This window comes from Halorubellus litoreus, assembly GCF_055378595.1.
Genome location: NZ_AP043836.1, coordinates 2951783 through 3007801, shown reverse-complemented (window position 1 = coordinate 3007801; position 56019 = coordinate 2951783). Strand labels below are relative to the sequence as shown.

Sequence of the window (56019 nt, the reverse complement as noted above, 5' to 3'; positions counted from 1 at the left end):
TCGAACTTCGTCGCGGACGTGGAGACGAAGCTCGCGCAGTCGCGGATGACGGACACCGTCGAGATGTACCTCTCGCGAGCGCTCGGTATCGGCGTGCTCGCGGGCGGCATCCTCTGGCTGATGGGGATGCTCATCGGGTACCTCGTGTTCACGTTCCTCATCACGAACACGGAGAGTCTGACGGGAATCGGTATCACGAACCCGGCGGTCGTCGACTTCATCAACCTCATCAAGATTCCGGCGCTCATCCTCGCAACGGGGTTGTTCCTCGGGACGATCGGGTTCGCGATGGGGTTCGGTGCGCTCGTCGCGGTCCCGTACTCGCGGGCGTCCAGCCGGAAGCGCGAGATCAACATGCTCCTGACGGACGCGGTGTCGTTCATGTACGCGCTCTCCGTCGGCGGCCTGAACCAGCTCGAGATCCTGGAGGCGATGGCGGCCGCGGAGGACACGTACGGCGAGGTCGCCAAGGAGTTCCAGAGCATCGTTCAGGAGACGGAGTACTTCGACACGGACTATCGGACCGCGATCCGGAATCAGGCGATGGAGACGCCGAGCGACGAACTCGCGCAATTCCTGACGGACATGCTCTCCATCGTGAACTCCGGCGGTGACATGGAGGGGTTCCTCTACGACAAGAAGGAGAAGCACATGCGGACGGCGAAGCAACAGCAGGAACTCACGCTGGAGACCCTGGAGTTGTTCGGCGAGATGTACATGACGCTGTCGCTGTTCCCGCTCCTACTCATCATCATCCTCGTCATCATGCAGATGCTCGGCGAAGCACAGGTGACGATGCTGTACGGCACCGTCTACGGCCTCATCCCGCTGACTGGCCTGGGGTTCCTCGTGCTGGTGTCGACGGTGAAGGAGGACGAACCGGGCGACGGGTACCTGTTGCCGAGTGACGCGGACGAACGGTTGCTGCAACAGCAGGACGCCGGCCTCCTGAATCTCGGGCTCGTCGAGCAGTACGCTGACCGCGGGTCGATGTTCAAGCGCATCAAGAACAAGGAAGGCACGCACGAGACGATCCGCGTGCTGAAGGCGCCGCACCTGTTCTTCCGCGAGAACCCGGCGTACACGGCAGCGATAACGGTCCCGCTCGCGCTCGTCGTCGTCATCCTCGCGGCGCTCACCGGGTCGGTGCCGACGAGCTGGGAGGGCATGCAGAACGCGCCCGTCTGGGGGACGTTCATGTACGTCTACATGCCGGCGTACCTGATCTTCCTGCCGTTCGCGGTGTTCCGCGAGTGGAACGTCCGCTCCCGGAAGGCCATCGTCTCGAACATCTCCGACAACCTCCGGAAGCTCTCCTCCGCGAATGACACCGGCCTCACGCTCCTGGAGTCGCTGAAGACGGTGTCGGAGACGACGAGCGGGAAGATGGCGACCGAGTTCGACACGATGCACGCGAAGGTGAACTACGGGATGAGCCTGAAGGACGCGCTCGTCGAGTTCAACAACAAGTACCACATGCCGCGGATGGCGCGGACGGTGAAGCTCATCTCGAAGGCCCAGGAGGCGTCCAGTCAGATCACGGACGTGCTGTCGACGGCGGCGCAAGCGTCCGAGAACCAGGACGACATCGAGCGCGAACGGAAGTCCCGCACGCGCATGCAGGTCGTCATCATCATCATGACGTACCTGACGCTCCTGGCGGTGATGGCGATACTGAAGACGCAGTTCCTGGATACGCTCCAGGGCGTCACCGCGAACTCCTCGAGCGGCGGCGGTGGTGCGTCCGCTGGCGGTGCCGCGTCGGGACTGGGGAGCAGCATCAACGTCTCGCTGCTGTCGATGCTGTTCTTCCACGCGGTCACGATGCAGGCCATCCTCTCGGGCGTCATCGCGGGCTACATCCGTGACGCGGACATCACGAGTGGCCTGAAGTTCGTGCTGGTACTGCTGACGATCGCGCTCGTGGTCTGGGCAGCGGTGGGCGTATAATGTCGGCGCGAGACCTCACCGGCCTCCGGGGACGCGACCGCGGGCAGACGACGCAGGACTTCGCGGTCGGTATCAGCGTGTTCCTGTTGACGGTGACGTTCACGTTCGCGTTCGTGCCGTCGACCGTGACGCCGTTCGGGTCGCCGGTGACGGACGCGATTCCCGCGAAGTCCGACCGCGTTGCAGCGACCGTCGTCGACACGTACGCCGAGGATGGAAGCGCGCGGACGCTGGACCTCGACGAGATGGTCGGCGAAGTAATCGGTTCGTCGGACTCGGGCGTCACGGTGTCCGGGACCGATATTCGGAACGAGTTCGGATTGCGTACAACCGCGCAGGTCAACGTCACGATACAGACGCGTTCCGGTGACGTCGTCGAGACGAACTACGACGGTGGGACGTATCGACTGACAGGCGGCGACGATTACCCGTCGAATCAGGCAGCGGCGTCCACGACGAGAGTCATTCGTCTGCCGGGCGTCGATGACTGTAAGACCGGGTGTCTGCTCGTCGTGAGGGTGTGGTAAGCATGTTCGATGACAACAGGGGACAGGCGTACACGCTCGAGGGGTTCATCGGGTCGATACTCATCTTGACCGCGGTGTTGTTCGCGCTCCAGTCGGTCGTCATCACGCCGACGACGGGTGGGACGGTCGACCGCGACGCGCGCGACCAGGTACGCTTGGAAGCGCAGGACATGCTGGTCCTGAGCGCGGATTCGGGGAACCTCTCGAAGATGATCCGGTACTGGAATGGAACGGAGTCGAACACCGACCGTCGGTTCGCGGCGTCGGACGGCCGGTCGCTCGGGTACAGTAGCGACCTGCCACCTGGGAAGGCACCGCGAGGACTGTTGCTGATGTTGGAGGAGGCGTTCGAGGACAAGAACGGGTACAACGTGCTCGTGACGTACCAGGACGATTCCGGGAACCCGGACGGTGGGACGATGACGATGGTTCGGAACGGATTCTCGACGCAGAGTGGCGTGGTGGCGACGTACACCATCACGCTCTACGACGACCAGCGCCTCACTGGTCCGGGCGGTGACGAGCGCGCGCTCTCGTGGTACGACACGGACAAGAGCGACGGCGACAACGGGTATTATCCGATTCCGGACGCGTACGATGACAGTCCGGTGTACAACGTGGTGACGGTGAAGGTGATCGTATGGTAGGAGTCGCGTTCGACGAGCGAAGCGACCGCGCGCAACTCATCCTCGTTGGCGCGGTCGCGATCGCGTTCATCGTGCTCGGGCTCGCGGTCGTGTTCAACACGGTCCTGTACACGGAGAACGTCGCGTCGACGGGCGCGGCGAGCGCGCCGCGGGACGCGCAACTCCTGAATGACGAGGTCGAGGTGAGCGTGAAGCGACTTGCGGAGCGCGTAAACGCGAAGGGAGCGTTCGGCAATCCGGTGGACCAGACGGAGGCGTATGACGGGATTACCGCGAACGTTTCCACGTACAGCGACGGGTTGACGAAGGTCGCCGGAGCGGCTAGTCCAGCGGTTGCGTCGGTCCGGGTGAGTTCGTCGAGCGCTGACGTGACGTACGGTGCTCGCATCCAAGATAAAGGGGGGTCGGATTTCACCGCGCCGGGCGGCGCCCCGAATTGGACGCTCATGCAACCGCCTGGCGGCGACGCTATCGTCCGTGACTTCGATATGACTGTCGAACGATCGAGTTTGACGGCCGGTGGACAGGATGCGTTCCGAGTCATGTGGTCGCCGCCGTCGTCGAACGAGAACCACGTGGTGTGGATTTACGAGAAGTCGTCGACGAGCGAGGTCGCGATACGGACCGTGAACGATTCCCCGCAGCCGTATCGGGACTTCTCGGGGACGGAGTGCGTGCTCCCGGGCTCCGATAGCGCGTCGACGGTGACGTTCAACTTCTCCGACGGTAACGTCCAGGGGTATGACGCTTGCGACGGACAGCTAGGTCCGTGGGAGGCCATCGATAATGGGACTGCTCGAAACGTAACGTTCATCCGAGGGGATAGTGTCCAGGGGTCGTACTCGCTCACGATGAACGACGAGCCGGAACTGAACCCGACGCTCCAGTTCCAGGACGCCAGCTTGGGCGCCGGCGAGCCGTTCGTGACGTGGGACGCCTGGGAATTCGAGATAGAGGTCCGCTACGATTCGGGACAGGCGACGTTCACGGAGGAGTACTACGTGGAGGTGTACAATCGCTCACGATGATTCGGAGTAACTTCTTTGCGGACGACCGGGCGGTGTCTATCGCGGTGACGCACGTGCTGACCATCGGTATCACGACTATCCTCATCACGGGATTGCTCGTCGGCGGGAGCGGGCTGCTTCGCGACGAGAAGGAGCGTGCGACCAAGACGGAGCTGCGGACCATCGGGAACCGGATGGCGTCGGAGATCTCGTCGGCGTACTACAGCGCCGAGGACGCTGGGGGCGGGACGATGGCCGTTCGCGTCTCCCACCCGGAGTACGTCGCGGGGGACAACTACAACGTAGAGTTACGTGAGGGAGACGCGAACTGTGACGCACCTGGAGACCTGGCGCCGACTCCCTCAGACGTACAGTGTTTGGTTCTATCGACTCCCGGTGGTGTTGAGAGCGAAGTCGTCGTTCCAATCGACCCACAAATAGATCTTCAGGGGTCACCGCAGACGGTGAACGGCGGGTCGTTCTACATCGTTATCGATAGTTCTGGTGATTTGACGCTTCAGAACGACGCACCGTCGCCGTCGTTGTCCCCTATGGAGGTGCGACTATGATGCGTTCGCTCGGGCTGACGGGCGACGAGCGCGCGGTGAGTGACGTGCTGGCGTTCATCATCGTGTTCTCCATCATCATCACCTCGGTTGCGCTCGTGTACGGGACGGGGTTCTCGTCGATCCGCGAGGTGCGTGACGGTGAACAGAAGGCGAACGCGGAGCGTGCGCTGGAGGCGGTCGCGTTGAGTATGAGCGACATCGTGAAGGGCGAGGCGAAGCGTCGCGGTGGGTCGCTGAACCTCGGTGGCGGTCAGTTGCAGGTCGACGAATCGACGGACATCGAGGTGCTCGTCGACGGGACAGAGGTAACGCCAGACCCGAACCCAGTCGGGTCGTTCGAGTTCTACGTGGACGATACGGCGGTCGCGTACGAGTCCGGCGGCGTGTTCCGGCGTGACGGGACGGCGTCAGTGACGGTGCTGCAGCCCACGATGACGTGTACGAGCGAGAGCGCGGTGGTGTCGCTCGTCGCGGTGACGTCGTCGCAGGGCGCTATCGGGTCGACGGACAACGTCGAAGTGACTATGGAGGAGCAGTCGACCGAGCTCCTGCACGCCGAGACCGGTTCGAGCATCGGGGTTCAGGTCGATGTCGCCGACACGGAGTACGCTCCGGCGTGGGAGCGGACGCTCGACGAGCAGGGGTGGAATATCGACAGCATCGGGTCGAACTCCGTGGAAACCTCGTGTTCGACCGACCGCGTCGTCGTTCGCTTGGTGGTCATCGAGATGACGTACGGGTCGCCGTGACCTGTTCGAAACCCAACTCACGTAGGGTCGGCCTACGTAGTTAGGGGAGTCTGTTTTGAGAGGGCCGTCTGAATACGTGCGCAATGAGTACTGACGCGACCGAGGACGTGCCGTCGAACGAGGACGCCCCGGTAGTCCTCGTGGTTGACGACGACGTGGACCTGGCGGAGACCTGCGAGTACTGGCTGGACGCCGGACAGTACGTGCCTCGCGTCGCGAACAGCGGCGAGGAGGCCTTAGAGGCGATGAGCGAGGACGTGGACGCCGTCCTGCTGGACCGACGGATGCCGACGCTGTCGGGCGACGAGGTCCTGGAGGCGTTCCGGGACCGCGGGTTCGACGTGCCGGTGGCGATGATGACGGCGGTCGCGCCGGACACGGACATCGTCGACATGCCGTTCGACGACTACCTCGTGAAGCCGGTGTCCCAGGACGACATCCTGGAGGCGGTCGACGAGATGCTCGCGCGGTCGTCGTTCGACGAGGACGTCCGCGAGTACTTCGCGATGAGTTCCACCGAGGAGGCGCTCGCGGCGCGCGAAAGCGAGGAACTCCGGGACGCCGACGAGCTAGCGGCGCTCCGCGAAGAGATCACCGAGCAGTACGAGGAGTACGAGCCGGTGATCGAGCGCCGGGAGCGCGAGCTGGATCGGTTGACGCACATCAATACGGTCATCCGGCAGGTCGACCGCGTGCTCGTGGACGCGGAGAGTCGCGAGGAGATCGAGTCGGAGGTGTGTGCGTCGCTCGCCGACTCGGGCGCGTACTCGGTCGCGTGGATCACGGGATACAACGAGCGCACGGAGCGGTTCGACCCGCGGGTTGCGGCTGGTGCGGACGTCGACCGCGTCGAGTCCGAGACGGGTGACGTGAGCGAGGTGGCGACGCGCGTGAAGGACGCGGTGTCGACGGGTGAGGTTCGAGCGATCGATTCGGTGTCGGAGGCACATCGGGAGGCGGTGTTCGGCGACGATCCGGTCGAGGAGACGTCTGCGGTGATCGCGCCGCTATCGTACCGCGAGAAGACGTACGGCGCGGTCCTGGTGTACGCGGAGCGCGCGGACGCGTTCGGCGAGCAGGAGCTCGAGGTGTTCGGCGAGCTCGGGGAGCGCATCGGGAACGGTATCAACTCGGTCGAGCAACGCAAGCTCTTGCTCGCGGACACCATCGTGGAGCTGGAGTTCCGGCATACGGACCGGTCGGATCCGTTCGTCGACCTGTCGGCGTCGACGGGTGCGACGGCGAACCTGAAGGGTGTGGCGTCGACGAGCGACTCGTCGTTGACGTGCTATCTGGAAGCTGCGGGGGTGTCCGGGGAGTCGTTCCTGGAGGCGGCGACGACGCACGACCTCGTCGAGGACGTTCGGTTGGTGACGGATGGCGACCCGTCGCTGTTCGAGATCACGGTCGCGTCGTCGGCGGTGCACACGCTCTCGTCGTCGGGGGCGACCGTGAAGACGTTCCGCGTGGAGGAGGGCGAGGGCCGGCTGGTCGCGGAGGTCGCGCCGGACGCGGACCTGAAGGCGCTGGCGCGCGCGGTCGAGTCGGCGTACGAGGAGACGTCGGTGCTCTCGAAGCGCCGCGTCGAGCGCTCGGTGCAGTCCGGCGAGTCGTTCCGGAAGGACCTCGAGGACCGATTGACGGAGCGCCAGCAGACGGCGATGGAGACGGCGTTCTCGGCGGGGTACTACGAGTGGCCGCGGGAGTCGACGGCGGAGGAGGTCGCGGAGGCGATGGACATCTCGTCGCCGACGCTCCACGAGCATCTGCGTGCGGGCGAGCGCAAGCTCCTGCAGTCGTTCATGTCGGAGGTCGACGACGAGGACGAACCGCGGTGAGCAGCGACAGCAGTACGCTCGGTTCTGACTTCCGCTTGCGACGTCAGGCGTCGTCGTGGCCGGGGTCGAGGTCGAGTTCGTCGTTGACGAGGTCGGTGGCGTTCTGGAGTTCGCCGATCCCGGAGAGGTAGCCGGCGCCGACGCTGGCTTTGAGGGCGACGGCGGCGCGTCCGGTGATGACGGTAGGGCCGACCTGAGCGACGGCGCCGTTCCCGATGGAGACGAGCCAGCCGGGGGAGTCGAACTCGAAGCGCTTCATGCGCGGTTCGAAATCGCCTGGCTCGCTCGTCCGGCGGTGCTCGACGAGCGCCGCGACGTTGGCGGCGGCGACGCGTGCTTCGCGGATGGCTGATTGGGCGCTCGCGGGGACGGCTTCGCCGTCGGCGTCGACGACGCGCCCGGCGTCCCCGACGACGAACGTGTCGCCGCCGACGCGGAGGTCGGCTCGGGCGTCGACGCGGTCGCCGTCGGTCGCTTCCGGGCCGGCGATGCCGCCGGTCCAGACGAACGTGTCGTACTCGATTCGCGTGCCGTCCTCGAGGACGACGGCGTCGGCGGTGGCTTCGGCGACGGCGGCGTTCGTGCGGACGTCGACGCCGGCGTCTTCGAGTGCGTCGTGCACGGCGGTCTGGAAGTTCTCGGGGAATCCGGGTGCGACCGAGGGTCGCATCTCGAGGACGGTCACCTCGAAGTCGTCGGCCGAAGCGGCCTCCGGCCCCAAGTCGTCGGCCGCGGTGTCGTCGGCGGTGGCGTCGTCGGCTGCGGGGTCGTCGGCCGCGGGGGCGTCCGTTTCGAGGTCTTCGGTCGGGTCGTTCGCGTCGTCGATGCTGACCTGGACCGGGTCGGTGTCGTCGGTCAGCGACGGGTCGCTGTCGTCCGTCGGCGATGGGTCGGTGTGGGCGTCGCGGAGGGCGGCGAGTTCGCCGGCGACCTGCACGCCGGAGAGGCCGGCGCCGCCGACGATGGCGCGACCACCGGACTCGATCGCGTCGAGGACGGACTCGCGGATGGTTTCGGCGTGCGAGACGCGCTTGCAGGGGATGGCGTGCTCGCGGACGCCGGGGAGGTCGTAGTACGCGGTCTCGCTCCCGAGGCAGACCGCGCCGACGTCGTACGTGAGGACGGTGTCGTCGGCGAGCGTCACCTCGTTCGCGTCGGTGTCCACGTCGACGACGGTGCCTTCGCGGACCTCGGCGCGGTCGAAGAGGTCGTGGAGGTCGAGCGTGATGTGGTCGGCGACCCGGGGTTTCCGGATGACGCGGTGGACTTCGTGCTGGACGACGTGCGTGCCGGTGTCGTCGACGACGACGACGTCGACGTCGTCGTCGAGGGTGCGTTCGAGCTTCCGTGTCAGCGCGACGCCGGCGTACCCGGCGCCGAGAACGAGGACTCGCATGTCGGTCCCTTGGAGCCGAATCGGCATATGCTGGGGGGTGCCGGCACGACCGCGAGAGCGCCCGCGGGAGGGTCGTGGCCGACCGAGACCGGGACGCATTAGCGCGTCGACGCCGAAGCGTCTCGCGATGACTGATGCGCTCGTCGCGACTGACGTCCGGAAGGCCTACGGTGACGTCCAGGCCGTCGGTGGGGTGTCGCTGTCGGTGGCCGCGGGCGAGGTGTTCGCGCTCGTCGGCCCGAACGGGGCGGGGAAGACGACGCTCGTTCGGACGCTCACGGGAACGGCGACGCCGGACGCTGGCAGCGTCGAACTCCTCGGCGAGAACCCGAAGGCGGCCGACAGGGAGCGCCTCGGCGTGCTCCCGCAGTCGTTCGCGCCGCCCGAGCGGCTGACTGGGCGGGAGGTCGTCGCGTACTACGCGGGCCTCTACGACGACGCGCGGGACGTCGACGACGTTCTCGCGGCCGTGGGCGTGACCGAAGCGGCGGGCGCGAACTACGGCGACATGAGCGGTGGCGAGCAACGCCGGGTGTGTCTCGGGAGTACGCTCGTGAACGACCCGGACGTACTCTTCCTCGACGAGCCGACGACGGGTATCGACCCGGCGGGCCGACGGACGGTCTGGAGCCGCATCGAGGAGCAGGTCGCGGGCGGGACGACTGTCGTGTTGACGACCCACGACATGCGGGAGGCCCAGCGGCTCGCGGACCGCGTCGGCCTGCTCGCGGACGGCGAACTCGTTGCGGTGGGTGCGCCCGAGGACCTCGTCGCGGAGCACGCTGGCGCGCCGAGCGTCGTCGTCGACGTGGACGCCGTCGAGGATTCGCGCGACGCCGGCGAGGGCGACTCCCGGAGGGAGCCGCCCGTGGAGGCCGCGGAGCGTGCGCTCGCGGACGCCGGGATGGACGTGTCGACGCACGGGACCGAGGTCCGCGTTCGCGGCGTCGCCGCGCGCGACGTCGCGGCGGTCGCGGACGCGCTCGACGACGCCGACGTCCCGTACTCGGGGTTGTCGTGGCGCGAACCGACGCTCGAGGACGTCTATCTCGCGCTCGCCGGCGAGACGTACGAGGCGGGCGTCCAGGACGCGTCTGGACTGGCTGGCGGCCGGGGACGCGACGGCGCGGTCGCCGGCGTTCGCACGGACGGTGGACCTGCGGAGGGCGTGCAGGGAGGTGAGTCGTCGTGAGTCGCGTCGGCCGCGTCCGGTCGGCGTCGATGGCGGCGTCGCGGTCGTTCCTCCGACGGCGCGTCGCGGTGTTCTTCACGTTCTTCTTCCCCGCGATACTCGTCGGTATCTTCGGCGTGCTCGTCCAGACCGACGGCGCGGGCGCGGGACTGTTCACGGAACCGGCGTCGTACTACGTCCCGGGGTACGTCGCGGTCGTCGTCCTGTTCACGCCGCTCTCCAGGGTCGGGAGCGAGGTCGCGCGCCACCGCGAGCACAACCGATTCGAGAAGCTCGCGACCACGCCCCTGACCCGGGGCGAGTGGCTGCTCGCGCAGACGCTCGTGAACGTCGGCATCATCGGCGTCGCCACCGTCCTCGTGCTCGCGCTCACCACCGCGCTCACGGGTGCGAGCATCGTCCTCTCCCCGCTCCTGCTCGTCTACGTTCCCGTGGGCGTGGCGTGCTTCTGCGGGGTCGGCGCGCTCCTGGGCGCGTTCGCGGACAGCCAGGACGGCGCCGTCACCGCGAGCAACGCCATCGGCCTCCCGCTTCTCTTCCTCTCGCAGACGTTCGTCCAACCGACGCTGCTGCCCGAGTGGTTCCACCCGCTCGTCGCACTCAGCCCGCTCACGTACTTCGCGCAGGGCCTCCGGCAGGTCATCGCGCCCGCGTCGACCGACGCGGGCACGGTCGTCCTCGACCTCGGCCCGCTCGCCGCACTCGGCGTGCTCGCGGTCGCCGCCGTCGCCTTCCTCGTCGCCGGCGCGTACGCCATCCCCCAGACCGACTGAGACCGCGTGCTACGGCAGCCGGCTCAGAGCCCGAGCAGGCTACCGATTCCCGCGACGTCGAAGACGACGACGAGGTAGTAGGCGGCGACGGCGACCATCACGACGCCCGTGATGCGGTTGACGAGGCCGGCGTTCCGGGCGAGTGCGCGCGTGACGGCGCGACCGCGGGCTTCTGAGACGGCGGCGAACGCGAGCAGTGGCGCACCCATCCCGAGGCCGAACACGAGGAAGCCCGCGAATCCCGCGATGGGGGAGTCGAAGAGGATGGGCGTCCGGGCGAAGAACAGCGCGATGAACCCGGGGTTACAGGGGAGGACGATACCGCCGAAGAACAGCCCGTAGACGAACGCGGACCCGTAGGCGTTCCCGGTCTCCGGGGGGTCGAGGCCGGGGAGGCGGTCGACGGCGTCGTGGTCGAGCGCGAGCGCGACGCCGAGGACGAGCAGCACCGCGAACGCGGCGGGGGAGACGATCTCGACGACGGTCGTCAACGACTCCTGGAGGAAGTACGCGAACACGAGGCCGACCGCGCCCATGAACGCGACGACGCCCGCGACGACCGCGAGGCCGAGGCCGAGCGACGACCGCGACGCGCCGCCGTCGCTCGCGGTTGGGTTCGCGGCGACGCTGCTCGCATCGCCGCTCGTTCCAGAGCCACCGCGGTCGCTGCGCGCGAGATACGAGAGGAAACCCGGGTAGAGCGGGAGCGCGCACGCCGCCGTCAGCGGCGTGAGGACGCCGACGACGAACGCTTCGACGAACGGCGCGACGCCCGCCGGAAGCTCGAACCCGAGCTGGAGGGCGACGGCGAGCACGGCTAGCAGTCCTCGAGCGCGGACTCGAGGAACTCGACGGACTTCTGGCCGTCCTTCAAGCGTTCGACGTCGTCGGGCCCGCACATGCGGAGCATCGGGACCGACGGCGCGTTCGCCATCGACGACCCGAACTCGCTCGTCACCGACTTCGTCCATTCGCCGGGGGCGACCGCGTACCGCCAGTCGAACCCGTGCTTCTCGGCGTGGTCGCGGACCTTCTTCGCGTCCTCGTTCGGGTCGATGTCGACCGCGACGGTCGTCACGTCCGGGTTCGCGTCGTGGAAGTCGATCATCGTCTTCTGCTGGCGGAGACAGTTCGAGCACCAGACCGCGAACGTTTCCACGAGCACCGGCCCGTCGGCTGCGAGGTCGGCGATGGTGAACGACTCGTCGCCGCGGACCGTCGTCAGCGTGATGTCCCGCCAGTCCGTGCTCGAGCCACCGTCGCCGCTGCTACCGTCGCCGCTGCCGCCATCGCCGGCGCCGTCGCCATCGGTCGGGTCGCCGTTCCCGCTACCCGTGCTCAGACACCCCGCGAGGCCGGCGAGTGCGCCGGCGCCGACCGAGGAGAGGACCGCTCGCCGCGTGGGACCGTTCATGTCAGTACAGGAGGGCGCCGCGGGTTAATTCGTTCCCCCGGTCGTGCGCGAGCGACGCCAGAGCGTCCGGCGCCAGCGGCAGAACTCGGTGACGATGCCGGCGTCAGGAGAAGTCGGTGAGCGTCGTCTCGGAGGCTTCGCGGGTCTCGACGTCGAACTCGGCGAGTCGCACGAACTCCATGTCGTTGTCGCGGAGCGCGCGCTTCACGCGGTCGCTCGTCGACGGCGCGACGAGCATCCCCCGGACCTCCGGGTTGGACTCGCGGTAGAGCTCCATGTAGCGCTTCAGCTGGTCGAAGTGGTTCAGCGTCGCCTGCCGGCGCTTCACCTCGACGACGACCGGCGTCCCGTCCGCATCCTGTGCGAAGAAGTCGAGGTAGCCGTACTGGGTCTCGCGCTCGTGCTCGACGATGCGGATACCGGCCTCGAGCGCAGTCTCGGGGTTCGACTCGATGTACTCGTGCATCTCCGCCTCGGTGCCGCGCTCCTGGTACTCGACGGCGTCCTCGGCGTCGAACCGCGACACCGAGTAGACGTCCTGGAGGTACACGCGCAGGAACTCGTTCGGGTTCGACCGGCGCGCGTACAGCAACGGCGCGTCCTCGTCGCTCTCGCCCGGTTCGAGCTTGATGGTGGCGCCACCGGGCATCCAGTTCACGGGCTTGTGGCCCGAGGGCCGATGCACGAGGAGCGTCCCGTCGGGCTTGCAGACGACGAGACGGTCGCCCGGCCCGAGGTAGCCGCCCGAGCGTCCGTCGTACTCGACCTCGCACTCGGCCTCGATGGAGACGACCGCGCCCTCGCGGAGCCCGTCGCCGACGACGCGAGCGACGGTGGCCGCGTCCGGGGACGCGAAGCGTTCGACAGTCACGACGACTCGATACCCGAGGCACCAGTAAAAACCTATCCGTTGCCGGAACGGGTCGTCGTTGCGAGCCGTCACCGCGAGCCGTCATCGCGAGCAGTCACCGCGAGTCGTCACCGCCTCAGACGGGGAGCGGAACCGCGACGACCGCCTTCACGAACTCGAAGCCGTAGATGTGGTTCAGCATGAGGTACGTGACGACGCCGAGCGAGAGCGAGAGGATCCACGCGCCCGCGGCGATGCGGCCCACCTTCCGGTGCGGGGTCTCCTGGCGGAGTTCCCGTGGCGTGTGCGTGACGCCCAGCAGGATGGCGTACAGCACGACGGGGACGGAGACGATGGAGAGCAGGATGTGGATTGCGAGCATCGCGAGGTACGAGTAGTAGAGCGCACCGGGTTCGAGCGCGATCTCCTTCGTGCCGCCACCGCCGGTCTTCAGGAGGTAGAGCACGAGGAACACGAGGATGAGTGCGAACGCCCCACCCATGAGTGCGCGGTGCCGATCGACGTTCCCACGCCGGATCTCGATCCAGCCGAGGACGAGACACGTCGTCGCGAGCGTGTTTATCACCGCGATAGCGTCGCTCAACGCGTTCACCGTGTCCAGCCCGATGTCGGGGTAGATGGGGAGCCCGAGGTAGAGCGTTCCGAGCACGAGCGCGTACCCGACGACCGTGAGCACGATAGTCAGCGACCGCACCGACCCCTTCAGGTCCCGGAGCGGCGGTGTCGTCGTTTCCGTCATCGAGCGGCGCTAGGGAGAGCGCGAGTAATTGCTTTTGCATTCCGGGCCACTCGACGCCGACGACGCGCGGCCAGCGCTGGTCGCGTCGCTGTCGGCGGCGTCGTCCCTGGCGGTCGCTGTCGGCGCTGGAACCGCTGGTGGGCCGGTCCCACCGAGAACCCCTACCCGTACAGGGTGTCGTGCTTCCGTTAAAGTAAAACCTGCCGGAAGGGAACAGTCGTTCATGAGTCAGAGCCAGGAGGAGCGGTCCATTCGCTGCCTCGTCGCGAAGGTCGGCCTCGACGGGCACGACCGCGGCGCGCACGTCATCGCGCGGGCGTTCCGCGACGCCGGATTCGAGGTCATCTACTCGGGGCTCCACAAGGCGCCCGACGAGATCGTACAGGCGGCGGTCCAGGAGGACGTCGACGTCATCGGGATCAGCATCCTCTCGGGCGCGCACAACACGCTCGTGCCGAAGGTCATCGACGGCCTCAAAGAGTACGACGCGTTCGAGGACACGCTCATCCTCGTCGGCGGCGTCGTCCCCGACGAGGACAAAGCGCACCTCAAGGAACTCGGGGTCGCCGAGGTGTTCGGTCCGGGGACGTCGATGGAGCAGACCATCGAGTTCGTCCGCGAGAACGCGCCCGAGCGATGACGCTGTCGACGCAGGAACTGCTCGACGGCATCCTCGAGGGGAAGCATCGTGCGCTCGCGAGAGCGATCACGAGAATCGAGAACCGCCAGGAGGGCTACCGCGACCTCGTGTCCGGGCTCTACGAGCACACGGGCGATGCGGACGTCATCGGTATCACGGGGAGTCCGGGCGCGGGGAAGTCGACGCTCGTCGACAAGGTCGCGAAGGCGTACCGCGACCGCGGCCTCACCGTCGGTATCGTCGCCATCGACCCGTCGTCGCCGTACACGGGTGGCGCAGTGCTCGGTGACCGCATCCGGATGGCGTCGAACGTCGGCGACATGGACGTGTTCTTCCGGTCGATGTCGGCTAGGGGAAGCCTCGGCGGGTTGTCGACGGCGACCGCGGATGCCGTGAAGGCATTGGACGCGTTCGGGAAGGACAAGGTCATCATCGAGACCGTCGGTGCCGGCCAGAACGAGATCGACATCGTGCAGGCCGCGGACACCGTCGTGGTCCTCGTTCCGCCGGGTTCGGGCGACAACGTCCAGATGCTCAAAGCTGGTATCCTCGAGATAGCGGACGTGTTCGCCGTGAACAAGGCCGACATGGACGGCGCGGACCGCACCGTCCAGGAGCTAGAGGAGATGGTGCACATGGACGACGGGCACGTGAGCGTCGCCGCCGGCCATCACGGGATGGGCGTCGACACGGAAGTCGATATGCCCGAGAAGGGCGACGGGAGCGAGGATGCGCCGGAGCCGTGGGAGACGCCGGTGCTGGAGACGGTGGCGACGACCGGCGAGGGCGTCGACGAGTTCCTCGACACCCTCCAGGCGCACGCGGACTGGCTGGAGGACACCGGGCAGATAGATGCGAAGCGACGGCAGCGGACCGCCGAGGAGATCCGGACGTTGCTCCGCGAGGACGCGGGCGCGCTCGTCGAGGACGAGATCGCCGAGCACGGTGGCGTGGACGCGCTCGCGGAGCGCGTGCTCGACGGCGACACCGACCCGTACAGTATCGCGGACGAGGTCCTCGACCCGGTCGCGGCGTGTCTCGAACGCGAGGACTGACGGCTCGGGTTCCTGTCGGAAGCGGGACGTCTGCGTGCCATTGGAGTGCAGGTTTCGTGGCTCCGTCGGTGTCTTCTGGCGGCGAGTCGGCACGGCGTTCAAGAGGCTCCACGTCGTATGTCAGGATATGAAACTGAAGAAAGCGGCGTACGCCACGGTAGGCGCGGTCGGTGCAGTCGGTGCAGGTGTCCTCGTCGACCGCGCGCTCAGACGGAAGGCCGGTGACCTCCCACGACCGCTTCCCGGAACGGGCGAGACGTACCGGTGGCGCGGCATCGACACGTACTACACGGACCTCGGGAATCCCGAGCACCCGACGCTCGTCCTCGTGCACGGCGTGAACGCGGCCGCGTCGAGCAACGAGTTCGTCGCCATCGCCGAAGCGCTCGCCGAGGACTACCACGTCCTCGCCCCCGACCTCCCCGGGTTCGGGCGCTCGGAGCGTCCACCCATCGAGTACACGAACGAGCACTACGAGGCGTACCTCGCCGCGTTCCTCCGGGACGTCGCCGGCGAGGACGCGACCGTGCTCGCGTCGTCGCTCTCGAGCGCGTACGCGGTCGCCGCCGCCGGCGAGGACGACGTCGACGTCTCGCGGCTCGTGCTCGTGTCGCCGACGGCGTCGACGATGCCGGGCGGCGAGAAACCCCTCGTCAGGAAGGCGTTCCGTGCGCCGGTCCTCGGGACGCTCCTCTTCGACGCCGTCGCGAGCGAGCGGTCGCTCGAGTACTTCAGCGACGACCACTCGTACTACGACGCCGACGCGTACTCGACCGAACGCAAACGGTACGACTGGCAGACCACGCACCAATCCGGCGCGCGGTTCGCGCCCGCGTCGTTCGTCTCGGGGTACCTCGACAGCGACCTCGACCTCGGCCCGGCCATCGCCGCGCTCGACGTCCCGACGACGCTCGTCTGGGGGCGCGAAGCAGACATCACGCCGCTCGCAGAGGGCCGGACGCTCGCGGACGACGCGAACGCGAAGCTCGTCGTCGTCGACTACGCCGCACTCCTCCCGCACGACGAGCACCCGGACGCGTTCCTCGACGGGCTCGCCGACGACCTCGACCTGGACCGCGAGGTCGACGCCGACCGCGTCGCCGTCGAACGCGAGAACTGACTACAAGAACTGAACGCGAGAAGCGGCCTTCCCTTACTGCGACCGGAACACGACGAGGTCGTCGCCCGTCGTCTCGGTCTCGGCGACGTCGATGGCGACCTGCATCCCGACCTCCACGTCCTCTACGTCGACGTCCCGTAGCTGGCCGGTGACGCGGACGTCGCCGAACCGCGCGATACCGACCGCGTACGGCGTGTCGTCCGCGAAGTTCGGCGTCGCGACGTGCGTTATCGTGAACGTCTTCAGTTCGCCGCTGTCGGGCAGCGGCGTCTCCTCGATGTCGAGCGACCCGCAGTGCGGGCAGACGCGCCGCGGCGGCAGCGACCCGTGGTCGTTCTCGCACGACAGATAGTAGCCCTCGCCCGCGCGGACGGCGTCGATCCACTCGTCGTAGCCGGCGTCCGCCACGTCCTCGTCGCCGCTCATGACTCCATCACCTCGAGCACGTGAACCACGGCAGACGCGACGGTGCCACCGGCGTTGTGCGCGAGCCCGGTGTCCGCGTCCGCGACCGCGTCGCTGTTCGGGTGGTCGCCGCGGAGGAGCATCGCGAGCTCGCAGATCTGACTCGCGCCCGTCGCCCCGACCGGGTGCCCCTTCGCTTTCAGGCCACCCGAGAGGTTCACGGGCATCTCGCCGTCCTTCGTCGTCCGACCGTCCGCGGCCGCAGTGACGCCTTCGCCGACCTCGCAGAGCCCGAGCGACTCGAGCGCGAGCACCTCCGCGATCGTGAAGCAGTCGTGGACCTCCGCGACGTCGACGTCCGCGGGCGTCACGCCGGCGTCCGCGTACGCCTCCTCGGCGGCCTCGTCCGCCGCCGGCGACCGCGCGAGGTACTCGCGGTCGTGGAGCGCCATCAGGTCGCCACCCTGGCCGGTGCCCGTGATGGCGACCGACGCGTCCAGGTCGTGCTCGGCCGCGAACTCGTCGCTCACCAGGACGACCGCAGCCGCCCCGTCACTGATCGGGCAGGAGTCGTACAGCCCGAGCGGCTCGGAGACCATCGGCGCGTCGATGACGGTCTCCACGTCGATCGCGCGCTGGTACTGCGCTTTCTCGTTGTTCAGCGCGTGCTCGTGGTTCTTCACCGCGATGGCGGCGAGGTCCTCGCGCGTCCCGCCGTACTCCGCGAAGTACGCCTGCGCCATCAACGCGTACGCCCCCGGGAACGTCATCCCCGCGCGGACCTCCCAGAGGTCGTCCGCGGCGATCGCGAGCGCCTCCGTCGCACCCGCCGTCCCCAGGTTCGTCATCCGCTCGGTGCCACCGACCACGAGGACGTCCGATTCGCCGTTCCGGACGCGCTTGACGCCCTCGCGGACCGCGACCCCGGAGGACGCACACGCCGCCTCGAAGCGCGTCGCCGGCGCGTCGATACCCACGGCCTCCGCCATCAGCGGCCCCTGATGGCCTTGGTGTTCTGCGAGCTCTCCCATGAAGTTCCCGTAGAGGAGCGCCTCCACGTCGTCCCGGTCGACGCCAGCGTCCGCGAGCGCGTCACAGCCAGCCTCCGCGAAGAGGTCCCGGCCCGTGCGTTCCGGGGACGCGCCGAACGCCGTCAACCCGACGCCAGCCACTCGTACACCTGACATGGCCTGAACTTCGCCATCGACCACTTAATATGTCGTGGTTAACGGCGCGACGACCGCACGACCGCCACGTGCCGCGAGCGACCTCGGTGCCGTCGGAACCGGCGCCTGTGGCGTTCCGTGACGTGTTTATGCCTGAACCTCCAACGGCGACGTATGGCAAACGAAGGGGTCGACGACGGGGCCGCGAGCGGCGAGGGGAATCGCGCCGTCACCGACCACAAGCCCTCCGCGAGTCTCTGGCCGATGTTCGTCGCGTTCGGGCTCGCCATCGCCGAGGTCGGCGTCGTCGTCGGCGTGTTCGTGTTCACGGTCGTCGGATTCCTGATGTTCACGGGCGCAGTCGCGGGCATCCTCGCCGAGGCCGGGTACGTCGAACGTCCCTGGGTGACACTGGGCGTCCTCGGAACCGTCGTCCTCGCGCTCGGTATCGCCGTGTTCGCTGCGTTCGGCGGCGTCGTCGGCGGCCCCGAACTCGTCGCCGTCCCGAACGCCGTCGCGTACCGCGGGCTGTCGATGATCTCCGCCGGCGCACTCACCATCCTCACCGCGGGCGTCGGCTCGGTCCGCGGCGAACTCGCCTGAGGCCCCACGACGCTCGTCCCGCCAGGAGCGTCCCCATCCCGCTACCGCGAACCGACAACCTATTTGGGCGTCACTCGAAAGCCCCTGATAGCAATGGCACAGCGCGTCTTCACGAAGGACACGATGCTCGACCTCTTGGTGAACATCATCCCACTGGGCATCATGGCCTTCTTCATCGGGTTGTTCGTCCTCTGGGGTCCGTTCAGCTGGGACCCGCTGTACAGCACCCTCATGCTCGGTATCATCGGCGGGTCGTTCGTCCTCCTCGCCATCCTCACGTACGTCTCCGCGGTCGCCATCGAAGGCGACGCCATCAAGAGCGAGGAAGCCGGCCGTGCGGCGCACGCCGAAGCGGAATCCGAGGTCGTCGACACCGCCGAGACGAACGCGACGGACACGTCCGACGAGACGCCGGACGCGACCGGCGACGACGGCACCGACGAACGCAAGGAATCCCCCGAAGAAGCCGTCTGACGTTCTCATCTCACCGTCAAGGACCGGACGGAACTCGACCGACCCCTTCCAGCGGCCGTGCTCGGACGACCGCCGTTCGCTGACGGACTGAAACCGCCAGCGAGATACCGACGCGGCGACGAACCCGAGCCTTTCTTTAGGGTGCAATCCTGACCGTCTTCTATGGGTCTTAGCGGAGAGCTCGCACTAACACTCCTCACGGGCATTCTCGTCCTCGTCGTCTTCGCGCTCGCCACGCGCTTCGACGACTGGCGGACGTACACGCCGCTCGCCGGCGGAAGCGCGCTCGGAGGAGAGACCGGGTACGGACACGACGAGAAGCCCGGTGGTATCGTTCGCTGGTTGACGACTGTCGACCACAAGGACATCGGCATCCTGTACGGCGTCTACGCCATCATCGCGTTCGCGTGGGGTGGCCTCGCAGTCATGCTCATGCGGTTCGAGCTGGCGACGCCCGCGATGGACGTCCTCGGTGGCGTCGGCGGTCGCGCGTTCTACAACCAGCTCCTGACGAGTCACGGCATCACGATGCTGTTCCTGTTCGGGACGCCGATACTCGCCGCGTTCTCGAACTACTTCATCCCGCTCCTCATCGGCGCGGACGACATGGCGTTCCCGCGCATCAACGCCATCGCGTTCTGGCTGCTGCCGCCCGGCGCAGTCCTCATCTGGGCCGGGTTCTTCCTCGCGCCGTTCTTCGACGGTATCGCAGCGTCGATGACGTCGTGGACGATGTACCCGCCGCAGGCGGTCGCACAGACTGCCGCCGGACAGGACGCGATGTCCTACGAGTACGCGGGTCGCGTCATCGCGTCGTCGGAGATCGATACGACCGCGCTGAACGCCGGGACGGACCTGATGCTGCTCGGGCTCCACCTCACTGGCGTGTCGGCGACGATGGGTGCGATCAACTTCATCGCGACCATCTTCACGGAGCGCGGCCCGGACGTCGGCTGGGACAAGCTCGACATCTTCTCGTGGACGATCCTCACGCAGTCCGCGCTCATCCTGTTCTCGTTCCCGCTCCTCGGGAGTGCACTCGTCATGCTCCTGCTCGACCGGAACTTCGCGACCGGGTTCTTCGCGGTCGAGGGCGGTGGAACGATCCTCTACCAGCACCTGTTCTGGTTCTTCGGGCACCCCGAGGTGTACATCCTCGTGCTGCCGCCGATGGGTATCATCAGCTACGTCCTGCCGCGGTTCTCGGGCCGGAAGCTGTTCGGGTTCAAGTTCGTCGTGTACTCCACGCTCGCCATCGGCGTCCTCAGCTTCGGTGTGTGGGCGCACCACATGTTCGCGAGCGGTATCGACCCGCGGCTGCGCGCCGGCTTCATGGCGGTGAGTCTCGCGATTGCGATACCGAGCGCCGTGAAGACGTTCAACTGGATCACGACGATGTGGAACGGGAACATCCGGTTGACGACCCCGATGCTGTTCTGTATCGGATTCATCGGGAACTTCATCATCGGTGGCGTCACGGGCGTGTTCCTGGCGGCAGTCCCCGTGGACCTCGTGCTCCACGACACGTACTACGTCGTCGGGCACTTCCACTACGTCATCATGGGCGCTATCGCGTTCGCGGTGTTCGCGGGCGTCTACTACTGGTTCCCCATCGTCTCCGGGCGCATGTACCAGCGGACGCTCGGGAAGGCGCACTTCTGGACGACGATGGTCGGGACGAACCTGACGTTCTTCGCGATGATCCTGCTCGGGTACGGCGGGATGCCGCGTCGGTACGCGACGTACAACGGCGTCACGGTCGAAGGTATCGTCGGGTACTTCACGAGCCTGCACGTCATCGCGACCGTCGGCGCGTTCATCCTCCTCGTCGGCCAGCTCATCTGGGTGTGGAACATGGTCCAGTCCTGGCTCGAGGGGCCGGTCGTCGGTCCGGACCCGTGGAACCTCAAGGAGGACGGCCTCCCGAGCCGCGAGTTCGACTGGCACGCTGACCGCCTCGAGACGACGCTCGCCGACGGTGGCGAGCCCGCCGAGGACGAACCGATGACCGACGGTGGCGAACCGGTCGACGCGGACGACGACGACGCTACCGGCGACGAGTAACGCGGCGTTACGGTCGGTCTTCTTTCTCGCGTTCCAGTGCTGCTCGTTTCCGACTGGAACGCTTGGTCGTGTGTCGAGCGTCGAGCTGTGACTGTCGGTTCGGGGGCAACGAGAGCTAGCGGCGTGGGTCGTGACGCGTTTCGGTTCGCGCGGGTCGGTACGACCGGTGGATTCGAGGGGGTCGCGGTCAGACGGTCGCGAGCACGAATCCGGTGGTGAACATCATGATGGCGACGAGTGCGAGGACGACGAGCAGGAGCTCTTTCTCGCTCATGAACGGGGGTTGGAGCCGGAATGCCAAAGGCTAATCGTTGCCGGTGCCAAGCGACCGGTGTGACTGAGAACGTTCGCCTGTCGGCGGTGCTCTCCGGGAAGCGCGTGGTGGCGACCGTCTACGTCGGGGTCGTCGCGCTCGCGGGCGTCCTCGGGTACGTTCTGGGTATCATCCTGCCCGCACAGAAGAACGTCGAGATGGCGGAGCTCGGGCCGATCACGTTCGAGATAACGCCGGTGTCGTTCGCGCTGTACGGGATGGTGATGCTCGCACTCAGCCTCGGCGTCCTGCTCGCGCTCGTGCAGGTCGCGAGTCGAGTGGACGACGCGGCCTGAATCGATAATCGAGGCGGCCGTGTACTCGGTATCGTGAGTGTTGCTGCGGGAGGCTCTTCTCGGTGTCAGTCGCCCGCGTCGACGGCGGCCTGGATGTCCTCGACGACGTCTGGGTTCCGGAGCGTCGAGGTGTCGCCGAGGTCGTCGCCGTTCGCGACGTCGACGAGGAGGCGACGCATTATCTTCCCGCTCCGGGTCTTGGGGAGTTCGGGCGTGAAGACGACGCTTTCGGGGCGGGCGATGGGGCCGATTGCGTCCTCGACGCCCTGGATTATCCGCTCGCGGAGCGCGTCGCCGGGGGTGGCGTCGTCCTCGGTGATGACGTACGCGTGCACGGCCTCGCCTTTGACGTCGTGGTCGGCGCCGACGACGGCGGCTTCGGCGACGCCTTCGACGCCGACGATGGCGCTCTCGATCTCCATGGTGCCGAGGCGGTGCCCGGAGACGTTGATGACGTCGTCGACCCTACCGAGGACGGTGATGTAGCCGTCGTCGTCTATCTTCGCACCGTCTTCGGGGAAGTACGTCCAGTCGTCGGGGTCGTCGCTGTCGACGTCGGAGTACTCGCGCCAGTACTCGTCGATGAAGCGCTCGTCGTTCTTGTAGAGCGTGCGGAGCATCCCCGGCCACGGCTTGTTCACGGTGAGGTAGCCGGCGTTCCCTTCGTCGACGGGGTCACCGGCGACGTCGACGACCTCGGCGCCGATACCGGGGAGTGGCGGGCCGGCGCTCCCGGGTTTCATGTCGCCGACGCCGGGGAGCGTGGTTATCATCATCCCGCCGGTCTCGGTCTGCCACCACGTGTCGACGACCGGGCAGTCCTCGTTCCCGATGTGCTTGTAGTACCACTTCCACGCTCGCGGGTTGATGGGTTCGCCGACGGTCCCCAGCAGGCGCAGCGAGGAGAGGTCGTGCCGGTTCGGGTACTCGGTGCCCCACTTCATGAACGACCGGATGGCGGTCGGTGCCGTGTAGAGCTGGTCGACGCGGTACTTCTCGACGAGCTCCCAGAGCCGGTCGCGTTCGGGGTAATCGGGCGTGCCCTCGTACATCACGGTGGTCGTGCCGAGTGCGAGCGGGCCGTACACGATGTAGGAGTGGCCCGTGATCCATCCGATGTCGGCGGCGCACCAGTACGTGTCCTCGGGTTTGACGTCGAGGACGTTCTGGGTCGTCCACGCGGCGTAGGAGAGGTAGCCGCCGGTGGTGTGTTTGACGCCCTTCGGTTCGCCCGTCGTCCCCGACGTGTACATGAGGAACAGCATGTCCTCGGCGTCGCGACTCACGGGTTCGACGTGCGTGCCTTCGTGGCGGTCGACGAGTTCGCCGTAGTCGTGCGCGTGGTCGCCGAGGAAGTGCGTGAGCTCGTCGCCGAGGCGGTCGACGACGACGGTCTCGACGTCGTGGTCGACGCCGCGGAGCCCCTCGTCGGCCTTCCCCTTGTGGTTGAGGGCGTCGCCGCGGCGGTAGTAGCCGTCGCACGTGACGAGGTACTCCGAGTCGGCGGCGTTCATCCGCGTCGCCAGTGCGTTCGCGGAGAACCCGGCGAAGACGACGCTGTGGGGCGCGCCGATGCGAGCGCACGCCAGCATCGCGATGGGGAGTTCGGGGATCATCGGCATGTACAGCGTGACGACGTCGTCCGCTTCGACGCCGAGGTCGCGGAGCCCGGCGGCGAACGCGTTCACCTCCCGGTAGAGGTCCTGGTACGTGTACGTTCGTTCCTCGCCGAGTTCGCCCTCCCACTGGATCGCCGCGCGATTCTTCGCGCCGTTCTCGACGTGGCGGTCGAGACAGTTGTAGCTCGCGTTTAGCGACCCGCCGGTGAACCACTCGAAGAACGGCGGGTTCGAGTCGTCGAGCACGGTGTCGTACGGTTCGTCCCAATCGACGAGCGCGGCCGCGTCCTCCCAGCAGTCGGGCCAGTCCTCGGCGAACTCGTCGTAGATGCCGTCGTCGGCGACGTTCGCCTGTTCGACGAACGATTCCGGCGGCTCGAACGTGTCCTGTGCGGCGAGTCGCGCTTCGAGTTCCACCGCGTCGTCGTCGGTATCGTCGGCCATGGTTCGTCTAGGCCGTCGACCGGACGTATGCTAAGCTTTCCCCCGGCGTCGGTGGTCGGTTCGCGGTGGATGGGCAGTTCGCGTCGGTCGGTAGCTCGCGCCATTGTGAGCGTGCGCCGGTCGCGGCGCGAGCGACAGGTACTCGTGGGTCGGGCGAGGACGTCGGCGAGAAACTCGTCGCGTTCATGGACGAGCACCGCGACGTCCCCGTCGAGTGGTCTCACGAACGCGCGGGCTTCGACCTCGGCGACACGACCGAGATGGACTACCTCTAGAGCCGTCGCGACGCACCTGTATGCCAGTTCCGCCGACCGCGTCGTGCTGGCCGGCTTCTGACCGGTTAGCGTTGCGGTGAAGGTGCTACTCTCTCGTCCTCAGGAAAGCAACAGAAGGGAGCGAGTAGGGCGGAGATACGACAGTCCATAATACTATAAATAAGTAAGCAGATTTAATAAGTTACAGAGAAAAATCAACGGGTGCGCGCATGGACTACGGCCCACGGTTCAGGCTCTTGCCAACCGGTGAACAGCGAGAGATGCTGGGCTGGCAACGTAACACCGTGCGCCAAGTCTACAATCACGCACTCCATCGACTCGACCAACTCCCCGACCAACCCGACAAAACCGTCCGCCAACGTGTCTGGCAAGTCCGCGACGAACTCCCAGACTGGAAAGACAAATGGGCGGCGTGGACCAAGGTGTACTCCACCGTCCTCCAAGCCGCCGTCGAGCGGATCTACCACAGTATCACTAGCCTCGCTCAACTCCGCGACAATGGACACGAGATTGGGGAGTTGAACTGGAAGAAACCACGGGACTTCAAGAGCTTCACGTACCGCCAGAGGGGCTTCGAACTCGACGAAAAGAGTGGTCCTGACGGCCGTGGACTTTTGAACCTCAAGAAAGTACGTGGTGAGACGCTCGAAATCCCGATCCGCCTCCACCGCAGCCTTCCCGACGACGCCGACATCAAGCACGTCTCCATCAAACAGGAGGCAACCGGCGCGTGGTACGCCTCCTTCAGTGTCGAACGAGACCAACCCGAGAAGCCGGACATCCAAGATATTGATCCCGAAGAGGGGGTGGGTCTTGACCTCGGTGTCCTGAACTTCATCTATGATTCGGATGGACGGTCAATCGACCGCCTTGATCTGTCCGATGATCGTGAACGCCTCGGGCGCGAGCAACGGTCGCTGTCACGTAAGGAGTACGAGTCGAACAACTGGGAAAAGCAACGCCGCCGTGTTGCGGAAGTCCATATGGATATGCGGAACAAGAAGCGCGACTTCAAGCACAAGCTCGCGCACTTCTACACCACCGAATATGACGCCGTGTTCGTCGAGGACCTGAACGTGAAAGGGACGTTGGAAGCCGACAGCAACGCCAGAAACAAGGCGGAGGTCGGCTGGCGCGACTTTATCCGAGTTCTCAAGCATCACGGTCGAAAGCACGCGTGTCACGTGGTGAAGGTCGAACCAGCGGGAACGACAAAAGACTGCGCATCGTGTGGTGTTGAGGTGGAGAAACCGCTGTGGGTTCGGATGCACTCGTGCCCGTCGTGCGGGTTCGAAGCCGATAGGGACCACAATGCAGCGTTCAACGTTTTTTTGTCGCGGTCTGGAGGAGCTAGGAGTGGTTCACTCCGAAGAGACGCCCGTGGAGAATACGACCGCTGCGGACACCCTGGAGGTGTCTGCAAGTTGCGTCGTCGAAGCGGGAAGCTTCTGCCTCAAGGAGTCGCCGCAGGTGGCGAGTAGGCAGGAGTAGTTCACCCACGTTCAAGTACGTCGCGTGGACAGTTCGACCAATGACAAGAAGATTCGCGACGGTGCTCGTCGTCGCGCTCGTCGTCCTCGCCGGCTGCAGCGGTGGCCCGGGGACGTCGACCGCGCCGGGAGACCAGACCGACGCCCCGACGGACGCGGGATCGACGGCGACCGACGGCGACCGGAACCGCGTGACGGTTCCCTCGAACCTGATGGCACCGGGTGCGTCCCAGCGCGGCATCGCGAACCCGCGAACGCTCCTGCGCGCGAACGCTCGCGCGCTGTCGAACGTCTCGACGGTATCGTCCACCCGCTACACGGCACTGGGGCCGAACGCGACGGGAACCGTCGAGTACGCGCTCACGCGAACGGCCGGCGGCGACTACGTCTCGTCGCGTCGGAACGTCGGGAACGGGACGCCGACGGGCACGGACGTGTACTTCGCGAACGGCGTCGCGACGACCCGGTCCGTGCAGCCGAACGGGACGACCTACCAGTACGCGGTCGGGCCGACGCGCACGCGCTTCCAGTACGCACGACCGAGTCAACCGCTCTCGAGCGTCTCGCTCCTGTACTTCTCGCTGAGCGACGGGATGCGCGCGTCCGACTTCGGGACGCTGAACGGCCAGAAGGTCGTCAAGTACGAGTCCACGGGCGTGAACGAATCGCGCTTCCGGCAGTTCCGTGGGGCGCTGGGCGTGCCGAACGCGACCGTCGAGGACCTCTCGTTCACGGTGTTCGTCGCGGCGAACGGCGTCGTGCACGACGCGGACGCGACGCTGACCGTCGAGACCGGTTCGGGTGACCGGAAGGAGTTCGTTCTCGAGCACTCCATCGATTCGTACGGGGATGCGTCGCTCGCGACGCCGTCGTGGGCCGACGCCGCGCCGCGAGTGAACGGGTCGTTCGTCGCGAACGGGACCGCGGTCGAACTGGAGAACGTCGGGTCGGCGACGGTGTTCGACCACACCGTCGGCGTCGCGGGGAACGTCACCGGGTCGACGTCGGTCAACGAATCGTTCGCGCCCGGCGACACGCGGTACGTCTACGTCACGACCAGCGGGAACCGGACGACGGTGCACGTCACCGACGAGCGCTCCGCGGTGCCCGCGAACGCCGAACCCCTTCCGCGGCGGAAGACCGCGTCCGTGTTCATCGGGTCGCCGAACGTCAGCATCTCCATCGGACTGATCGCCGACGCGACGACGGCGAACGCGACCGCTGGTGCGAGCGTCGACGGACCGGACGCCATCTTCGGACCGACGAGTCGACGTCTCGTCGACGAACCGACCGCAGCGACGCTCGACGTGCGGGCACGAGCCTAGAATCGAACGAACCGCGACCGAAAGCGTAGAATCGAACGAACCGCGACCGAAAGCGTAGAATCGAACGAACCGCGACCGAAAGCGTAGAATCGAACGAACCGCGACCGAAGCGCGGTCAGGCGAGCCCGATCTGTTCGCTGTACGCGCCGTACGCGTCCTCGAACACTGCCATTATCTCGCCCATCGTCGCGTACTCCTTGACGGCGGCGACGATGGCGGGCATCACGTTCTCGTCGTTCTCGATGGCGTCCTCGAGGTCCTCGAGCGCCGCGTCGACCGCGTCGTCGTCGCGGTCCTCTTTCGTGCGCTCCAGGCGGTCGAGCTGGGTCTGCTCGGTTGCCTCGTCGACCTTCAGGATCTCCGGGCTCGTGTCCTCCTCGATGCTGTACTGGTTGACGCCGACGACGACCTCCTCGCCGGCTTCGACGCGCTCCTGGTACTCGTAGGACGCTTCCTGTATCTCGCGGAGGAAGAACCCCTGGTCGATGCCTTCGAGGATGCCGTCGCGCACGGAGCCGTCGCCCATCTCCTTGATCTCCTCGATGTACGCCATCGCTTGCTGTTCGACCTGGTCGGTGAGCGCTTCGATGGCGTAACTGCCGCCCATCGGGTCGACGATGTCCGCCGCGCCGGACTCCTCGGCGATGATCTGCTGGGTGCGGAGCGCCACCCGGACGGCTTTCTCGCTCGGAAGGGCGAGCGCCTCGTCGAAGCTGTTCGTGTGCAGGCTCTGGGTGCCGCCCATGACGCCCGCGAGCGCCTGCACGGTGACGCGAACGACGTTGTTCAGGGGTTGCTGGGCGGTGAGGCTCTGCCCGGCGGTCTGCGTGTGGAACTTCAGTCGCTTCGATTCGGGTTTCTCGGCGTCGTACCACTCGTCCATCACGCGAGCGTAGATGCGGCGGGCGGCGCGGAACTTCGCGACCTCCTCGAAGATGGAGTTGTGCGAGTTGAAGAAGAACGAGAGGCGTGGCGCGAAGTCGTCGACGTCCAGCCCGCGGTCGATGCCGTCCTCGACGTACCCGAACCCGTCCGCGAGCGTAAACGCGAGTTCCTGGACCGCGGTCGACCCGGCTTCGCGGATGTGGTACCCGGAGATGCTCACGGGGTGGAACTTCGGCGTCTCTTCGGTGCTGTACTCGATGGTGTCCGTGACGAGGTCGAGGCTCGGCTCCGGTGGGATGACCCACTCCTTCTGCGCGATGAACTCCTTGAACATGTCGTTCTGGAGGGTGCCACGGACCTCCTCGCGCGGGACGCCCTGCTGGTCTGCGAGCGCGACGTACATCGCGTAGATGACGGGCGCGCTCGGGTTGATCGTGAAGCTCGTCGAGATCTCCGCGAGGTCGATGCCGTCGAACAGCACCTCCATGTCGCGGAGGGTGTCGACGGCGACGCCCTCCTTCCCGACCTCGCCCTCGCTCATCGGGTCGTCGCTGTCGATACCCATCAGCGTCGGCATGTCGAACGCGGTCGACAGCCCGGTCTGGCCCTCGTCGAGCAGGTAGTGGAAGCGTTCGTTGGTCTCCTCGGCGGTCCCCATCCCGGCGAACTGCCGCATCGTCCACGTGCGCCCGCGGTACATCGTCGGGTACGGCCCGCGCGTGTAGGGTTCCTCGCCGGGGAATCCGAGGTCCTCGTCGTAGTCGAGGTCCGCGACGTCCGTTGGGTCGTACACGCGGTCGACCTCGAGGTTCGACACGGTCGCGAACCGGTCCTTGCGTTCGCCGTAGGAATCGAGGACGGGGTCGAGGGTCGCCGATTCCCACGCCTCGCGTGACTCGCGGATGTCCGCGAGGTCGTCGTCGTCGTACATGCGCGTAAGTATTGCCGGACCCGCCTATAATGGTTCGGTCGCGGCCGACGTCGCCGGCCAGCGGTCCTCGGTGGGCCGCTCAGGTGTCGGCGACGGGTATCGTGACGACGAACACGGCCCCGCGCGGGTCGTTCGGTTCGACCTCGACGTCGCCGCCGTACCCGGTGACGAGCTGGTCGACGAGGTAGAGCCCCATCCCGGTACCCGGGCTGTCGACGCCCTTCTCGCCGCGCCCGAAGAGGGAGTCCTGCATCGAGTCGGGGATACCGGGCCCGTCGTCGGCGACGCGAACGACGACGCACTCCCCGTCGTCGCCCTCGGTTCCGGGCTGGTGCACGGAGAGCGTGACCGTCGGCGTCTCGCGGTCGCTGTGCACGATCGCGTTCCCGAGGAGGTTGTCGAAGACCGAGGAGAGCATCTCGTTCGCGACGACGTGCACGCTCGGGACCGCGCCGTCGACGACGACGCTCGCGTCGGGATACTTCGTGCGCGTCTTCTCGACCTGCTGGTGGAGGACGCGGTCGAGCGCGATCGGTTCGACGGGCATCTCGCCGCCTTCGGTGAGGACCTCCGCGAGGTCCCTGGCTTCACGCGTCAGTTCGATGGTGTGCGCGACCGCTTCCTCGACGTTCCGGAGGGCGTCGTCGTCGACGGTTGCTTCGAGTTCACCGAGCCAGCCCTGCACGACGTTCATGTCGTTCCGGATGTCGTGCCGGAGGACGCGATTCAGGACCTCGAGCTGGTCGTTGAGCGACTCGAGGCGCGCTTCGCGTTCGCGGGCGTCGGTGAGGTTCCGGAGGATTGCGACGACGTACCCGTCGTGGCGCGCGTACCGGACGTCGACGGGAACCGGGTCGCCGTCGACGTTCCGGAGTTCGAACTCGGCTCGGGCCGTGCTCGCGCGTCCGTCCGCGACCTCGCGGTACGCGTCGCGGCCCGCGTTGGTGGAGCCGTCAGCGCCGTATTCGTCGAGGAGGGACTGGTGGGTGACTCCGAGGAGGTCCGCGGTGGGGAGTCCGGAGACCTCGCCGACGCGTGCGTTCGCGTCCACGAGTTCGTCCGCCTCGTCGAAGACGTACACGGCGTCCTCGAGCGAGTCGTGGAACGCCGAGAGGACGCGTGCAGGACCTGTCATGAAGAACCGATACTCGCCTCGTGCCGATATCACTTGCGGGCGTCAGTACTGGCCGAGGAGGCCGTCGCGGCGCGCGCGTCGTTCCGCGAACCGGAACGCGACGACGCCGGCCGCGACGTACCCGACGGCTGTCGCGACGAGGATGGCGAGGTCGAGGACGGGGAGGTTCCAGATGGCGACGCCGTCGGTCATCGCGCGCTGGAGGAGCGTGCTGCCCTGGGAGAGCGGGAGCACCGCGAGCCAGGGGTACTGGTCGGTGGGGGCGGCGATGAGGAACAGCAGCCCGAAGTTGAGGAGCCCGAAGATGTTGTCGATGCGCTTGTAGACGAGTGCGAGTCCGGCGAACACGAACCCGATGCCGAGCGCGCTCGCGACCGTGAGGACGACGAGCGGGACGACCGTGAGGACGTCGAGCGTGAGCGACTGGCCGGTGGTCGCGAGCATCGCGGCGAGGATGGCGCCACCCCACGCGAACGACTCGAGGAGGCGAACGACCGCGTTCGCGGCCATCACTCGCTCGAACCCGTACGGCGACATGTAGAGCTGTTCGAGCGTGCCCCACTGCGCGTCTTCCATGATGGAGCGGGCCGCGCCGGCGAACGCCGTTATGGCCATCGTCCAAACGAAGAACCCGACGATGATACCGGGGAGGCTGTCCGTGATGGCGGCGCCAGCGACCGCCCTGCCACCGAAGAAGATGCCCGCGAAGAACATGTACGTGACCGCGAGCTGCGTGAGCGTGTTCACGGGGTACTCTCGGAGGATGACGTAGCGCTTCCGCGCGAGCGCCTCGACGAGCGTCAGGTAGCTCATCGGTCGTCACCTCCGTCGGTCACCGGCGGGCGTGATGGCGGTCGCTCGCGGTCCCCGCCTTCAGTCGACCTCGACGGCGCGCCGTCACCGCTCGTTATCTGGACGAACACGTCCTCGAGGTCCGGGTCGATGCTCTCGAACGCTTCCAGGGCAGCGCCGCTCTCGCGGACGGCGTCGACGAGGTCGTAGAAGGCGTCCTGATCGGGGAGCACGACCTCGAACCGAGCGATACCGTCGCGCTCCGTCCAGGACTCTATCGTCCCGGCGCGAGCGACGGCGTCGCGAAGGCCCGGTTCGGCGCTCGCGCGGACGCGGTACGCTTGCGTGGCGAACACCTCGACGAGGTCCTCGACGCGCTCGTCGGCGGCGACGCGCCCGTCGGCGAGGATAACCACGCGGTCGCAGACGCGCTCGACGACGTCCATGTCGTGACTCGACAGGACGACCGTGACGCCGTCCTCGCGCGCAAGCCGCCGGAGTTCGCGCTGGAGGTCGAGCGAGCTCTCGACGTCCAGTCCGAGCGTCGGCTCGTCGAGGAAGAGGACGTCCGCGCCGCGAGCGAGCGTGCACGCGAGCGCGACCTTCTGCTTCTGTCCACGGGAGAGCTCGCGGACGGGGACGTCCGCTTTCTCCGCGATACCGAGCGTCTCCAGGAGGTCGTCGTGGCGGTCGCGGACCTCCCCGGGGTCGGCGCCGCCGATGGCCGCGAAGAACCGGAGGTTCTCGCGGACCGACAGCCGCCAGTAGACGTTGCGCGCGCCCTCGAGCATCGCGCCGACGCGCTCGTACGCGCGCCGTGGATGCGCCTCGACGTCGACGCCGGCGACGGTCGCCGACCCCGCCGAGGGCGTGACGAGCCCGAGCAGCATCTTGATGGTCGTCGTCTTCCCGGCGCCGTTCGGCCCGAGCAATCCCACTATCTCGCCGCTGTCGACGCCGAACGAGACGTCGTCGACCGCGAGCACGCCGTCGTCGCCACCGTCGCCGTACTCCTTCCGGAGGCCGTCCGCGGATACGGCGACGTCCGTGCGGCCGTCTCCGGAGCGGGGACTCGATGTCACGTCTCCATCGAAGGGCTCGACGAAGTTCAACGTTTCCTGAAGCGTCGTCCGATTCGAATACTGATAGCTCGGAGGCGGACCGTCACTGCAGTCGCTTCGTCGTCTCCACGAGCGGATGGCGAGCGTAGTCGACGACGTTCACGTCCTCGAGCGACCGCAAGCCCTCGCGTTCGGCGGTCTTGGCCATCCCGAGGTCGATACGTTCGCGGATGACGATGACGTACGCGTCCATCGTCTCCATCCCGAGGCGGTCCGCCGCCATCACGCGATGGTGGCCGTCCGCGAGCAGCATCTGGCCGGCGTTGTCGATGACGACGAGCGGCTCCGCGAGCCCGCGCTCCAGCTCGTACCGGCGTCCCTCCAGTTCGTCCGCGTACACCTTCGTCTGCGTCGGTACGAGCCCCTCCAGGTCGACCTCGCGGCGCTCCTGCTCGAGCGTGATACCGTGGATGTTCTCTAAAGTCCGGCGGAGCTTCCCGACCTTCTCCGGGGTAGCGCGCTCTATCTGACTGCGGATGACGTCCGCGTTCGAGATGATACCGACGAGATTCCCCGCGTCGTCCACGACCGGGAGCTTCTGGATGCCAGAGCGCAGGATGACACGCGCCGCGTCCGTCACCTTCATCTCGGGGTGCGCGACGATGAGGTCCGTCGTCATCATCTTGAAGATGGGCTCGTCGTCGTCCGCCAGCAGGAGATCGCGCGCCGACACGAACCCCTCCACGCGCCGTCGTTCACACACCGGGAACCCGCTGTGCTCCTCGCTGCCCGCGATCATCTTCGAGACCTCCTCGACCGTCTCGTCGGGCGACACCGTCACCACGTCCTGGGTCATGTAGTCCTTCACGTGCGGCGTCCCCCGCCCGTCCCCGTCGTCGCCTTTCATGCGCCGGCCTTCGGCGCGCGCGAACAAAAGCCTCTGGCTACGGGCCAGACCGGACTCCCGGGACGAAAGGCGAGCTCTCCTCGCCCGGGAGCGTCGTTACGGCCAGTCGTCCACGTTCCCGATGGCGTCGTTCAGCGTCGACTTGATGTCGTCGTACGCACCCGTCGTTCGTCCGCGGGCGTTGAACAGCACGGCGACGTCGACGCCGTCCCCGCGCTGATGGAGCATGCTGTGTGCACCGGGAATCGACCCGAACGCGGTGAGCCCGGGGTCGGCGTCGCCTCGTGGCTCGCCTCTGGTCGTGTAGTCGTCGCTGAACGAGAGGAGCGTGCGCGTGTTCGTCACGAGTTCGCCGGCGCCGCCGACCGACTCGATGGGATACCCGCCGTCGGCGCACGGGACGGTGTCGTACTCCTCGAGCGTCATTGCGTTCGGGCAGTGGCCGTTGCTGTGGTACGCGACTTCGCGCTCGGGGCGGTCCGCGGGGAGCGTACTCCCCTCGTAGAGTCGGTTGGAGACGTCTCCGTCGAAGCAGATCGACCTGACGGCCTCGGGGAAGGACTGTCCAGTGGCTCGTTCGACGAGGACGCTGAGGACGAGGTACCCGAAGTTCGAGTACACCGACTTCTCGCCCGGTTCGAACTGGAGTGGTCGTGCGAGCATGTACCGTACGATGTCTCGACTCGTCGCCGGACGGTCCAGGTCGAGCGCGTTCGCGATGGCGAATTGCTCGAAGGTCGGCATGAATCCGGACTGGTAGTAGTCCCAGCCCCCCTCGTGCTCGAGGAGGTGCGAGACGGTGATGTCGTCGAGACCTTCGGTCCGGGACTCGCTCTCGGGAACGGCCAGGTCGAGTATCTGGAAAGGGCGGTCGTCCATCGCCAGTTCGCCGTCGTCGACGAGTGACCGGACCACGGCGGCCGTGAACGACTTCGTGATACTCGCGATGCGGAACGTCGCGTCCGGCCGAACTGGGGCCGTCTGCAGGGGGTCGCTGTGCCCGTATCCGCGCTCGAAGACGACGGTCCCGTCTTTCGCAACGCCGAGCGTCCCGCCAGGGACCTCGTTCTCGACCATGAACGACTGCATCGCGTCGTCGATGGCGTCGAGTTCGGGGACGCGATCACCGGTCGTCGGTCGATGGAAGTCCGCATGGTCGTTCCCGCCGAGGTTCGTGCACCCTGCGAGCGTCGCAGTCAGCGCTGTGCCACCCAGGGACTGGAGGAGTCGTCGTCGTGAACGGCGTCCAACCATCTGTAACCCAGAGGCCCTCGCCTTCGTTCATAAATCGACCGGTCCGAAATTTGACTCGAAACGGCCGGGGGTGGCGACCGTTGCGAGCAATCGACCGAGTCAGTCGTCGTTCACGTCCAGCATGTTCTCGAACCCGAACCCGACGGAGGCGTCGTCGTCCACGTCGGTCCCGCGCGGGCGCTCACGGAGCGCGTCGAAGAACGCCTCCGTCACGACCTCGCGGATCGCCGCCAATCGCTCGTCGTCGGTCTCGAACTCGCCGAACGCGTCCGTTATCGGGACCTGCGCGCCAGCCATGTCCGCGTGCCCGCCGGCACTCCCGATGTGGTCGAACGCGATCCGGAGCGTCTCCCCGAGGTCGACGTCCCGACCACGCGCTCGCGCCGACATCAGGACGTTATCCTCCAGCACGCCGTACACGAGCACCGTCGTGATACCCTCCATCGTCAGGAGCTTGTCGGCGGCCTGCGGGAGCGCGTCCCGGTCGTTGATCGGGCCCGCACACGACACGAGAACGCTCCCGCGGACCTCGCGGTCCTCGATCGCCGCCGCGAGCGTGTTCATCGTATCGCCGCTCACGCTCGGCGACTCCATCTTCGCGAGCAGCGAGACGTCGACGCTCGGCAAGATGGACGCCGCTGCCTCGAAGTCGAGCGTCGACACCTCGCGCGCGAAGTCGTGCGTGTCCACCTGAATGCCGTACATGAGTGCGGTCGCGACCGTCGACGACGGCGTGATACCGTACCGATGCAGATGGTCGAGTACGAGCGTGCTCGTCGCCCCGACGTCCTCGCGGAGGTCCGTGTACCGCGCCGGCACCGCACCACGCGGCGGATGATGATCGACGACGACGTCCACCTCCAGGTCCGGCGGCAGCTGGTCGTTCACGCCCGGACGCGAATGGTCGACGAGCGCGAACCCACCGAACCGCTCCAGGGCCGCCTCGCCGCTCGCGAGGTTCTCCAAGTCCAGGTCGAGGAGGTTCACCATCGCGCGGTTCTCCTGATGACTGATATCCCCGAAGTAACACGGGACCGCGGGCGTCCCGAGCGCCTCCGCGAGCGTCGCCAGCGCCACCGCACTCCCGATCGCGTCCGGGTCAGGGTTGTCGTGCATCACGACCGCGAGGTCGCCGTCGACGTCACGGAGCACCTGCCGGAGGCGGCGCGTATCCTCGGCGCGCTCGCCGACGACCTGCCCGCCGACGGTCTCGACGAGCACCGACGTCGGGTCGACGACCGCGTCCGCCACCGACGCCAACGCATCCCGCTGTTCGCTCGTCGCCCGACTCCCCGCGTACGCCAGCACGAACACGTCACCGTACCGCTCCCGGACCGCGCGAACGATGTCGTAGTTCGCGACCGCATCGTCCGTCGCGACGACCACCGCCGTCGCCCCCGGCAACTCCGCGAGCACCGCCGCGTCCGTCGGGTCGCCGGCCGTCGCCGAGACGTTCTCCGACCGGAGCGCGTCCACGCGACTCTCGCTCTCGCAGACGACCGCGGCGACCCCGCCACGGTCCGCCAGGCGCGCCACCAGGCGCTGCCCGACGGCACCACACCCGAGAACGACCCGCGAAACCATACCCCGGCTACCTCCTCCGGACGCTAAAACCTACCGACCTCGAAAGAACGAAAGAACCGCTGAAACAACCGAAATCGGGCGCCAGGGCGTTCACTGGAAGACAGCCACGGGAGCGGCCGTGCAGTCGGTCAGCCGAAGAACGCCGTCGTCGTGTCGCCCGCGTTCGGCAGCACCGCGTTCGCCGCCTCGATAGCGGTCTCCGCGATGGGGAAGAACCCGGGGAGCAGCAGAACCGTCACGACCGCTGCCGCGACGACCGCCGCGTACAGTCCCGTCGGGCGACCCTGGAGCTCGTACTCCTCGCTGGGTTCCTCCACCCACATCGCCTTCACGACGCGCGTGTAGTAGTAGAGGCTCAGCGCGGAGTTGATCGCCCCGACCGCCGCAAGCCACCAGAACCCGGCGCTGACAGCACCGAAGAACAGGACGTACTTCGAGAGGAAGCCCGCCCCGACCGGGAGGCCCGCGAGCGAGAACAGGAACACCGTCATCGCCGCACAGGCGACCGGCGCCTTCCGTCCGAGACCAGCGTAATCCTCGAACGTCCGACCGACGCCCCAGTACTCGACGAGCGCGATGAACAGGAACGCGCCCGTGTTCATGAACCCGTACACGAACAGGTGCATCATGCTCGCACCGAGGACGGTGTCGCCCTGCGAGGCGACGCCACCGAGCGACGCCAGCCCGATGAGAACGTAGCCCGCGTGCCCGATAGAGGAGTACGCGAGCATCCGCTTGACGTTCTCCTGGGTCGCTGCCGCGAAGTTCCCGAGCGTCATCGTCACGACCGCCAGGATCTGGAAGACGAGCACCCAGTCGATACCGAGGCTCGCGAAGAACCCGGCGGGCGTGAACGCGACCGTGAACACGCGGAACGCGATGACGAACCCGGCCGCCTTCGACGCCGAGGAGATGAACGCACTGATGGGCGCGGGTGCACCCTCGTACGCCTCCGGCGCCCAGAAGTGGAACGGGACGCTCGCGGTCTTGTACGCGAACCCACCGACGAGCATCAGCATCCCGATGCCGAGCATCCCGACGAACTCCGTGCCGCCCGAGAGCGAACTCGCGACCGCTTCGAGCTGTAGCGAGCCCGTGGTCGCGTACACGAGACTGATACCGTACGCGAAGAAGCTCGAGGAGAGCGCGCCGATGAGGAAGTACTTCAGCCCCGCTTCGACGCTCCCACGGTTCTTCTTGAGGAACGCGACGAGCGCGAACGACGGCAGGCTCGCGAGCTCCATCGCGACGAACACGGTCGCCAGCGAGTTCGCGGCCGCCATCAGGCTCATCCCGGTTGCGGCGAGCAGGACGAGCGCGTAGTACTCCGCCTGGTACGCGTGGCCTTCGAGGTAATCGTAGGACGCGAGCGCGACGAGCGCCGTCACGCTGGCCGCGATAGCCATGAACAGCAGACTCATCTGGTCGACGATCAGCTGGTCGCCGAACAGGAGCGCGGCCGACGCGTCACTCGTCGTCGCGAAGTACGCCAGGTAGTACGCGGCGTTCCCGAGCGAGAACACGGCGCCGGCGACCGCGACGGACGCGACCAGCAGCCGGTTCGACCCCTCCGGGTCGACGAGCCACACGAGGAACGCCACCGCGAACGCGCTCGCCGCCGCGAACGCGTGCGCGCCGACACCGAGTCCGAGGAGCGTCCCGCCGGTGAACGCGGCGACCGCAGCCGCGCCACCCGCCGCGACGCCGAAGGTCGCGGACCCGAGCGCGAACGGGAGTCGCGTCGTCCGTCCGACGGAATCGAGGACGAGCACCATCAGGCCCGCCGCCGCGAGGTACAGCGCCGGTCCGAGCGCGAACAAGGACGCGTGACTACTCATCAGGCACCACCTCCGATGCTCGCAACCGGCTCAATCGCCGTCTCGATCATCTCCATGAACAGGTCCGGGAACACGCCGAGTGCGATGACGAGCAGGAGCAGGACGAAAAGCGGCGCGACGTCGTGGAACGCCGCACGCTCGACCTCGTAGTCGGTGTCCAGCCGGAACTCGCCGAACAGCGTCTTCTGCATCGCCAGCAGCAGGTAGCCGGCGACGATGACGATACCGAACATCGCCGCGCCCGTGAACATCGGGGCAGAGGGCAGCACCGTCGACTGGAACGACCCGACGAACACGAAGAACTCCGCGGCGAACCCGCTCATGAGCGGCAGGCCCATGTAGCCGAACGCACCGGCGACGAAGATGCCGACCGTCACCGGCATCTTGTCCGCCATCCCGGACATGTCCGAGACCATGCGCGTGTGCGTGACGTTGTAGATGACGCCGACCGCCATGAACATCAGCCCCGAGATGAGGCCGTGGGAGATCATCTGGAACGTCGCGCCACTGACCCCGATGGTCGTGTACGCGACGAGCCCGAGGATGACGTACCCCATGGAGCTCACGGAGGAGTACGCGACGATGCGCTTCAGGTCCGTCTGCGCGAGTGCGAGCATCGCACCGTAGATGACGGAGACGACCGCGAACACCGCGATGGGGACCGCGAGGTCCGTCGCGATGTCCGGGAGCATCGTGAAGTTGAATCGGAGGAGCGCGTACGTCCCCATCTTCAGGAGGACGCCCGCGAGGAGCACCGACACCGGCGTCGGCGCCTCGACGTGGGCGTCCGGCAGCCACGTGTGGACGGGGACGACGGGCACCTTCACCGCGAACCCGACGAACATCGCGAGGAACGCGAACAGCTTCAGGGCGTCAGCGCCGACGCCCGGCAGGCCGTCCGGTGCGACGCCGCTACGGAGCGCCTGCGTAATTTCGGGCAGGCCGAACGTTCCAATGCTGTCACCGAGGCCGAACACGAGCGCGACGAACCCGATGAACAGCACGAGGCTCGCGACGTTCGTGTACACGAACATCTTGATGGCGGCGTACTTCCGGCGCGGGCCACCCCAGACACCGATGAGCAGATACATCGGGACGAGGACGGCCTCCCAGAAGACGAACCACACGAAGAAGTCCAGGGCAGTGAACACGCCCAGCAGCGACGCCTCCAGGAACAGGACGAGCCCGTAGAACTGGCTCTGGCGTTCGCTGATCGGCGTCCACGCGCTCACGAGCGCGAGCGTCGTCAACACCGTCGTCAGCACGACCAGGGGCATCGCGACGCCGTCGACGCCGACGAACCACTGGAGCGTGATACCGCCGAGGTCGAACCACTCGACCTGACTCATGTACCCGATGGCGGACTCGCCGTCCACCAGGGCGTTCCCGGCCGGCTCGAATCCGCTCCACAGCACCAGACTGCCTGCGAGCGGCAACAGACTCAGCGCTGTCGCCAGCTTCGCGGCGTACCGGTCGGGCGAGACGAGCACGGCGAACGATGCGACCAGTGTTACCGCGAGTAGCGCTTCGATAGCTCCGTTGATCATCTAGAACCACCCTCCTATGGCCGCCATGGCCACCAGTAGCACCAGGAACCCGAGCGTCAACAGGAGCGCGTAGTTCGTGACCAACCCGGTCTGCACGCGCTTGACGCGACGGCCCGAGAACAGGCTCACGCTGGAGACACCGTTGACCGCGCCGTCGATGACGCTCTGGTCGAACGTGTCAGCGGCCTTCGCGAGCGGCATCGTGACGCGCTCGGCGAGGAACACCTGGAACTCGTCCTGGTAGTAGTTGTTGTACAGCACGTCCTTCGCCGCGCCGAGCTTGTCCGTGTGCTCGACGGGCTCCGGGACGTTGTAGAGGCGATACGCGAGCCCCGCACCGGCGAGCGCGAGCGTCAGCGAGACCGCAGCCGAGATGAGGACCGTCCCCACCTCGCCACCGGCGAGCGTGCCGGCAGCGTAGTGCGCGCCCTCGTGGAGCAGGCTCGTGTCACCGTCCGTGTAGTGCGCGACCGACGTCTGCGCCTTCAGGGATTCCGGTCCCTTCAGCCACTTGTGCAGGAAGTCGATGTTCGCACCGGTGACCTTCTTCACCGGCACCATGTTCACGAGGCCGGCGACCGCCGCGAGGATACCGAGGACCGCGAGCGGGCCCTTGACGTTCCAGCGAACGCCGTGGGGGTCCTTCGCGGTGTCACTGCGCGGTTCGCCGTGGAACGTGAGGAACACCATCCGGAACGTGTAGAACCCCGTGAAGAACACGGCGAGCAGCCCGAACGCGTACGCGACGAGCAGGAGCGTGCCCTGCGTCCCCGCGGTCCCGAGCCCGTGGACGAACGCCTCGTAGAGGACCTCGTCCTTCGACCAGAACCCGGAGAACGGCACGATGCCCGCGAGCGCGAGCGAACCCGACAGGAACGTGTAGTACGTGACGGGCATCTTCTCCTTGAGACCACCCATGTCCCACATGTTCTCGTTGTGGTGCATCGCGATGATGACCGACCCCGCCCCGAGGAAGAGGAGGGCCTTGAAGAACGCGTGCGTCATGAGGTGGAAGGTCGCCGCGACGTACCCACCGGCGCCGAGCGCGAGCATCATGTACCCGTACTGGCTGATGGTGGAGTACGCGAGCACCTGCTTGATCTCCTTCTTGACGACGCCCATCGTCGCCGCGAACAGCGCCGTGAACCCGCCGACGAGCGCGATGATACCGAGCGCGGTCGGCGACAGCAGGTAGAACCCGTACATGCGAGCGACGAGGTACACACCGGCCGCGACCATCGTCGCCGCGTGGATGAGCGCGGAGACCGGCGTCGGACCCTCCATGGCGTCCGGAAGCCACGTGTGCAGCGGGAACTGCGCGGACTTCCCGACGACGCCACCGAGGACGAGCAGGCCCAGGATGGTGAACCACAGTTGCGGGTCCATCCCACCGGGGATGACCGCCGTCGCGGTCCCCTCGGTCACGCCGAGGACCTTCGCCGCCTCGACGGGGAACGCCGCCGCGGCCGCGTCGCCCGCGACCGCGAACCGGCTCGTGCCGAACGTCGCGATGATGCCGACCACGCCGATGAGGAAGAAGTAGTCCCCGAACCGCGTCACGAGGAACGCCTTCTTCGCCGCACTCGGCGGCGCGTCCTCACGGAACCAGAACCCGATGAGGAGGAACGAGCAGAGGCCGACGAGCTCGAAGAACATGAACGCCTGCAGGAGGTTGTCCGCCATGACGAAACTGAGCATGGAGAACGTGAACAGACCGAGGCCGGCGTAGTACCGCGGGAGGCCGGTCTCGCCCTCGTCGTTCATGTACCCGAGACTGAAGACGTGCACGAGCAGCGCGATGAGGCTCACGATGATGAGCATCATCGCCGACAGCGGGTCGAGCAGCAGCCCGAAGTGGAGGGTGATGTCCCCGAGCGCGCCACCCGCGTCGAGGATCGTCCACGTGTGGATGTCCTGCACGTACGCGCTGCCACCGGAGACGGTGACGAACACCCACAGCGAGAGCAGGAGCGACCCGGCGGTCGCGAGGATGCCACCGAGCGCACCGCCCTTCGGCATCCGGTCACCGAACGCGAGCGCAATCAGGAACGATACGAACGGGAGCACCGCGATAGCGGGTGCGAACTCGAACGCGAAAGGTGTAGTTCCTGTCATCTTACCATCTCATCCCCGTTGCGTCGGTCACGTCCACGTCCCCGAAGTTCCGGTAGAGGACGAGGATGATGCCGATACCGATGGCGACCTCCGCGGCCGCCAACGCCATCGTGAACAGTGCGAACGTCTGGCCCGTGAGGTTCCCCCAGTAGAGACTGAACGCGACGAAGTTGATGTTCGCCGCGTTCAGCATGAGCTCGACGCTCATCAGGAACATCAGGGCGTTCTTCCGCGTGAGGATACCGGCGAGCCCGATACAGAACAGGCCCGCGGACAGCACGAGGTAGTACTCGGCAGGTACCGCCATCAGGCGTCACCTCCGTCCGTGGACTCCTCGGCGACGTCCGGTTCGCTGCCACCGTCCGCCGCGACCGCACCGCGCGGCGCGGCGTCCTCGGACGACGTGAACAGCGTCACGACCGTACTCAGGCTCTCGCGTCGCGCGAGCGTCACCGCACCGACGAGCGCCGCGACGAGCACGAGGTCGATGATCTCGAACACCGCGAGGAAGCTCTCGCTCTTGAGTTCGTCGGGGAGCTGACCGGACAGCCCGAACATCGCGTACCCGATGGTCTCCGTGATGCTCACCGGCTCGGAGACGACGCCGTACGTCTGTCCACCGGCGGTGACGATCGTCGCGTTCACGCCGGAGTCCTCGGTGAGCAACGTCGACTCGTTCCCGCTCGCCGTCGACACCTGCGCGAACGTACCGTTAGCCGTCGTCTGGATGCTCGCGTTCGATGCGACGCTCGCGTCCCCGATGGACTCGTTCGCCACCTCGGCGTTCTGCGGGAACCCGGCCGCGTCCCCGATCGGTGCACCGAGGAACACTGCCGCCATCACCACGAACAGCCCGACCGCCGCCACCGCCGGCAGCAAACCGCTTGTGTCGCGTAACTCAGGTCTGGTCGTCATCTCTGTACCACCCCGCCTTCAGTATCGCTCTCGCGCGTCAACATCACGGCGAACGTGATGAGGATGAGAACCCCGCCCACGTAGACGAGGACCTGCATCGCCGCGAGGAACTCCGCTTGCAGCATCACGAAGTGAACCGCGACGCTGAGGAGGCTCACCCCCACGAGGAGTGCGGCGTGCCACACGTCCTCGACGAGGACGACCCCGGCCGCCGCCCCGAGGGTCACGACGGCGAACAGCGCGAAAGCGATGGTTTCTGCTAGTGCCATTGTTTCGTTTGCTTACTGATAGTCGACTTCGCCATCGCCCTCACCGATCCACGCACCACGGTCGGGTTCACGGGATTCGAGGGGGTCGATGTCTTTGTACCACGGAACGCTCTTCAGCTGTTCCTTGTTGTACACCAGTTCGTCCTTCGTGTCGCCCGTGAACTCGAAGTTCTGCGTGAGCAGGATCGCGTCCACCGGACACACCTCCTCGCACAGCCGACAGTAGATGCACTGTCCGATGTGGAGGTTGTACTGTTCGCCCTGACGCTGGTCGTCGGTGACGATGTGGATGGTGTCGTTCGGACAGACGTTCTCGCACTGCCGACACCAGATGCATCGTTCCTGACTGAACTTGTGTACCCCACGGAACCGCGCGGAGACCTCCGGCGTCTCCTCGGGGTACTGGACGGTGAACTTCTCACCGTCGAGCGCGTGCTTCATCGTCGTCGCCATGCCTTTCAGGATTCCAATCATGCTATCACCCCGACGAGAACGGCGGTGAGGAGCAGGTTCGCGAACGACAGCACGAGCATGCCCTTCCAGCCGATCTCGATGAGTTGGTCGATGCGGACGCGCGGGACCGCGGAGCGCGCCCACTGCGTGAGCAGGAAGAACGCCCAGATCTTGATCGTGAACCAGATGAATCCGGGGAGGACGGGTCCTGCGGGCCCGCCGAGGAAGAGCGTCGCCGCGATGGCGCCACCCAGGAAGATGTGGAGGAACTCTCCGAGGTAGATGAGGACGAAGTACACGGAGGAGTACTCCGTCTGGTACCCGGCGACGATCTCGGTCGGTGCCTCCGGGATGTCGAAGGGGTTCCGGCCGACCTCGGCGATGTTCGCGATCGTGAACAGCACGAACGCGAACGGGTTCACGAACGCGAACCACGGCGGAATCTGGAGGCCGGCGACCGAGAGCAGCGGCTCCGCGCCGCCACTGATGGTCTGCGCGGCGACGATCTCGCTCATCTGGAGCGACCCGGCGAAGATGACGACCGAGGCGCCCGTGAGGACGAGCGGGATCTCGTACGCGATGTTCTGCGCGATCGCGCGCAGCGACCCCATGAACGAGAACTTGTTCGAGCTCGCGTAGCCGGCCATCGTCAGTCCGAGCGTCGCGATGGACGCGACCGCGAACGCGTACGCGAGACCGGCTTCGGGGTCAGCTATCTGCATGTTGATGCCGAACAGCGACCCCATCGGGATGACCGCGAACGCGAAGAGCGCGGACCCGGCGACGACGAGCGGCGCGAGGTCGAACGCAGGCCGGTCGACGCGCTCGGGGATGATGAGTTCCTTCGAGAGCAGCCGGATCGCGTCCGCCGGAATCGTCAGGAGACCGAACGGCCCCATCCGGTTCGCCGCGTACCGGTCGGTGAACGCCGCCGTTATCTTCCGCTTCGCCCACGGCCCGGCGATACCGGTGTACGTGAGCATGATGGTGCCGATGATGCCGGCACCGACGATAGCGGCGAGGAACTCGCCGGCGACGCCGAAGTTCCCGAGTCCGGTTACCTGACTGATGAACTCGGGGAGCGTCTGCGTCGCCATCAGCGGTCCACCTCCCCGAGGACGATGTCGAGACTCCCGAGGCTCGCGATGAGGTCAGGGACGTACTCGCCCTGCGCCATCTCGGGGAGCGTCTGCAGGTTCGAGTAGCACGGACTCCGGATCTTGAACCGCGCCGGCTTGTCCGTCCCGTCCGCGCGCATGTAGATGCCGAGTTCGCCCTTCGCCGCCTCCACCGCACGGTAGACTTCCGTGTCGTTCTCCGGCTTCAGCGTCCGCGGGACGTTCGACTGGATGGTGCGCTCCTCCTCGGGCCACTCCTCGAGCAGGTCCACGCACTGCTGGATGATCTTCGCGGACTCCTCGACCTCCTGCATCCGCGTGAGGACGCGCGCGTAGTTGTCCATGCCGTCCTCGGTGACGACGTCCCAGTCGAGTTCGTCGTAGTACCCGTAGGGGTCGTCGCGCCGGAGGTCGTAGTCGACGCCGGACGCGCGAGCGACCGGCCCGGTCGCACCGTAGGACTTCGCGACGTCCGGCTCGAGGATGCCCGTGTCGACGCAGCGAAGCTGGAAGATCTCGTTGGACGTGATGAGGTCGTGGTACTCCTCGAGCTTCCCGGGGAGTTCGTCGAGGAAGTCCCGCGTCAGCTCGAAGAACTCCTCGCGGGGCTCGGGGAGGTCCCACGCCACGCCACCGAGCCGGAAGTAGTTGAACATCATCCGCTGGCCGGTGAGTTCCTCGAGGATGTTCTGGACGACCTCGCGGTCCCGGAACGCGTACTGGAAGATGGCGGTGAAGTCGCCGTAGACGTCCAGCGCGAACGTCCCGAGTGCGAGCATGTGCGCGGCGATACGGCAGAGTTCCGCGCCCATCGTCCGGATGACCTGCGCGTACTCCGGGACCTCGATGTCCGCGAGGTCCTCGGCGGCGCGCGCGTACGCCCATTCGTTGAGGAGGCCGGCGGAGACGTAGTCCCACCGGTCGGGGTACGGCATGATCTGGTGGCGGTACGTGCCGTTCTGGCACACCTGTTCCTCGCACCGGTGCAGGTACCCGATGTCGGATTCGACGTCCGCGACCGTCTCGCCGTCGAGCACGGTCTTGACGTGGAGGACGCCGTGGGTCGCCGGGTGGTGCGGACCGATGTTGAGGAACATCGTGTCGTTCTCCTCGTCCCGGTGGTCGTCCTTCAGCGGGTTGTCGTGCTGGCCGAGGGTGACGACCTGCGGGCGGTCCTGGTCGTAGTCCATCGACAGCGGGTGCCCCTGCCACGTCTCGGGCATGAGGATACGCCGCATGTCGGGGTGGTTCTCGTACTCGATACCGACCAGGTCGTACGCCTCGCGTTCGTGCCAGTCGCACGTCCGGTACGCGGCGTTCCCGGACTCACTCACGGGATTGTCCTTCGTTGCAGGGACGACGACGCTGACCTCGTTCGTCGGGTCGTCGTACTGCTTCAGGTGGTAGATGGACTCGTAGCGGTCCTCGTACTCCTGGGCGGTGACGAGCGAGCAGTGATCGAATCCGGCGTCGTCGCGGAGCGCGAGCAGCGTCTCCTCGACGGTGTCCGGGCGAACGACGACCGCGAGGTCGGCGTTCAGGTGCTCCTCGGTGTCGAGCACGCGGTCCCCGAGCAGGTCCAGGATCGCCTGCGGGTCGACGTCGCCGTTCGCGTCGAGCGTGTCGTCGCGTACGGGTTCCAGGCTCATGGCGAATCAGCCCAGTTGTACCGCATCGCGAGGGTTTCCTCGTCGATCTGGTCGGCGAGCTGGTCGACGACCTCGTCGCGCTCCATGTCCCCGAACTGCTCGAGCTCGTAGGGCTTGACCGTGACGGGACTGGATTCCCCGTTCGCGATCCGCTCTTGGAGTTTCGCGACGCCGTAGATGAGCGCCTCCGGGCGCGGCGGGCAACCCGGGACGTGGATGTCGACCGGGATGACCTCTTCTGCGCCCTTCACGACGTTGTAGCCCTCCTGGAACGGTCCACCGGAGATCGTACACGACCCCATGCCGACGACGAACTTCGGTTCGGGCATCTGGTCGTACACGCGCTTCATGCGCGGCGCGAACTTCGAGACGATGGTCCCGGGGACGATGATGACGTCCGCCTGTCGCGGGCTCGCCCGCGGCACGCCGGCGTGGAACCGGTCGAGGTCGTGCTTGATGGCGTACGTGTGGATCATCTCGATGCTGCAGCACGCGATACCGAACTGCAGCATGAACATCGACGACCCCCGCACCCAGTTCATGAACTTGTCGAACTTCGTGAGGATGAACGGGGAGGCGCCGAAGGCCTCGCGGAGCTTCGAGTTGAAGCGGTCGTCGAGGCCGGCTCCCATGCGTGCCTCACGCGTCTTGGTCAGTGCGTCTGTGCTGCCGCCGTCCGTGGTGTTGTCGGAACTCATTGTTTGACGGGGTTACTGTGTCTCGCTCGCCTGCGGGTCGCGCGCCCACTGCACGGCGCCGTTGTGCCACGCCCAGGCGAGCCCCACGACGAGGACGCCGATGAATACGAGCATCGGCGCCAGTACGGTCACGAGCCCGACGCCGTCTTCGAGAGCAGACCGATAGATGACCGTCCAAGGGAAGATGAGGACGGTCTCGATGTCGAAGACGACGAACAGGAGTGCGACCATGTAGTACTGGATGTTGAAGCGGATGCGAGTCCCGCCGGTGGGGACCTCACCGCTCTCGTACGTGGTGCGCTTACTGTCTTCTGGAACGCTCGGCCGCAACAGCGACGATACCAGCATCATACTCAGCGGTATCACCACTGAAACGACCCCGAGCGCCCCGACTGCTATCCATGGATTCATACCGTATACTCCGTATCATCCGTCGGTTTGAAGCGCTCCCATATAAGGGTTGATTCTTGTGGTTTTCGGGTTCTGGCCGGGGTGTCCGTCCGGAAGACGGAGGAATCGACGTGAGGCCGGTTCCCTGGGTTGTTTTGTTTCACCGAGCGCTTGCGCGCACGCGAGAGCGGGGTGGATTGAGTTCTGAGCGCTACGTCTGTCGTGGCTGGTCGCGTCTGTCGGTCGTGGCTAGTCGTGCTTCTCGCGGAAGCCCGGGGTCCCGAGCGTGTGGAGGTCGTGGGAGACGTCGGCGACGTCGGCTTTGAGGCCCTCGTGGTAGTCGACGAGGCGGTCGCGGAGGTCGTCGTGCTCGCGGGCGAGTATCATCGCGGCGGAGAGCGCGGCGTTGAAGCTCTTGCCGGCGTCGACGGCGGTGAGCGGGGCACCCGTGGGCATCCCGATGACGGAGTCGACGGACTTCTCCTGGACGGGGACGCCGACGACGGGGACGGGGTACGCGATGCTCGCGGTCATGTTCGGGAGGTCGGCGGACTTCCCGCCGGCTCCGGCGATGACGACGTCGAGCCCGCGTGCTTCGGCGGTCTCGGCGTACGCGTACATGAGTTCGGGCGTCCGGTGGGCGGAGACGACGAACGTCTCGAACGTGAAGCGCGCGTCGGGCGCGTCGTGGTAGTCGGTCTGTTCGGCGAACCCGAGTTCGTCGACGAGTGCGTCGTACGCGCCCGCCGAGTCGTCGGTCCCCATCATGACGTCGAGGTCGGAGTCCGACCCCATGACGATGCCGACGTCGGGCGTCTCGTCGCTGGGTCGGTCGTCGTCGGCCTGTGCGTGGAGGTCGTCGATGAGCGCTTGCAGTCTGTCTGTCATTGGTTGGTGTGAGGCTTCGCTGGGTGTGGGTCAGTCGAACGCGATGCTGTCGCGGAGGGTGCGGGCGCCGGCGAGCAGGTCGCCGACCGATTCGTCGGCCGTCTGGACGCACGTGACGTGACCCATCTTCCGGAGCGGGCGCGTCTCGCGTTTGCCGTACCAGTGGAGGTTCGCGCCGGGCGCTTCGAGGATGGCGTCGACGTCCGCGATGGCGGCGTCCCGCGAGTCGGTGCCGTCGCCGAGGAGGTTCGCCATCGCGGTCGGGCCGCGGAGGCCGGTGGCGGCGAGCGGCCATCCGAGGACGGCGCGGACGTGCTGCTCGAACTGGCTGGAGTGCGCGCCTTCGATCGTCCAGTGCCCGGAGTTGTGCGGGCGGGGTGCGATCTCGTTGACGGAGATGCTGCCGTCCGCGTGCTCGAAGAGCTCGATGCCGTAGACGCCGCGGCCGTCGAGGACGTCGAGGACGTCGAGTGCGACGTCGCGAGCGCGGTCGCGGACGTCGTCGCTCGTTCGGGCGGGGACGACGGTCTCGCGGAGTATCTGCTCGCGGTGAACGTTCTCGCCGACGGGGAACGCGGCGGTCCCGTCGTCGCCCTGGACGGCGATGACGGAGAGTTCGCGCTCGTAGTCGACGAACGATTCGACCATCGCGTTCCCTTCGCCGCCGACCTCGGCGAGCGCCGCGGCGTGGTCGGTGTCCTCGTCCACTGGGATGTTCCCGCGACCGTCGTACCCGCCGGTGCGCGCCTTCAGCATCGCTGGCGCGCCGAGGTCGTCGAGCGCGTCAGCGACGTCGCCCGGTGATTCCACCTCGCGGAAGTCCGGGACGGGGACGCCGGCGTCGGCGAGCGCGCGCTTCTGGACGAGCTTGTCGTGGATGAGATCGAGCGTCGCGGGCTTGGGGTGACAGGGGACGCCCGTGTCGCGCTCGATGCGTTCGAGCGCGTCCTGGTCGGCGAGTTCGATCTCGAACGTGAGGTAATCCGCGCGTTCGGCGAGGTCGCGGATGGCGTCGGTGTCGTCGAACTCGGCGACGATCTGGTCGCGCGCCGGTGGCGCGGCCGGACAGTCGGTTGTCGGGTCGAGAACGAGGACGTCGACGCCGAGGGGCGAGGCGGCTTCGGCGAGCATCCGTCCGAGCTGGCCGCCGCCGACGACCCCGAGCGTCGGGCCGGGCGTCGAGAGCGTGGTCATCACGCGAGGGGTTCTGGGGGCCGGCGCTTAACGGTTCCTCCTTTCATGCGCGCGACCGGCGGCCGTGATGGCCGCGCGGTCGGTCGCGTTCGTCGACCCGCCGACTGCTGGCTCGTCGAGCGCGCCGGCGACATCGGTGTCGCGGTCGACGAAGACGGTGACGGTGACGTTGCGCTGGGTGAGGTTGAACGTCGTCCGGTCGTAGCCGCCACCGAGTACCGTGGAGACGTTCCCGGCGAGCTGCGAGCGGACGACGACGACGGGCGGGTCGGTCGCTGCGAGGTCTTCGAGGCCGGCGAGCGTCCGCGCGCTGTCGGTCGTGGCGTTCATCGCTTCGGTGTACCACGGGAGCGGCAGGCGGTTGTACCAGCCTTCGTTCGCTTCGACGAGTTCGTACTCGCCGTCGTCGCGCTGCGTGTAGACGTCGCCGACGGGGAGGCGGTCGACGCGGTCGGGGTTCTCCAGGTAGAAGTACGCGCCGTAGTAGACGACGTCCGGGCCGTCGTCGTTCGCCGCGGCTGCGGCGTCGACGCGTTCGAGGGTGTCGCGGACGTCGTCGGCGGGCTGGCCGTACTGGACGAGCGGGTTGTCCTGGCTCTGCGGGTGGAGGTACGCGGTGCCGGCGGCGGTCGTGAGGGGGACCGCAAGCGCGACGCAGAGGACGATGGCGGCGACGCCGGCGACGCCGGGGTCGCGGTCGCGCGCTGCCGTCGCGAGGCGTCTGGCGACCGCGGCGAGGGCGACCGCGGCGGGGATGGCGAGCGGGACGACGACGTGGACGGCGTGCCAGGGAGCGTTCACGAGCATCGCGAGCGGGGTGACGAGCGCGGCGAGACCAGCCCAGACGAGTGCGAACTCGACGAGTTCGTCGCGCTCGCCGTAGCGGTTCGCGAGGAACCCGAGGACGCCAGCGGTGACGACGGTGAGGCTCGTGACCGCGAGCGTCAGGAGGAGCGGGAGCGTGAACGTGAGGTAGTCGTTGTGGTTGCTCGCGACCCAGACGCCGTAGTAGTCCGCGAGCGGATGGACGAGCCCGGCTTCGACGAGCGCGGGGAGCGCGAGCGGGTCCGCGAGCGAACTCCAGAGGCCGAGGCCGTCGGGGTTCCGTGGTGCGAAAAGGAAGAGCGTCAGCACGAGGAACCAGACGGTTGCGAGGACGCCGGGCGCGCGCCATCGGCGGACGCGCGCGCCGAGGTCGGTGCCGCGGAGGAGGACGCCGACGATGCCCGCGGCGGCGGCGACCCACGTGAGCGCGAACGCGACGTCGCGGCTCCCGGTCGCGAGCGGCGACCCGAGGAAGCCGGAGGCGCCGACGTACGCGGCGACGACGCCGCCGACGAGCCAGACCGCGTTCCGGTCGACGATGCGGTCGGCGTCCTGGAGCGCGAGTCCGGCGAGGAGCGCGACGACGGCAACGAGGATGGCGACGACGACCGTCGAGAACGGCCCGAACGCGAGGACGACGACGGGGTTGAAGACCGCGACGACCGCCATCTCGGGCGTGCCGCGCGCCCGGACCGCGGCGACGAGTTCGCCGCCGCGGCGATGGTCGAAGACGGGTCGTCGGGCGACGGCGCGGAGGAACGCGCGCTGGTCCGCGACGACGAGCCCAGCGGCGACCCAGAACGCGACGTAGAGGAGGGCGTTGGCTTTCGACGCGAACGCGAGCGCGCCGAACGTGCTCGCGGCGTACAGGTACCGCGGGTTCCCGCTGTGTCGCGTGCGGACGAGGAACCCGAGCGCGGCGAGCGCGAACGCGGCGACGAGGACGTCGTTCCGGAGGTATCGCGAGTAGTAGACGAGCACGGGGTTCGCGGCGAGGAGGACGCCGAACGCGAGCAGTTCGCTGTCCCGGAGGTGGTCGCGGAACAGCCACGCCGCCAGCGGGAGGAGGCCGCCGACGACCGCGACGGGGAGGCGCGCGACGAGGTCGGACGCGCCGACGAGTTCGAAGAGGACGCGGTCGACGTGGTAGAGCAACGGGCCGTGCGTGACCGGGCGGTACTCGAAGACGCCGGTCGCGGCGTACCGGAGGACGTCGTACCCGAGGCGCGCCTCGCCCCAGGACGCGATGCGGTCGCCGAGCGCGAGCAACCGGGCGAGCGTTCCGGCGACCGCGAGCGCGAGCAGCGCGGCGAACGTGCCGCGTCGGTCGGTCCGACGAGAGGTCATCGTCCCCCACCTGTTCCCCGGAGGGTAAGGGCTTTGCCAATCCCCGTGACCGCGGACCGCGCGCCCGAAGCGATTCGCAACCCACGATGCTGTGGCAACGTTTGCTCGGGCGTCCGGTCCCGGTAGGTTCTTGTGGCGTCTCGGCAACCGGTGGTGTATGGCACGGCTCGGACTGGTGGTTGCCGAATTCAATCGGTCGGTCACCGCGGAGATGGAGGACGCTGCGCTGTCGGCGGCCGAGGCGCGCGACGCCGAGGTCGTCGACGTCACGTCGGTCCCCGGCGCGTACGACTCGCCGCTGGCGGCGGACCGACTGGCGCGACGGGACGACGTCGACGCGGTCGCGGTCGTCGGCGCGATCGTCACCGGCGACACGAACCACGACGAGGTCATCGGGAACGCGACCGCCCAGAAGCTCACGGACGTGAGCCTGGAGCGGGACACCCCCGTGACCCTCGGCGTGACCGGGCCGGGTATGAGCGGTGCGGAAGCCAGGGAGCGCGTCGAGAACGCCGCGCACGCGGTCGACGGCGCGCTCGACCTGGTCGCTGAACTCGAGGACGACTCATGACCATGGATTTCGCTTCTCGCGTCGAACGCGTGGAACCGAGCGCGACGCTGGCCATCTCGAACGCCGCCTCCGAACTCGAAGCGGAGGGGCACGACGTGGTGGACTTGAGCGTCGGTGAACCAGACTTCCCGACCCCGGAGAACGTCGTGCAGGCGGGGAAGGACGCGATGGACGCCGGCCACACCGGCTACACGTCCAGTAACGGCATCCCCGAACTGAAGGACGCCATCGTCGACAAGCTCGCGGACGACGGCCTCGATTACGCGACCGACGAGGTCGTGGTGACGCCCGGCGGCAAGCAGGGCCTGTTCGAGGTCATCATGAGCCTCATCGACGACGGCGACGAGGTCGTGCTCCTGGACCCGGCGTGGGTGTCATACGAGGCGATGGTGAAGATGGCGGGCGGCACGCTCAGTCGCGTGGACACGTCGCCGTACGACTTCCAGCTCGAACCGGCGCTCGACGAACTCGCGGACGTCGTGAGCGACGACACCGAGTTGCTCGTCGTGAACTCGCCGAGCAACCCCACCGGCGCAGTGTACTCGGACGCGGCGATGGAGGGCGTGCGGGACCTCGCCGTCGAGCACGACGTCGCGGTCATCAGCGACGAGATATACAAGGAGATCACGTACGGCGTCGAGTCCACAAGCCTCGGGAGCCTGGACGGGATGGGCGACCGCACCATCACCCTGAACGGGTTCTCGAAGGCGTACTCGATGACGGGGTGGCGGCTGGGCTACTACGCGGCGCCCCAGGCGCTCGTCGACCAATCCAGCAAGCTCCACTCGCACTCCGTCTCCTGTGCGGTGAACTTCGTGCAGCACGCGGGCGTTGAGGCACTCCAGAACACCGAGGACGCGGTCGCGGAGATGGTGGAGGCGTTCGAGTCCCGCCGGGACCTCCTCGTGGACCTCTTCGACGACCACGGCGTGCACGCGGCGACGCCCGACGGGGCGTTCTACCTCATGCCCGAGGTCGCCGACGACGACCAAGCGTGGTGCGAAGCCGCCATCGAGGACGCGCACGTCGCCACCGTCCCCGGGAGCGCGTTCGGCACGCCCGGCTACGCGCGACTGTCCTACGCCGCGAGCGAGGAACGCCTGAAGGAGGGCGTGCAGCGACTCGCCGACGAAGGTCTGCTGTAAGCACGCGGTACCGAGCGGTCCGCTCCGGATTCTCTCCTGTTTGGTTCGACAGCGTCCCCTCAGCCAGTGGTCAGTTCCGCGCCCCCTCTCGGAGGTCCCGGAGGATCGGCGCGAGGCTGTCTCGGACCACGATGTACGCGAACCCGAGGAGGACGGCACCCAGCACTGCCCCCCACGCGGCGAGGACGGTGTCGCCCGACCGGAGCATGTCGAACGCGAACCGCTCGACGTAGGCGCCGCCCACCGAGAGGGAAACGCCGACCGAGCCGAAGAACAGTACCTGCAAGAGTTCGGGGACGACCTCGCCCACAGTCGATAGCATGCCCGGCGGTTGGCAATCAGTATCTGAAGCCCTTTCGGTTTTCGCAACCGAAACTACTTTTATATCCGAGGTTGCTCGTAACGCTATGACCGGTCGATACGGCGACCTCGACTATCCCTCGCTCACGAAACGCAGCTTCCTCCTCGGCGTGTGCCTCCTGATCGTCGGCGAGGTCGGTGATGCCTTCCTCAGCCAGTACGGCGGCACGGTGCCGGCGTGGGAACACCAGTTGCTCGTCAGTGCAGCCGTCCTCGGCGTCCTCATCGCGCTCTGTTCACCGTTCGTCTTCGGTATCGTCCTGCCGTTGACGGAGTGACGTCACTCCGCTCGCGTGTGGTTCGCGTCGCGGGACTCGAATGCAGCGACGAGATCCTCCGGGAACGTCCCGGGCGAGAAGATGGAGACGACGTCGCCAGCGTCGATGCGAGTCTCCCCGTTCGGCGTGATGCGCTCCTCGCCGCGCTCGATACTGACCACCAGCACCTCGTCCGAGAGCAACCCCTCGTCGTTCGCGTCTTCGAGGGTTAGCCCCCGTATCTCCGCGTCCTCCGAGACCGTGAACTCGACGACCTCCGCACCACCGACGACGTTCTGGAAGTCCCGGACCGCGGACTGCGGTTCGTCCCCGTTCGGCGCGAACGACTGGTAGGGGCGGAACGACTCGTTCCGCAGGATGTCCTCGCGTTTGATGGTCGCGCCGAGGTCCGAGAGCACTCGCGCGATGCGGTCGATGTCGTCGGTCGTCTCCCCCACGGCCGTGATGAGGAGGTTGTCCTGGCCCGCGAGGAGCTCTCGGACGTTCACCACGCCGCGCTTCGAGAGCGCCTCGGACGCGATAGCCGACCGCTCGCTGACGGGCACGGTGCACGTGAACTGCGTCACGACCTTCCCGTCGGTCGCCTCGTAGTCGACGTCGGCGTGATACCCGCGGATGATGCCGTTCTCCTCCAGTTGCCGGATGCGGTTCCGGATGGTCGCGGGCGTGACGTCGACCTCCTCGGCGATCATCGGTGCGGACGTGTTCCTGGCGTCCGCCGCGAGATGATACAGTATCAGTTGGTCGATCTCGTCGATGCGGTAGTTCACGTCCGAACGTACTCTCGGTCCGAAGAAATGCATTACGCACCCGGTACCACGGCGGACGCGACGCCCCAGCCCAGTCCTGGTTAGCGAACTGTCGAAGACACGACAGCCCACCCACTAGAATCCTCAATGCCTAATACACGCCCTCCTCATTATCTATTAGCAAATTCTATACCCTGCTAGTTTTTGTATCCTCATTCTAGAGGTGGTGGTATGGCGACTGAAGACGGTCTGTCACCGATGGAACGATTGCGGTCGCACTACGACCACGAGGAACTCACCTGCGCCGAGTGCGGGTACGAGGACGACGACGGCCACTGGCAGAGTGAGACCAACGGCAGCGAAGTCCACTACTTCCACGAGTGCCCGCAGTGCGGCGCCGTGCGCGAACACACCCTCTCCATCTCGGGCGACTGACGCACCGCACGAAAACACTCGCATCACTCGATACTGATGGTAGAACACACACGCACGCTCGATTTCAAGGTCGCGTTCGCTATCGGCCTCGGAACGATGATCGCCGCCGGTATCTTCTCCCTCTCGGGGACCGCCGTCGCCGAGATCGGGTCGAGCGCGGTCGTCGCGTTCGTCATCGCGGCACTCGTCGCGAGCGTCACCGCCGCGGCGTACTCCGAGTTCGCGTCAATCTACTCGGAGAACGGCGGCGGCTACCTCTTCTGCTCGCGGACGTTCGAGGACCGCGACCGACTCACGTACGCCATCGGGATGTCGCTATTCCTCGGGTACACGGGGACGACCGCGTTCTACCTCGCGACGATGGACGAATGGGTCGTCCGCTTCGTCCTCCCGGAATCACTGCACTTCCTTCCCCACGGCACGACGGCGGTCCTCGCCGCGGTCCTACTTGGCGTCCTGAACGCTCGCGGGACCGAGGAATCCGGGACGTTCCAGCTCATGGTCACGGGCGCGAAGGTCGCGGTACTGTTCGCGTTCGTCGGCGGCGCGTTCGCGTACCGCGGGCCAGCGAGCGCCGTCGACACGTTCGCCGGTGGGTTCGCCCCGCTACCGGGTGCGGTCGACGTGCTCTCCATCGCGGCGCTCGCGTTCATCACGTTCTTCGGGTTCTCGGCCATCGCGGCGAGCGCCGGCGAGATCATCGAACCTCAGCGGACGGTCCCGTACGCGATAGCCGCCAGCATCGCCACCGTCACGGTCCTGTACGCGTTCGTCATCGTGGCGATGGTGAACTCCCCCGTCCCCGCGGAGGTCATCGCGCAAGAAGGCGAGACCGCGATGGGGCGCGTCGCCGCCTCGTTCCTCGGCCCGGTCGGCCGGAGTCTCATCGTCGCCGGCGCCATCTTCTCGATGGTCTCCGCGTCGAACGCCTCCATCCTCGCCGCGTCCAGCATCGGGTCACTCATGGGACGGCAAGGGCAGGCACCCCGGCAGTTCTCCCGCATCCATCCGTCGTTCGGGACGCCGTCGTGGAGCATCGCCGCCGCGACGGGCGTCATCGTCGCGCTCATCGTCGCGTTCATCGCGGTCTTCCCCGCGCACGGCGCCGCGCTCGCCGGACTCCACCTCGGTCTCGACGCGCTCACCGGGTTCGCCACGCTGAACCTCCTGCTCCCGCTGGCGGTCGTGAACGGCGCGCTCGTGTACTCGCGCCGGCGGTTCCCGGACGTCGAGCGCGGGTTCCGCGTCCCGGGCGTGCCGGTCGTCCCCGCCGTCGGCATCCTGGCGAACCTCGCACTCATCTACAACCTCCCACTGGACGGCGTCGCAACGGGCGTCCTCCTCACGCTGTCGGGCGTCCTCCTCTACGTCGCGTGGGGCGGGGCGCCCGATGCCGACGAACTCGTCGAACGCGTCGTCGAACCAACGGGGTCTTCGGCGGCGACCGACACCGAACGCACCGTTCCGGAGGACCGCTTCACGGTCGTCGTCCCGGTGGCGCGTCCGGAGCGCGCGGCCGGGTACGTCCGGCTCGCGGCCGCTATCGCGACGGCGCGCGGCGAGGACCCCTACGTCCACGTCTTGACGGTCACGGAACTCCCGGACCAGACGCCGAACGAGTTGGTCCGTGACACCGCGACCGAGCGCGTCCACCGGATCGAGGAGAGTCTCGCCGACGCCGGCGTCGACGTCGAGTACGCCGTCGAGGGGCACCTGAGTCGCGAC

At 67.1% G+C, this 56019-nt stretch carries 54 protein-coding genes and 1 pseudogene (2 of these 55 only partly in view); 24 read left to right on the top strand and 31 right to left on the bottom strand.

What is annotated here, in order from left to right:
• From ACZ48X_RS19220 to ACZ48X_RS19190, 7 genes are all read left to right on the top strand, one after another.
• A protein-coding gene (locus ACZ48X_RS19220) for a type II secretion system F family protein (protein WP_336352075.1) crosses the window boundary here: on the top strand, positions 1–1950 show its 3' portion. 102 nt of this gene lie to the left of the window's left edge; only the last 1950 of its 2052 coding nucleotides appear in the window; the start codon falls outside the window, past its left edge; the stop codon is at positions 1948–1950.
• On the top strand, positions 1950–2477 hold the full coding sequence (locus ACZ48X_RS19215; RefSeq protein WP_336352074.1) for a DUF7287 family protein: 528 nt from the start codon (positions 1950–1952) through the stop codon (positions 2475–2477). Before ACZ48X_RS19220 ends, ACZ48X_RS19215 begins: the two co-directional genes overlap by 1 nt.
• 2 nt (positions 2478–2479) lie before the next feature.
• Positions 2480–3124 carry a DUF7288 family protein gene (locus ACZ48X_RS19210; RefSeq protein WP_336352073.1) on the top strand — a complete coding sequence of 215 codons (645 nt, stop codon included), beginning with the start codon at positions 2480–2482 and terminating at the stop codon, positions 3122–3124.
• A complete protein-coding gene (locus ACZ48X_RS19205) occupies positions 3118–4152 on the top strand; it encodes a DUF7261 family protein (RefSeq protein WP_336352072.1) in 1035 nt (344 codons plus the stop codon). The genes ACZ48X_RS19210 and ACZ48X_RS19205 overlap by 7 nt, the downstream gene beginning before the upstream one ends.
• The gene (locus ACZ48X_RS19200; protein ID WP_336352071.1) at positions 4149–4700 is read left to right on the top strand and encodes a DUF7266 family protein; all 552 of its coding nucleotides are present in this window, start codon (positions 4149–4151) and stop codon (positions 4698–4700) included. Before ACZ48X_RS19205 ends, ACZ48X_RS19200 begins: the two co-directional genes overlap by 4 nt.
• The gene (locus ACZ48X_RS19195) at positions 4697–5449 is read left to right on the top strand and encodes a DUF7289 family protein (RefSeq protein WP_336352070.1); all 753 of its coding nucleotides are present in this window, start codon (positions 4697–4699) and stop codon (positions 5447–5449) included. The genes ACZ48X_RS19200 and ACZ48X_RS19195 overlap by 4 nt, the downstream gene beginning before the upstream one ends.
• Positions 5450–5532: 83 nt before the next feature.
• A complete protein-coding gene (locus ACZ48X_RS19190; RefSeq protein WP_336352069.1) occupies positions 5533–7287 on the top strand; it encodes a bacterio-opsin activator domain-containing protein in 1755 nt (584 codons plus the stop codon).
• Between the two features lie 43 nt (positions 7288–7330).
• Here the strand turns inward: ACZ48X_RS19190 and ACZ48X_RS19185 are convergent, their stop codons facing one another.
• Positions 7331–8683 (bottom strand): NAD(P)/FAD-dependent oxidoreductase, encoded by a 1353-nt coding sequence (locus ACZ48X_RS19185; RefSeq protein WP_336352068.1) that lies wholly within the window; start codon positions 8681–8683, stop codon positions 7331–7333.
• A 127-nt stretch (positions 8684–8810) separates the two neighbouring features.
• On the opposite strand from ACZ48X_RS19185, the gene ACZ48X_RS19180 reads away from it, so the two are divergent.
• Both ACZ48X_RS19180 and ACZ48X_RS19175 read left to right on the top strand, forming a co-directional pair.
• A complete protein-coding gene (locus ACZ48X_RS19180; protein ID WP_336352067.1) occupies positions 8811–9875 on the top strand; it encodes an ABC transporter ATP-binding protein in 1065 nt (354 codons plus the stop codon).
• The gene (locus ACZ48X_RS19175) at positions 9872–10648 is read left to right on the top strand and encodes an ABC transporter permease (RefSeq protein ID WP_336352066.1); all 777 of its coding nucleotides are present in this window, start codon (positions 9872–9874) and stop codon (positions 10646–10648) included. The genes ACZ48X_RS19180 and ACZ48X_RS19175 overlap by 4 nt, the downstream gene beginning before the upstream one ends.
• A gap of 23 nt (positions 10649–10671) precedes the next feature.
• On the opposite strand, the gene ACZ48X_RS19170 is transcribed toward ACZ48X_RS19175, so the two are convergent.
• The 4 genes from ACZ48X_RS19170 to ACZ48X_RS19155 form a co-directional block, all read right to left on the bottom strand.
• Positions 10672–11463 carry an urease accessory protein UreH domain-containing protein gene (locus tag ACZ48X_RS19170; protein ID WP_336352065.1) on the bottom strand — a complete coding sequence of 264 codons (792 nt, stop codon included), beginning with the start codon at positions 11461–11463 and terminating at the stop codon, positions 10672–10674.
• A gap of 2 nt (positions 11464–11465) precedes the next feature.
• A complete protein-coding gene (locus tag ACZ48X_RS19165) occupies positions 11466–12062 on the bottom strand; it encodes a TlpA family protein disulfide reductase (RefSeq protein ID WP_336352064.1) in 597 nt (198 codons plus the stop codon).
• A 103-nt stretch (positions 12063–12165) separates the two neighbouring features.
• Positions 12166–12933, bottom strand: coding sequence for an endonuclease NucS (gene nucS, locus ACZ48X_RS19160; RefSeq protein WP_336352063.1), 768 nt, complete (start codon positions 12931–12933; stop codon positions 12166–12168).
• A 115-nt stretch (positions 12934–13048) separates the two neighbouring features.
• On the bottom strand, positions 13049–13672 hold the full coding sequence (locus ACZ48X_RS19155) for a DUF420 domain-containing protein (RefSeq protein WP_336352062.1): 624 nt from the start codon (positions 13670–13672) through the stop codon (positions 13049–13051).
• A gap of 223 nt (positions 13673–13895) precedes the next feature.
• Here ACZ48X_RS19155 and ACZ48X_RS19150 point away from each other — a divergent pair, with 223 nt between their 5' ends.
• The 3 genes from ACZ48X_RS19150 (at position 13896) to ACZ48X_RS19140 (ending at position 16487) form a co-directional block, all read left to right on the top strand.
• On the top strand, positions 13896–14312 hold the full coding sequence (locus ACZ48X_RS19150) for a cobalamin B12-binding domain-containing protein (RefSeq protein WP_336352061.1): 417 nt from the start codon (positions 13896–13898) through the stop codon (positions 14310–14312).
• On the top strand, positions 14309–15367 hold the full coding sequence (gene meaB / locus ACZ48X_RS19145; RefSeq protein ID WP_336352060.1) for a methylmalonyl Co-A mutase-associated GTPase MeaB: 1059 nt from the start codon (positions 14309–14311) through the stop codon (positions 15365–15367). The genes ACZ48X_RS19150 and meaB overlap by 4 nt, the downstream gene beginning before the upstream one ends.
• A gap of 127 nt (positions 15368–15494) precedes the next feature.
• On the top strand, positions 15495–16487 hold the full coding sequence (locus ACZ48X_RS19140; protein ID WP_336352059.1) for an alpha/beta fold hydrolase: 993 nt from the start codon (positions 15495–15497) through the stop codon (positions 16485–16487).
• 33 nt (positions 16488–16520) lie between these two features.
• Here ACZ48X_RS19140 and ACZ48X_RS19135 read toward each other — a convergent pair whose 3' ends face one another.
• Entirely contained in the window at positions 16521–16913 is a 393-nt protein-coding gene (locus tag ACZ48X_RS19135; RefSeq protein WP_336352058.1) for a Zn-ribbon domain-containing OB-fold protein, read from the bottom strand.
• Positions 16910–18079: a thiolase domain-containing protein gene (locus ACZ48X_RS19130; RefSeq protein WP_336352057.1), complete on the bottom strand. Its 1170-nt coding sequence runs from the start codon at positions 18077–18079 to the stop codon at positions 16910–16912. Before ACZ48X_RS19130 ends, ACZ48X_RS19135 begins: the two co-directional genes overlap by 4 nt.
• A gap of 153 nt (positions 18080–18232) precedes the next feature.
• On the opposite strand from ACZ48X_RS19130, the gene ACZ48X_RS19125 reads away from it, so the two are divergent.
• From ACZ48X_RS19125 to ACZ48X_RS19110, 4 genes are all read left to right on the top strand, one after another.
• Positions 18233–18661, top strand: coding sequence for a DUF7541 family protein (locus tag ACZ48X_RS19125; RefSeq protein ID WP_336352056.1), 429 nt, complete (start codon positions 18233–18235; stop codon positions 18659–18661).
• A gap of 93 nt (positions 18662–18754) precedes the next feature.
• Entirely contained in the window at positions 18755–19135 is a 381-nt protein-coding gene (locus ACZ48X_RS19120; RefSeq protein WP_336352055.1) for a DUF6684 family protein, read from the top strand.
• Between the two features lie 162 nt (positions 19136–19297).
• Entirely contained in the window at positions 19298–21199 is a 1902-nt protein-coding gene (locus ACZ48X_RS19115; protein ID WP_336352054.1) for a cbb3-type cytochrome c oxidase subunit I, read from the top strand.
• A gap of 333 nt (positions 21200–21532) precedes the next feature.
• Positions 21533–21808: a DUF7520 family protein gene (locus tag ACZ48X_RS19110; protein WP_336352053.1), complete on the top strand. Its 276-nt coding sequence runs from the start codon at positions 21533–21535 to the stop codon at positions 21806–21808.
• 65 nt (positions 21809–21873) lie between these two features.
• Here the strand turns inward: ACZ48X_RS19110 and acs are convergent, their stop codons facing one another.
• Positions 21874–23871, bottom strand: a complete 1998-nt coding sequence (acs, locus tag ACZ48X_RS19105) for an acetate--CoA ligase (RefSeq protein ID WP_336352052.1) — start codon at positions 23869–23871, stop codon at positions 21874–21876.
• Positions 23872–23936: 65 nt separating this feature from the next.
• Between acs and ACZ48X_RS19100 the strand changes: the two genes are divergently transcribed.
• From ACZ48X_RS19100 to ACZ48X_RS19090, 3 genes and pseudogenes are all read left to right on the top strand, one after another.
• Positions 23937–24146 (top strand): hypothetical protein, encoded by a 210-nt coding sequence (locus tag ACZ48X_RS19100; RefSeq protein WP_336352051.1) that lies wholly within the window; start codon positions 23937–23939, stop codon positions 24144–24146.
• A gap of 209 nt (positions 24147–24355) precedes the next feature.
• A pseudogene (locus ACZ48X_RS19095) lies at positions 24356–25637 on the top strand (RNA-guided endonuclease InsQ/TnpB family protein).
• A gap of 40 nt (positions 25638–25677) precedes the next feature.
• Positions 25678–26961, top strand: a complete 1284-nt coding sequence (locus ACZ48X_RS19090; RefSeq protein ID WP_336352050.1) for a DUF7537 family lipoprotein — start codon at positions 25678–25680, stop codon at positions 26959–26961.
• Between the two features lie 115 nt (positions 26962–27076).
• Here ACZ48X_RS19090 and ACZ48X_RS19085 read toward each other — a convergent pair whose 3' ends face one another.
• The 21 genes from ACZ48X_RS19085 to ACZ48X_RS18985 form a co-directional block, all read right to left on the bottom strand.
• A complete protein-coding gene (locus ACZ48X_RS19085) occupies positions 27077–28777 on the bottom strand; it encodes an acyl-CoA mutase large subunit family protein (protein WP_336352049.1) in 1701 nt (566 codons plus the stop codon).
• Positions 28778–28856: 79 nt separating this feature from the next.
• Positions 28857–29912, bottom strand: coding sequence for a PAS domain-containing sensor histidine kinase (locus ACZ48X_RS19080; protein ID WP_336352048.1), 1056 nt, complete (start codon positions 29910–29912; stop codon positions 28857–28859).
• 42 nt (positions 29913–29954) lie between these two features.
• Positions 29955–30725: an ABC transporter permease gene (locus ACZ48X_RS19075; RefSeq protein WP_336352047.1), complete on the bottom strand. Its 771-nt coding sequence runs from the start codon at positions 30723–30725 to the stop codon at positions 29955–29957.
• Entirely contained in the window at positions 30722–31786 is a 1065-nt protein-coding gene (locus tag ACZ48X_RS19070) for an ABC transporter ATP-binding protein (protein WP_336352046.1), read from the bottom strand. Before ACZ48X_RS19070 ends, ACZ48X_RS19075 begins: the two co-directional genes overlap by 4 nt.
• Positions 31787–31868: 82 nt before the next feature.
• Positions 31869–32672 (bottom strand): CBS pair associated ParBc domain-containing protein, encoded by an 804-nt coding sequence (locus ACZ48X_RS19065; RefSeq protein WP_336352045.1) that lies wholly within the window; start codon positions 32670–32672, stop codon positions 31869–31871.
• Positions 32673–32768: 96 nt separating this feature from the next.
• A complete protein-coding gene (locus tag ACZ48X_RS19060; protein ID WP_336352044.1) occupies positions 32769–33926 on the bottom strand; it encodes a serine hydrolase domain-containing protein in 1158 nt (385 codons plus the stop codon).
• A 99-nt stretch (positions 33927–34025) separates the two neighbouring features.
• Positions 34026–35510 (bottom strand): DHH family phosphoesterase, encoded by a 1485-nt coding sequence (locus ACZ48X_RS19055; protein ID WP_336352043.1) that lies wholly within the window; start codon positions 35508–35510, stop codon positions 34026–34028.
• Positions 35511–35638: 128 nt separating this feature from the next.
• Positions 35639–37348, bottom strand: coding sequence for an NADH-quinone oxidoreductase subunit N (locus ACZ48X_RS19050; protein ID WP_336352042.1), 1710 nt, complete (start codon positions 37346–37348; stop codon positions 35639–35641).
• Positions 37348–38895 carry a complex I subunit 4 family protein gene (locus ACZ48X_RS19045; RefSeq protein WP_336352041.1) on the bottom strand — a complete coding sequence of 516 codons (1548 nt, stop codon included), beginning with the start codon at positions 38893–38895 and terminating at the stop codon, positions 37348–37350. The genes ACZ48X_RS19050 and ACZ48X_RS19045 overlap by 1 nt, the downstream gene beginning before the upstream one ends.
• Positions 38896–41010, bottom strand: a complete 2115-nt coding sequence (gene nuoL / locus ACZ48X_RS19040; protein ID WP_336352040.1) for an NADH-quinone oxidoreductase subunit L — start codon at positions 41008–41010, stop codon at positions 38896–38898.
• A gap of 1 nt (position 41011) precedes the next feature.
• Positions 41012–41317 carry an NADH-quinone oxidoreductase subunit NuoK gene (gene nuoK / locus ACZ48X_RS19035; RefSeq protein ID WP_336352039.1) on the bottom strand — a complete coding sequence of 102 codons (306 nt, stop codon included), beginning with the start codon at positions 41315–41317 and terminating at the stop codon, positions 41012–41014.
• Positions 41317–41925 carry a hypothetical protein gene (locus tag ACZ48X_RS19030; RefSeq protein ID WP_336352038.1) on the bottom strand — a complete coding sequence of 203 codons (609 nt, stop codon included), beginning with the start codon at positions 41923–41925 and terminating at the stop codon, positions 41317–41319. Before ACZ48X_RS19030 ends, nuoK begins: the two co-directional genes overlap by 1 nt.
• Positions 41922–42194: an NADH-quinone oxidoreductase subunit J gene (locus tag ACZ48X_RS19025; protein ID WP_336352037.1), complete on the bottom strand. Its 273-nt coding sequence runs from the start codon at positions 42192–42194 to the stop codon at positions 41922–41924. The genes ACZ48X_RS19030 and ACZ48X_RS19025 overlap by 4 nt, the downstream gene beginning before the upstream one ends.
• 12 nt (positions 42195–42206) lie before the next feature.
• Positions 42207–42668 (bottom strand): NuoI/complex I 23 kDa subunit family protein, encoded by a 462-nt coding sequence (locus ACZ48X_RS19020; protein WP_323676685.1) that lies wholly within the window; start codon positions 42666–42668, stop codon positions 42207–42209.
• Positions 42665–43744: a complex I subunit 1/NuoH family protein gene (locus ACZ48X_RS19015; protein WP_336352036.1), complete on the bottom strand. Its 1080-nt coding sequence runs from the start codon at positions 43742–43744 to the stop codon at positions 42665–42667. The genes ACZ48X_RS19020 and ACZ48X_RS19015 overlap by 4 nt, the downstream gene beginning before the upstream one ends.
• Positions 43744–45414, bottom strand: coding sequence for an NADH-quinone oxidoreductase subunit D (locus ACZ48X_RS19010; RefSeq protein WP_336352035.1), 1671 nt, complete (start codon positions 45412–45414; stop codon positions 43744–43746). The genes ACZ48X_RS19015 and ACZ48X_RS19010 overlap by 1 nt, the downstream gene beginning before the upstream one ends.
• Positions 45411–46112, bottom strand: coding sequence for an NADH-quinone oxidoreductase subunit B (locus ACZ48X_RS19005; protein WP_336352034.1), 702 nt, complete (start codon positions 46110–46112; stop codon positions 45411–45413). The genes ACZ48X_RS19010 and ACZ48X_RS19005 overlap by 4 nt, the downstream gene beginning before the upstream one ends.
• Before the next feature lie 12 nt (positions 46113–46124).
• On the bottom strand, positions 46125–46523 hold the full coding sequence (locus ACZ48X_RS19000; RefSeq protein WP_336352033.1) for an NADH-quinone oxidoreductase subunit A: 399 nt from the start codon (positions 46521–46523) through the stop codon (positions 46125–46127).
• 228 nt (positions 46524–46751) lie between these two features.
• The gene (locus ACZ48X_RS18995) at positions 46752–47390 is read right to left on the bottom strand and encodes an AIR carboxylase family protein (protein ID WP_336352032.1); all 639 of its coding nucleotides are present in this window, start codon (positions 47388–47390) and stop codon (positions 46752–46754) included.
• A 30-nt stretch (positions 47391–47420) separates the two neighbouring features.
• Positions 47421–48584 carry a 5-(carboxyamino)imidazole ribonucleotide synthase gene (locus ACZ48X_RS18990; RefSeq protein WP_336352031.1) on the bottom strand — a complete coding sequence of 388 codons (1164 nt, stop codon included), beginning with the start codon at positions 48582–48584 and terminating at the stop codon, positions 47421–47423.
• 27 nt (positions 48585–48611) lie between these two features.
• Complete coding sequence (locus ACZ48X_RS18985; protein ID WP_336352030.1) at positions 48612–50756, bottom strand: flippase activity-associated protein Agl23; 2145 nt, start codon at positions 50754–50756, stop codon at positions 48612–48614.
• A gap of 157 nt (positions 50757–50913) precedes the next feature.
• Here ACZ48X_RS18985 and ribH point away from each other — a divergent pair, with 157 nt between their 5' ends.
• On the top strand, positions 50914–51327 hold the full coding sequence (gene ribH, locus ACZ48X_RS18980) for a 6,7-dimethyl-8-ribityllumazine synthase (protein ID WP_336352029.1): 414 nt from the start codon (positions 50914–50916) through the stop codon (positions 51325–51327).
• Entirely contained in the window at positions 51324–52472 is a 1149-nt protein-coding gene (locus ACZ48X_RS18975) for a pyridoxal phosphate-dependent aminotransferase (RefSeq protein WP_336352028.1), read from the top strand. The genes ribH and ACZ48X_RS18975 overlap by 4 nt, the downstream gene beginning before the upstream one ends.
• A gap of 70 nt (positions 52473–52542) precedes the next feature.
• Here the strand turns inward: ACZ48X_RS18975 and ACZ48X_RS18970 are convergent, their stop codons facing one another.
• Complete coding sequence (locus ACZ48X_RS18970) at positions 52543–52794, bottom strand: hypothetical protein (protein WP_336352027.1); 252 nt, start codon at positions 52792–52794, stop codon at positions 52543–52545.
• An 85-nt stretch (positions 52795–52879) separates the two neighbouring features.
• Between ACZ48X_RS18970 and ACZ48X_RS18965 the strand changes: the two genes are divergently transcribed.
• On the top strand, positions 52880–53110 hold the full coding sequence (locus tag ACZ48X_RS18965; protein ID WP_336352026.1) for a DUF7860 family protein: 231 nt from the start codon (positions 52880–52882) through the stop codon (positions 53108–53110).
• Positions 53111–53112: 2 nt separating this feature from the next.
• Here ACZ48X_RS18965 and ACZ48X_RS18960 read toward each other — a convergent pair whose 3' ends face one another.
• Positions 53113–53880 (bottom strand): Lrp/AsnC family transcriptional regulator, encoded by a 768-nt coding sequence (locus ACZ48X_RS18960; protein WP_336352025.1) that lies wholly within the window; start codon positions 53878–53880, stop codon positions 53113–53115.
• A 210-nt stretch (positions 53881–54090) separates the two neighbouring features.
• Here ACZ48X_RS18960 and ACZ48X_RS18955 point away from each other — a divergent pair, with 210 nt between their 5' ends.
• Together ACZ48X_RS18955 and ACZ48X_RS18950 are read left to right on the top strand one after the other, a co-directional pair.
• Positions 54091–54294 carry an HVO_0649 family zinc finger protein gene (locus tag ACZ48X_RS18955; protein ID WP_336352024.1) on the top strand — a complete coding sequence of 68 codons (204 nt, stop codon included), beginning with the start codon at positions 54091–54093 and terminating at the stop codon, positions 54292–54294.
• A gap of 36 nt (positions 54295–54330) precedes the next feature.
• Positions 54331–56019, top strand: the 5' portion of a protein-coding gene (locus tag ACZ48X_RS18950) for an amino acid permease (RefSeq protein ID WP_336352023.1). Its footprint extends 642 nt past the window's final position; the window shows 1689 of its 2331 coding nt (coding positions 1–1689); it begins with the start codon at positions 54331–54333; the stop codon falls past the right edge of the window.

Excerpts from the sequence above, each read along its gene's own strand:
- ACZ48X_RS19215 (WP_336352074.1), top strand. The coding sequence starts at position 1,950 with ATGTCGGCGCGAGACCTCACCGGCCTCCGGGGACGCGACCGCGGGCAG.
- ACZ48X_RS19210 (WP_336352073.1), top strand. The coding sequence starts at position 2,480 with ATGTTCGATGACAACAGGGGACAGGCGTACACGCTCGAGGGGTTCATC.
- ACZ48X_RS19205 (WP_336352072.1), top strand. The coding sequence starts at position 3,118 with ATGGTAGGAGTCGCGTTCGACGAGCGAAGCGACCGCGCGCAACTCATC.
- ACZ48X_RS19200 (WP_336352071.1), top strand. The coding sequence starts at position 4,149 with ATGATTCGGAGTAACTTCTTTGCGGACGACCGGGCGGTGTCTATCGCG.
- ACZ48X_RS19195 (WP_336352070.1), top strand. The coding sequence starts at position 4,697 with ATGATGCGTTCGCTCGGGCTGACGGGCGACGAGCGCGCGGTGAGTGAC.
- ACZ48X_RS19190 (WP_336352069.1), top strand. The coding sequence starts at position 5,533 with ATGAGTACTGACGCGACCGAGGACGTGCCGTCGAACGAGGACGCCCCG.
- ACZ48X_RS19185 (WP_336352068.1), bottom strand. The coding sequence starts at position 8,683 with ATGCGAGTCCTCGTTCTCGGCGCCGGGTACGCCGGCGTCGCGCTGACA.
- ACZ48X_RS19180 (WP_336352067.1), top strand. The coding sequence starts at position 8,811 with ATGACTGATGCGCTCGTCGCGACTGACGTCCGGAAGGCCTACGGTGAC.
- ACZ48X_RS19165 (WP_336352064.1), bottom strand. The coding sequence starts at position 12,062 with ATGAACGGTCCCACGCGGCGAGCGGTCCTCTCCTCGGTCGGCGCCGGC.
- ACZ48X_RS19155 (WP_336352062.1), bottom strand. The coding sequence starts at position 13,672 with ATGACGGAAACGACGACACCGCCGCTCCGGGACCTGAAGGGGTCGGTG.
- ACZ48X_RS19150 (WP_336352061.1), top strand. The coding sequence starts at position 13,896 with ATGAGTCAGAGCCAGGAGGAGCGGTCCATTCGCTGCCTCGTCGCGAAG.
- meaB (WP_336352060.1), top strand. The coding sequence starts at position 14,309 with ATGACGCTGTCGACGCAGGAACTGCTCGACGGCATCCTCGAGGGGAAG.
- ACZ48X_RS19140 (WP_336352059.1), top strand. The coding sequence starts at position 15,495 with ATGAAACTGAAGAAAGCGGCGTACGCCACGGTAGGCGCGGTCGGTGCA.
- ACZ48X_RS19135 (WP_336352058.1), bottom strand. The coding sequence starts at position 16,913 with ATGAGCGGCGACGAGGACGTGGCGGACGCCGGCTACGACGAGTGGATC.
- ACZ48X_RS19130 (WP_336352057.1), bottom strand. The coding sequence starts at position 18,079 with ATGTCAGGTGTACGAGTGGCTGGCGTCGGGTTGACGGCGTTCGGCGCG.
- ACZ48X_RS19125 (WP_336352056.1), top strand. The coding sequence starts at position 18,233 with ATGGCAAACGAAGGGGTCGACGACGGGGCCGCGAGCGGCGAGGGGAAT.
- ACZ48X_RS19120 (WP_336352055.1), top strand. The coding sequence starts at position 18,755 with ATGGCACAGCGCGTCTTCACGAAGGACACGATGCTCGACCTCTTGGTG.
- ACZ48X_RS19115 (WP_336352054.1), top strand. The coding sequence starts at position 19,298 with ATGGGTCTTAGCGGAGAGCTCGCACTAACACTCCTCACGGGCATTCTC.
- acs (WP_336352052.1), bottom strand. The coding sequence starts at position 23,871 with ATGGCCGACGATACCGACGACGACGCGGTGGAACTCGAAGCGCGACTC.
- ACZ48X_RS19090 (WP_336352050.1), top strand. The coding sequence starts at position 25,678 with ATGACAAGAAGATTCGCGACGGTGCTCGTCGTCGCGCTCGTCGTCCTC.
- ACZ48X_RS19085 (WP_336352049.1), bottom strand. The coding sequence starts at position 28,777 with ATGTACGACGACGACGACCTCGCGGACATCCGCGAGTCACGCGAGGCG.
- ACZ48X_RS19080 (WP_336352048.1), bottom strand. The coding sequence starts at position 29,912 with ATGACAGGTCCTGCACGCGTCCTCTCGGCGTTCCACGACTCGCTCGAG.
- ACZ48X_RS19075 (WP_336352047.1), bottom strand. The coding sequence starts at position 30,725 with ATGAGCTACCTGACGCTCGTCGAGGCGCTCGCGCGGAAGCGCTACGTC.
- ACZ48X_RS19065 (WP_336352045.1), bottom strand. The coding sequence starts at position 32,672 with ATGAAAGGCGACGACGGGGACGGGCGGGGGACGCCGCACGTGAAGGAC.
- ACZ48X_RS19060 (WP_336352044.1), bottom strand. The coding sequence starts at position 33,926 with ATGGTTGGACGCCGTTCACGACGACGACTCCTCCAGTCCCTGGGTGGC.
- ACZ48X_RS19055 (WP_336352043.1), bottom strand. The coding sequence starts at position 35,510 with ATGGTTTCGCGGGTCGTTCTCGGGTGTGGTGCCGTCGGGCAGCGCCTG.
- ACZ48X_RS19050 (WP_336352042.1), bottom strand. The coding sequence starts at position 37,348 with ATGAGTAGTCACGCGTCCTTGTTCGCGCTCGGACCGGCGCTGTACCTC.
- ACZ48X_RS19045 (WP_336352041.1), bottom strand. The coding sequence starts at position 38,895 with ATGATCAACGGAGCTATCGAAGCGCTACTCGCGGTAACACTGGTCGCA.
- nuoL (WP_336352040.1), bottom strand. The coding sequence starts at position 41,010 with ATGACAGGAACTACACCTTTCGCGTTCGAGTTCGCACCCGCTATCGCG.
- nuoK (WP_336352039.1), bottom strand. The coding sequence starts at position 41,317 with ATGGCGGTACCTGCCGAGTACTACCTCGTGCTGTCCGCGGGCCTGTTC.
- ACZ48X_RS19030 (WP_336352038.1), bottom strand. The coding sequence starts at position 41,925 with ATGACGACCAGACCTGAGTTACGCGACACAAGCGGTTTGCTGCCGGCG.
- ACZ48X_RS19025 (WP_336352037.1), bottom strand. The coding sequence starts at position 42,194 with ATGGCACTAGCAGAAACCATCGCTTTCGCGCTGTTCGCCGTCGTGACC.
- ACZ48X_RS19020 (WP_323676685.1), bottom strand. The coding sequence starts at position 42,668 with ATGATTGGAATCCTGAAAGGCATGGCGACGACGATGAAGCACGCGCTC.
- ACZ48X_RS19015 (WP_336352036.1), bottom strand. The coding sequence starts at position 43,744 with ATGGCGACGCAGACGCTCCCCGAGTTCATCAGTCAGGTAACCGGACTC.
- ACZ48X_RS19010 (WP_336352035.1), bottom strand. The coding sequence starts at position 45,414 with ATGAGCCTGGAACCCGTACGCGACGACACGCTCGACGCGAACGGCGAC.
- ACZ48X_RS19005 (WP_336352034.1), bottom strand. The coding sequence starts at position 46,112 with ATGAGTTCCGACAACACCACGGACGGCGGCAGCACAGACGCACTGACC.
- ACZ48X_RS19000 (WP_336352033.1), bottom strand. The coding sequence starts at position 46,523 with ATGAATCCATGGATAGCAGTCGGGGCGCTCGGGGTCGTTTCAGTGGTG.
- ACZ48X_RS18995 (WP_336352032.1), bottom strand. The coding sequence starts at position 47,390 with ATGACAGACAGACTGCAAGCGCTCATCGACGACCTCCACGCACAGGCC.
- ACZ48X_RS18990 (WP_336352031.1), bottom strand. The coding sequence starts at position 48,584 with ATGACCACGCTCTCGACGCCCGGCCCGACGCTCGGGGTCGTCGGCGGC.
- ACZ48X_RS18985 (WP_336352030.1), bottom strand. The coding sequence starts at position 50,756 with ATGACCTCTCGTCGGACCGACCGACGCGGCACGTTCGCCGCGCTGCTC.
- ribH (WP_336352029.1), top strand. The coding sequence starts at position 50,914 with ATGGCACGGCTCGGACTGGTGGTTGCCGAATTCAATCGGTCGGTCACC.
- ACZ48X_RS18975 (WP_336352028.1), top strand. The coding sequence starts at position 51,324 with ATGACCATGGATTTCGCTTCTCGCGTCGAACGCGTGGAACCGAGCGCG.
- ACZ48X_RS18970 (WP_336352027.1), bottom strand. The coding sequence starts at position 52,794 with ATGCTATCGACTGTGGGCGAGGTCGTCCCCGAACTCTTGCAGGTACTG.
- ACZ48X_RS18965 (WP_336352026.1), top strand. The coding sequence starts at position 52,880 with ATGACCGGTCGATACGGCGACCTCGACTATCCCTCGCTCACGAAACGC.
- ACZ48X_RS18955 (WP_336352024.1), top strand. The coding sequence starts at position 54,091 with ATGGCGACTGAAGACGGTCTGTCACCGATGGAACGATTGCGGTCGCAC.